Here is a 56,492-nt window from a genome sequence, read left to right on the forward strand (position 1 = left end):
GTCGCGAAGCGCGGCATCAGAGAGAAAAAGGTTGCTGTTGTTGAGCGGAATAGGTTGATTGAAAACGGTATGGGTTTGCCAGCGCATACTCTCTCCCCTGTTCAATGGCAGTGCCCTAAGTATGCACAGGGAGAATTTTACGACCGCAGCAGGGGTCACAAAAAACCACCCCGCAGGGTGGTTAGGTTAACGCTGAAGCTTAGCCGCGCTGGCGGACGGCTTCAAACAGGCAGATGCCGGTTGCAACGGAGACGTTCAGGGAGGAGACGCTGCCCGCCATCGGGATGCTGATCAGCTCATCGCAGTGCTCGCGGGTCAGGCGACGCATGCCTTCGCCCTCTGCACCCATCACCAGCGCCATCGGGCCGGTCATTTTGCTCTGGAACAGGGTATGATCCGCTTCGCCCGCGGTGCCGACGATCCAGATGTTCTCTTCCTGCAGCAGACGCATAGTGCGCGCCAGGTTGGTCACGCGGATCAGCGGCACGTTCTCTGCCGCGCCGCTGGCCACCTTTTTCGCCGTGGCGTTCAGCTGGGCCGAGCGATCTTTCGGGACGATAACCGCATGGACGCCAGCGGCGTCGGCGCTGCGCAGGCAGGCCCCGAGGTTATGCGGATCGGTCACGCCGTCGAGGATCAGGAAGAAGGGGCGATCGAGGCTGGCGATCAGATCCGGCAGATCGTTCTCCTGATACTGACGTCCCGGTTTCACCCGTGCAATGATCCCCTGGTGCACCGCGCCTTCGCTTTTTTCATCCATAAACTGGCGGCTCGCCACCTGGATAGTCACGCCCTGGGCTTCCAGAGCATGGATCAGCGACATCAGACGTTTATCTTCACGTCCTTTCAGAATATAAACGTCCTGAAAGCGCTCAGGGGCGCGTTCCAGCAGTGCCTGCACCGCGTGGATGCCATAAATCATTTCACTCATGAAGGGTACTCGATCGAGGTTAAAAGGGTCTTTCCGCCTCATTATACCCCACGAGGCCCCCCAGCGTCCCTCCCCGTTACGCGTTCACGCCCGTACGCCGCTGAAAGCCTACCCGGATGCTGGTTAAGCACAATAAAAAAATCCCCTTTACGAAGAAAGGGGATGAATAAGGTTACTCAGCGGTTTTCTTTTTTGCCGCGCGCTTTGCTTTCGTCGCGGCGGCAATTTTTTGCGTTTTCGCAGAAGGCGCTTTTGCCGCAGGCGCTTTCTCTTTCTTCACCTTCGGCTGGGTGCCGTCGGTGTTTTTTCCTTTACCCTTGCCTTTCTCGCGGCGGAACTCGCTGTCCGGCTCAAAGTTACCTTTTTTACCGACCTGGCGACGACGGCCGCTGGGTTTACCCGGCGCGCCTTTTTTAGCACGTTCGCGTTCGGTTTTGCCGACGTTGCGCGGAGCACGCTCGCTGGAGATCAGCGTAAAGTCGATCTTGCGATCGTCCATGTTTACCGCTTCGACGCGCACTTCAACGCGATCGCCCAGCCGGTAGGTCTGGCCGCTGGATTCGCCAATCAGGCGCTGACCCACCTGGTCGAAACGGTAGTAGTCGTTATCCAGCGAGGAGACGTGAACCAGGCCGTCGATAAACAGCTCGTTAAGGCGTACGAAGAAACCGAAGCCGGTGACGCTGGCAATCACACCCTGGAAGTTGCTACCCACGTGATCCTGCATGAAGTCGCACTTCAGCCAGTCGGCAACGTCGCGGGTCGCTTCGTCGGCGCGGCGTTCAGCCATCGAACAGTGCTGACCCAGCTGCAACACCGCTTCCATCGGATAGTGCCAGCCGCCCGACGGGGTGCTGTTACCCTCAAGCCCCTGCTCTTTGGCGACCAGGTACTTAATGGCGCGGTGCAGGGAGAGGTCCGGATAACGGCGGATCGGCGAGGTAAAGTGGGCATAGGATTGCAGCGCAAGACCAAAGTGGCCCCGGTTTTCCGGATCGTAGATCGCCTGCTTCATGGAGCGCAGCAGCATGGTCTGGAGCATCTCATGGTCAGGGCGATCGGCAATGGACTCCAGCAGCGCGGCGTAGTCCCCCGGCTCCGGCTTATTGCCGCCCGGCAACTCCAGACCCAGTTCGGCCAATACCGAGCGGAACGAGGTAATGGCTTCGGTGGTTGGGCGGTCGTGAATACGGAACAGCGCCGGCTCTTTCGCTTTCTCAACAAAACGGGCGGCGGAGATGTTGGCGAGTATCATGCACTCTTCAATCAGCTTATGGGCGTCGTTACGCTCGGTCAGCTCGATGCGCTCAATGCGGCGCTCGGCGTTGAAGATGAACTTCGCCTCTTCGCTCTCAAAGGAGATGCCGCCGCGCTCTTCCCGCGCCTGGTTCAGCGTTTTATAGAGGGTATGCAGCTCTTCAATGTGTTTCACCAGCGGCGCGTACTGCTCGCGCAGCTCCTGATCGCCCTCCAGCATATGCCATACCTTGGTATAGGTCAGGCGCGCGTGGGAGCTCATCACCGCTTCGTAGAATTTGTAGCCGGTCAGGCGTCCCTTGGTGGAGATGGTCATTTCGCAGACCATACAGAGACGGTCCACCTGCGGATTGAGGGAGCAGAGGCCGTTGGAGAGCACTTCCGGCAGCATCGGGACTACCTGCGACGGGAAGTAGACCGAGGTGCCGCGGCTGCGTGCTTCGTCATCCAGGGCGGTGCCCGGACGCACGTAGTAGCTTACGTCAGCAATGGCTACCCACAGGCGCCAGCCGCCGCCGCGTTTTTTCTCGCAGTAGACCGCATCGTCAAAGTCACGGGCGTCTTCGCCGTCGATAGTGACCAGAGGCAGGTTACGCAGATCGACCCGTCCGGCTTTCGCCTCTTCAGGGACCTCCTCTTTCAGGCTACTCACCTCTTGCTCAACGGCAGGCGGCCAGATGTAGGGGATCTCATGGGTGCGCAGGGCCATATCCACCGCCATGCTGGTACCCATATTTTCGCCGAGGACCTCAACGATCTTACCGATAGCTTTGGTGCGTCGCGTTGGGCGCTGGGTGAGTTCAACCACCACCACGAAGCCCATCCGCGCGCCCATAATCTCTTCCGGCGGGATAAGGATGTCGAAGCTCATGCGGCTGTCGTCCGGCACCACAAAGCCTACGCCTGCGTCGGTAAAGTAGCGACCCACGATCTGGCCGGTTTTCGGCACCAGCACGCGCACGATGCGCGCTTCACGACGGCCTTTACGATCTGCGCCAAGGGGCTGGGCCAGCACCTGGTCGCCGTGAATGCAGGTTTTCATCTGCTCGCTAGAGAGATAGAGGTCATCTTTGCGGCCTTCAACGCGCAGGAAGCCGTAGCCGTCGCGGTGGCCAATAACTATCCCCTTGAGCAGGTCAAGGCGTTCCGGCAGGGCGTAACACTGGCGGCGGGTAAAGACCAGCTGCCCGTCACGCTCCATGGCACGCAGGCGACGGCGCAGCCCTTCCAACTGCTCCTCGCCTTCAATATTCAGTTCCTGCGCCAGTTCTTCGCGGTTAGCCGGTTTTTCGCGTTTTGATAAGTGATCGAGAATGAACTCGCGGCTAGGAATAGGGTTCGCGTACTTCTCAGCTTCGCGCTCCTGGAAAGGATCATGTGACATAGCGGTTCCTCCGTTGTCAGCTCTGGCAGAGCGTTCTCTTACTCCACCATTAATAATTTATACAGCGGTTGATTCTCTTCAACCAAATCGGCCAGCGTGTAGTGATCAAGTTCCATCAGAAAACTGTTCACGGCCTTAGAGAGTGCCTGCTTCAAACGGCAGGCAGGGGTAATATGGCAAAATGCGCTGCTGCAGTTCACCAGCGTGAGCGGTTCCAGCTCACGCACGACGTCACCGATGCGGATGGTATTAGCAGGCTTGCCCAGGCGAATGCCGCCGTTTTTCCCTCGAACAGCCGCGACGTAGCCCGCCCGGCTTAGCTGGTTGATTATTTTGACCATGTGGTTGCGGGAAACCCCGTACACCGTCGTCACTTCAGAAATATTGGTCATTCGCCCTTCCGGTAGCGATGCCATATAGATCAGGGCACGCAATCCGTAATCGGTGAAACTCGTTAACTGCACATCAACCTCAGGATAAAGGGAAAAACGCGGGATACCAGTTGGTATTAACATTATTGATGATAAACCAGCCAGAGAGTAAGCAGCTAATTTATTTGAATAGAAGAAGTGAAAAGCGGGCAAGTAGGCCCGGCAAGCAGAGTGCCGCCGGGCAAAGTCACATCACATTACGCGTCAAACGGATCGCGCAGGATCATGGTTTCGGTGCGGTCAGGGCCGGTAGAGATAATATCAATCGGCACTTCGGTCAGCTCTTCGATGCGCTTGATGTAGTCCAGCGCCGCCTGCGGCAGGCCGCTGCGCTCTTTCACGCCGAAGGTCGTTTCAGACCAGCCTGGCATGGTTTCGTAGATCGGCTCGATACCTTCCCAGTCGTCAGCGGCCAGCGGCGTGGTGGTGACTTCGCGGCCGTCCGGCAGACGGTAAGCCACGCAGATTTTCACCTCTTTCAGGCCGTCCAGCACGTCCAGCTTGGTCAGGCAGAAGCCGGACAGAGAGTTGATCTGCACTGCACGACGAATCGCAACGATATCCAGCCAGCCGGTACGACGACGACGACCGGTAGTCGCGCCAAACTCGTTACCCTGTTTGCAGAGGAACTCGCCGATGTCGTCAAACAGCTCGGTTGGGAACGGACCCGCGCCTACACGGGTAGAGTAGGCTTTGATGATCCCCAGCACGTAGTCCACGTAGCGCGGACCTAGGCCGGAGCCGGTCGCCACGCCACCGGCGGTGGTGTTGGAGGAGGTCACGTACGGATAGGTACCGTGGTCGATATCCAGCAGCGTACCTTGCGCACCTTCGAACATGACGAAATCGCCACGCTTGCGCGCCTGGTCCAGCAGATCGGAAACGTCCACTACCATGCCGGTCAGGATGTCGGCAATCGCCATCACATCGTCCAGCACTTTCTGGTAGTCAACGGCGTCGGCTTTATAGAAGTTCACCAGTTGGAAGTTGTGATATTCCATCACCTCTTTCAGCTTGGTAGCAAAGGTCTCTTTGTCGAACAGATCGCCAACGCGCAGGCCGCGACGAGCCACTTTATCTTCGTAAGCCGGGCCGATACCACGACCGGTAGTACCGATCGCTTTCGCACCGCGCGCTTTTTCACGCGCCACGTCCAGCGCCACGTGATAGTCGAGGATCAGCGGGCAAGCTTCAGAGAGCAGCAGACGTTCGCGTACCGGAATACCACGCTCTTCCAGGCCTTTCATCTCTTTCATCAGCGCAGCAGGAGAGAGCACCACACCGTTACCGATGATGCTGGTCACATTGTCACGCAGAATGCCTGATGGAATAAGATGGAGGACGGTTTTTTCACCGTTGATTACGAGAGTGTGGCCTGCATTGTGACCGCCCTGATAGCGAACCACATATTTAGCACGTTCAGTAAGGAGATCGACGATCTTACCTTTGCCTTCGTCACCCCATTGGGTGCCCAGTACGACGACGTTGTTACCCATTTTTCAAAATCACCGTTTGCTTAAAAAAGGATTCTACCATCGCTTTTTCTGATAATCAGCACTTTTTGTCGGCAAATTTCGGCCAATCTGCGTGCTATTTCTCTAGCCAATCGTTTTCCTCAACATATAGTAGATCACGACCCCGGCAACCACTAATCCCCCACCGAAACGGCGTAAAATGTTATCCGGCAGCAGGGCCAGCGAGGCGATCATGCGTCGCCACAGGCGCGGATAGAGCATTGGGCCAAGCCCTTCCAGCACCAAAACTAATGCCAGCGCCAGCCAAATGGTCGAGTTCATTATGCTTCCTTCAAAAGAAAACCACCGTCTCCTGAGGATGACGGTGGTTTGAGTAGAGTAGTGACTACGGCAGACTTAGCGTGTCGCTGCGTCAGGCGTTTTCATGTAGCGGAAGAAGTCGCTGTCCGGGCTGAGAACCATCACATCCTGATTGCTCTGGAAGCTGTTCTCATAGGCGCGCAGGCTACGGATAAAGGCGTAGAAGTCCGGATCCTGGCTGAATGCATCGGCGAACAGCTTAGCCGCTTCCGCATCACCTTCACCACGCTGAATACGCCCTTCACGCTCGGCTTCTGCCAGCGTTTTGGTGACTTCGTAGTCAGACGTCGCGCGCAGTTTCTCTGCCGCTTCCTGGCCTTGTGAACGGTGACGGCGGGCAACCGCTTCACGCTCGGCGCGCATACGGTTATAAATCGCCTCAGAGACTTCGCTCGGCAGGTTGATCTGCTTGATCCGCACATCCACCACTTCGATACCCAGCGCAGCCATACTGTTCGGGTTCACAACCGGCACCTTGCCGTTGGTCTCCGCCGTGATGCGCTTGGCCGCTTTGGCAATTTCATCATCAGCGGCTGGTGTAGCCACTTCATCTTCCGTACCGGCAGAGCCCGAGTTCAGCGCATCGCGAACTTCCAGGGTCAGACGACCGCGGGAGTCGGTCACGATATCTTTTACGTCGAGACGGCCGATTTCAGAACGCAGACGGTCAGAGAACTTACGTTTCAGCAGCACTTCGGCCTGGGAGACGTCACCGCCACCGGTTGCCAGATAGTAGCGGCTGAAGTCGCTGATGCGCCATTTGATATAGGAGTCAACGATCAGGTCTTTCTTCTCTTTGGTCACAAAGCGATCGGCCTGGTTGTCCATGGTCTGGATACGCGCGTCCAGCGTTTTAACCGCCTCAATAAACGGCAGCTTAAAGTGCAGGCCTGGCGTAAAGACCAGTGGTTTGTTTTCATCGTCACGCAGCACTTTACCGAAGCGCAGCGTAATGCCGCGCTCGCCCTCTTTCACGACAAAGATTGAGGTGTAGAGCACTACCAGCACGATGATAATTATCGCAATTACAGACTTACGCATCGTTATTCCCCCTGACGCTGGTAGTCGTTACGCTGTGCGTTAGCACGGCGTTGGTCCATGATGTCACCCTGGCCAGCAGACGGTGCGTTACTGGTGCTGCTGCTGGTGTTTGACGCAGGCGGCAGGCGCAGCAGGTTATTCGCCCCGCTGGTATCACCTTTTGCCGCAGGCGCGCCGCCTTTCAGCATCTGATCTAACGGCAGAACCATCAGGTTGCCGCTCTTATCGTTAACCAGCACCTTGCGGGTGTGGCTCAGCACTTTTTCCATACTTTCGATATAGAGACGCTCACGGGTAATTTCCGGGGCCGCTTTATACTCCGGCAGGAGCTTGGCAAAGCGCGCTACTTCACCCTGCGCTTCCAGGATAGTCTGGGTCCGGTAAGCACGCGCCTCCTCAAGGATACGCTGCGCCTGACCGTTAGCACGCGGCTGAACTTCGTTGGCGTAGGCTTCCGCTTCACGAATAGACTGCTGCTCGTTCTCACGGGCGGCAATGGCATCGTCAAACGCGGCCTGCACGGCTTCCGGCGGACGGGCGGCCTGGAAGTTGACGTCCAGCAGGGTGATACCCATGTTGTACGGGCGAATCGTCTCTTCCAGCTCGCGCTGGGTATCGCTACGAATCACGGTACGGCCTTCGGTCAGGATACGGTCCATGGTGTATTTGCCGATCACGCCGCGCAGGGCGCTGTCGGTGGCTTGACGCAGGCTGTCGTCAGCGCTGGTCACGCTAAACAGGTAGCGCTCAGGATCGGTCACGCGGTACTGAACGTTCATCTCAACGCGCACTACGTTCTCGTCGGAGGTCAGCATCACCCCGGAGGCCGCCAGTTCACGAACCGACTCCACGTTGACCGCCGTCACGCTATCAATAAAGGTCGGTTTCCAGTTCAGGCCTGGCTCCACCAGATGGCTGAATTTGCCGAAACGGGTCACGACGCCGCGCTCCGCCTCTTTAATGGTGTAGAAACCGCTGGCCGCCCAGAAGATGACGAGCGCAACCGCAACGATAGTCACGATGCGTCCACCCATACGGCTGCGCGGGCCTGGCGCAGCGCCACCACCGCCCGAGCCGGTTCCTTTGCCGCCGCCAAAGCCGCCCAGTTTCTTGCTCAGCTTGCGAAAGATATCATCTAAATCAGGAGGCCCCTGATCGCGACCGCCTTTATTTCCATTTCCCCCAGAGTTGCCGCCTTGATTATTGCTGCTTCCCCACGGGTCGCGGTCTTGTCCGTTATTACCGGGCTGGTTCCACGCCATGTATGTGCTCCATATTTGTTATTCGTTATCCCCTGGAGGGGAAATGTCTTCAGGCAAGCCGCCAGGTCAGACTACGTAGTCAACCAATGCAGGTTCTTGTTTACAGAGGCGACGCCACTCAACGATCGGCATACGTACTTGCAGACCCAGACTGCCGTCCTCCTCCATCCACTCTTTTTCTATCGCCTGAAGCTGATAAAACCGGCTTCTTAACCGCCCCTCCTGCGGAGGCAGATGCAGCGTGTGCTGAGCCACCTCCCCGGAAAGACGCTCGGTTAGCGCCTGAAATAACAGTGGTACACCCGCTCCGGTTTGCGCTGACAGCCAAACCCGAATCGGTCTGTTTTCATCGTCCCTGTCGATACGCGGTTCGAACTCATCCAGCATATCGATCTTGTTCATTACCAGCAGGGTCGGGATCTCGTGAGCATCAATCTCTTCGAGCACGGTATTCACCGCATCAATATTTTCCTGCAGACGGAGGTCGGCGGCATCGATCACGTGCAGCAGCAACGTGGCCTGGCGCGTCTCCTGCAGTGTCGCCTTAAAGGCAGCAACCAGATCGTGCGGCAGGTGGCGAATAAACCCTACCGTATCGGCCAGCACGGTCTCACCAACGTCAGCAACGTCAATACGGCGCAGGGTCGGATCCAGCGTGGCAAACAGCTGGTCCGCAGCGTAGACCTGCGCTTCGGTGATCTGATTAAACAGCGTCGATTTACCGGCGTTGGTATAGCCTACCAGCGATACCGTGGGGATATCTGCTTTCGCGCGCGACCGACGCCCCTGCTCGCGCTGTTTGCTAACGCGCTCAAGGCGCGAGAGGATCAGAGTAATACGGTTGCGCAGTAAACGACGGTCGGTTTCGAGCTGGGTTTCACCCGGACCACGCAAACCGATCCCGCCCTTCTGACGCTCAAGGTGGGTCCAGCCGCGCACGAGGCGCGTCGCCAGATGGCGCAGCTGCGCCAGTTCAACCTGCAGTTTCCCCTCATGGGTACGTGCACGTTGCGCAAAAATGTCTAAAATGAGACCGGTGCGGTCGATAACACGACACTCGCACAGCCTCTCCAGGTTTCGTTCCTGGGCTGGGGTTAGGGCGTGATCAAAGAGCACAACCGATGCACCCGATGCTTTAACGGCGTCCGCTATTTCAACTGCCTTACCTTCACCAACAAAATATTTTGGGTGCGGTGCTTTACGGCTACCGGTAATCACCTGCATTGCGTCGACGCCAGCTGAAGAGACCAGGGATTCAAACTCCTGGAGATCTTCCATATCTTTGTCTTGCGAAAAATAGATGTGTACCAGCACCGCCTGCTCACCGGCATCATAACGGTCAAACAAGCGTAAACCCTCTTAGAATACCAGCGGGGAACACCTGGCTCCCCGACATGGAAAACAGCAAAAAACCTTATTCGGTCTCTTCGCTGTCCTGTTGTGATGCAGAAGAACCCTGCGCGTTGCTGCTATGGTGATAGTTACTGGTGCCGCCACCGGTGTTGTTACTGTGATGAGAAACCGGACGCGACGGGACAACAGTAGAAATTGCGTGCTTATAGACCATCTGGCTGACCGTGTTTTTCAACAGGATCACGAACTGATCGAAAGACTCAATTTGACCTTGCAGCTTAATACCATTCACCAAATAAATAGAAACCGGAACGCGTTCCCGACGCAGCGCGTTCAGAAACGGGTCTTGTAAAGATTGCCCCTTAGCCATTCTATCTTTTCCTTATATGCTTGTTTTGTACTTTGAACCCGAAGGCCCTGAAAACTGCGTAAAATTTTGCGCACGATCCGATGTAATTGTACACATTCAGTCTGCGTTAGCACCAATAACCTGTAATACTTCATTTCGCGCCTGTTCCGGCTTTTCACTGTCGAGCCAGTGAACGCCCTCCCAACCGCGAAGCCAGGTTATCTGGCGTTTCGCTAACTGTCTCGTCGCGCAAACACCTCGATAAACCATTTCCTCATATGAGATCTCGCCTTCAAGATAGGACCACATCTGGCGATATCCCACACAACGAACGGAAGGCATGTCCGTATGCAAATCTCCACGAGCAAAAAGCGCCCGCACTTCTGCTTCAAAACCTGAAGCCAACATCTGATGAAAACGCTGCTCAATTCGTTGATGGAGCAGTTCACGGCTCGCCGGGGCGATGGCGAACTGATGCACCTGATACGGCAGAGCTTCTCCTGACGTTTGCGTCAGTTCCGTTAAAGTTTTACCCGAAATGAAAAAAACTTCCAGTGCCCGGGAAAGCCTTTGCGGGTCGTTCGGATGAATTCGTGCACTCGCTAGCGGATCTATCTCTGCCAGCCGCTTGTGCAGCGCTTCCCACCCCTGCTCTGCCGCCATCTGTTCAATTTTAGCTCTTACTGCAGGATCCGCTGCAGGCAAGGGTGATAAGCCCTCCAGCAGCGCCTTAAAGTAGAGCATGGTTCCCCCGACCAACAAGGGGATCCGACCTGCGGCGGTAATCTCTGCCATCTCGGCCAGCGCGTCGCGGCGAAAATCAGCCGCGGAGTAGGACTGCGCCGGATCGAGAATATTCAGTAACCGATGGGGCGCGGCCGCCTGCTCCTGGGCGTCTGGCTTTGCCGTGCCAATATCCATCCCCTGATAAATAAGGGCAGAATCGACGCTAATCAACTCTACTGGCAAAACTTTACGCAGCGCGATGGCCAGCGCCGTTTTCCCGGAGGCGGTTGGCCCCATTAAAAAAATTGCCTTAGGCAGGCTCGCCTTAGCGGTATCAGTACTTACGTCAGTCATCTTTCAGGGCTTTCATCGCCGGGGTGATATCAACACATTGTAACAAACCGCCCGGCGGCGCGTTTACCAGATGCGGGCAAAGCCGCTCAACGTCAGTTAACAGCGCCACGGCCTGCGCGATATTCCACTGGGGACGTTCGCTGCCTAGCCGGCGGGCAATCCACTGGGCGCTCTCTGCCACGCTGAAGGTCGTCTGCTGCGCCAGGTAGCCTATCAGTTCAGGAATCAAGTTTTGTAAATTTTGTTGCCGTAAGGGTAAAGGCACTGCGCGAATGGTCACATGATGCGCATCTGACTGAAACTCAATGCCCATTTCACTCAGCATAGTGGCCGCCCGCGTTAAAACGGCCCGCTCCTCAGCCGACACCTTGAGCCGCACCGGGATCAACAGCGGCTGGCTGCACGGCGTGCCCTCCACCGGTAGCAGCTGCGCCTGCTTAAGCCAGCGTTCGGCCACCGTCAGCGACAGAACACAGAGCTGGCCTTCGCGATCCAGCAGCGCACAGTCGTCATTGACGATGGTCAGCACGCGGCCAAAGCTCTGGCTACGTGAGGCAGGCAGCGGCGCTGCGGTTTTCGGCGCGGCGGGCGCGGGTGCCGTGTCCGGCGTCTCTAACAGCTTGCGGTAGAGCGCCCCCTGCTGCTTTTGATACCCCGGCTGGGCATTCGGCCAGCCTGCGCCACCTGCGCTGCTCGATCCACTGCCCTGACTTCCCGACCCGCCGCCCTGGCTGCGCGGCTGCGCGCCGGGCTCAGCGTAGCGTGGGGCAGCCGGTTCACGCGCGGCGGGTGGCTGGGCAAACTGGTTTTTTCCAGCGGCGATACGGTTCTCCGGCACCTGACGCGGTGCGGGTTCGTCCGCCAGCGGCGCAGCGAGCTGCTGCTGCAATACGCTGGCGACGCCCTGGTAGATAAAGTCATGCACCAGCCGTGACTGGTGGAAGCGCACCTCGTGCTTAGCAGGATGGACGTTAACGTCGACCTGATGCGGATCGATCTCCAGGTAGAGCACAAACGCGGGCTGCTGATCCGCCCCCAGCTTGTCTTCACAGGCCTGGCGGATAGCATGGTTGATCAGCCGGTCACGCATCATGCGGCCGTTGACGTAGCTGTATTGGATCTCAGCCAGCGCCGCCGTGGTGGCTTTCGGATCGGCAACCCAGCCGCGCATGGCTAAATCGCCATGCTGCCACTCAATTGCCAGCGCCTGCTCCATAAACGGAAGACCGCAGATGGCCCCCAGGCGGCGTTCGCGCTGCCCTCCTGGCGGCACGGCGCGGTACTGGCGCACCATCTTACCGTTGTGGTTCAGGGTGATCGTGACGTCGAAACGCGCCAGCGCGATGCGGCGGATCACCTCATCGATATGGCCGAATTCGGTCTTTTCCGTACGCATAAACTTGCGGCGCGCAGGGGTGTTATAGAAGAGATCGAGCACTTCAAGCGTCGTGCCAGGGGGATGGGCGGCGGGCTTCACCGTGACCGCCATCTCCCGTCCTTCGGCATAGGCCTGCCAGGCCTCCGGCTGGTCGGCGGTGCGGGAAGTCAGCGTCAGTCGGGATACCGAGCTGATACTGGCCAGCGCCTCGCCGCGAAAGCCCAGGCTGACAATGGCCTCCAGATCGTCCAACGACGCAATCTTGCTGGTGGCATGACGTGCGAGGGCCAACGCCAGCTCATCTTTACCGATGCCGCTGCCGTTATCCCGAATGCGGATCAGCTTCGCCCCGCCGCGCTCAATGTCGATATCGATGCGGGTTGCGCCCGCATCAAGGCTGTTCTCAACCAGCTCTTTCACCACCGACGCAGGGCGCTCCACCACTTCGCCAGCGGCGATCTGGTTCGCTAGCTGCGGCGGCAAGACCTGAATCGGCATGAAATCTCCTTAGTTAAAAAAGCCGCTCCCCGGCGATCCGGCGCTCGCGGTCTGTGCTGCACCGCCCTGCGGCGCGGACTGCATCGGATGCGCCTGGAAGTAGCTTTGCAGCCCAGCGTAAATAGCCTCCGCCAGCTGCTGCTGATAGTCGTCGCTGTCCAGCAGGCGTTCTTCGCTGCGGTTGCTGATAAAGCCGGTCTCCACCAGCACCGACGGAATATCCGGCGAGCGCAGCACGCCAAGGCTGGCGTGTTCTGGGCGGCGCTTGTGCAGCGACCCGATACGTGACAGCTGGCTGAGCATATTGGTTGCCACATCATACCCGACGCGCTGGGAATGACCGAACTGCAAATCGAGAACCGCCTGGCTTAGGTAGGGATCGGACTGGCTGTTCGCCAGCACGTCACCCGCCCCGCCCAGCAGCTCAGACTGCTTCTCGTGCTGCTCTAACCAGCTCGCCATTTCGCTGTTGGCGCGGCGGTTAGAGAGCACCCACACCGAGGCACCGGTGGCGTCACGGTTTGGCGCGGCGTCGGCATGAATAGAGACGAGGAAATTGGCGTTTTGTTTCCGCGCCACGTCTGAGCGTCCCATTACCGAGATAAAGTAGTCCCCGTCGCGGGTCAGCACGCCCTTAAACATCGGATCGTTGTTCAGCAGCGTACGCAGCTTGCGCGCCACGGAGAGAGTGATATTTTTCTCACGCGTGCCGCCTGGGCCGATAGCGCCAGGATCCTGGCCGCCGTGTCCGGCATCAATGGCGATGATCACCTTATCACCGGAAGCAGAGCTGGCGCGCATGGCTGGACGCGTCACGGTATTGCTGCTGGTGACGCTGGTCACCCGGTCATTTTCATTTTTAAACGGGTTACGGGCAGGCTCCGCTGGCCGGGGTGCAACTGCCGGCGTCTCGACGCGTTTCGCTACAACTGGCGGCGGCGGCGGTGGCGGAGGCGGCGCGTCGGCATCAATGGTGAACACCACCTTATAGTTCGCGCCGTTCTGCTGTTTTACCGCCCGGGCTTTGCCATTTTCGGTGAGATCGACCACCAGCCGCAGCGACTGGTTATCTTTCGGCGTCCCGGAACGAATGCTTTTTACCAGATTGTTGCCGCTGAACTGCAGCGGCAGGCCCTGAATGACGCCGGTCTGTTTGATATCCAGCGCCACGCTGCGTTTGCCCTCCTGGGAAAACGCGTACTCCGGATCGCCCATAAAACTCAGCGTGATACGGGCCTGGTCATCACCATTGGAGACCTGAATATCCGACAGACTTGCGGCGGTGGCCTGCGCGCTTAGCGCGACCAGCGCAGCCAGGGCCCAGCATTTTACGCGACTGATCATCCCGTCATCCTGTAATAGTTACAAACGCGTCAGTAAAGACTCACCCGCAGAGGAGACGGCCGCAATGCGCGCCTCTCGCCCCTGGGCCTGGTATTCTAAATGGATTTCGATATCCGGATCGGGCAGCACGCCCGCCCCCTGCTGCGGCCACTCGACGAGGCAGATGGCATCGTTGGCAAAATAGTCACGAATGCCCATAAATTCCAGCTCTTCAGGATCGGCAAGGCGGTAGAGGTCAAAGTGGTACACCATCAGCTTATCGAGGGTATAGGGTTCAACCAGCGTATAGGTTGGGCTTTTTACATTCCCCTGATGGCCCAGCGCCTGCAGGAAGCCCCGGCTCAGGGTGGTTTTACCCGCGCCTAAATCACCGTACAGGTAGATGACGGTTGCGCCGTTGCAGGCCTGCGCGACGCGCTCGCCCAGCGTTAAGGTTGCCTGCTCGTCGGGCAGAGGGATCACTCGATTAATCATGGTCTACGTCAATCACATCCGGGTTAATAACACGCATCAGCGCGGAAAAAAGATCGGTTGCTAGCATCCCACGGGTGCCGTAACGCGCCGCGCGGTAGTCAGCAGCCGCACCGTGCGCCACACAGCCCACGCAGGCGGCTTCATACAGGGAAAACGACTGCCCCAGCATGGCACCAATGATGCCAGAGAGCACGTCTCCCATCCCTCCGCTGCCCATCCCGGCATTGCCGGCATCCACAATGCCGACGTCACCGTCTGTGCTGGCGACGACAGTACCCGCGCCTTTCAGCACGACAACGCCACCGTAACGTTTTACCAGACGCTGAGCAGAAAGTAAGCGATCGCTTTCAATTTCTGCCACGCTACAGTTAAGCAGACGTGCAGCTTCGCCAGGGTGCGGAGTGATAACGCGATTGTGACGTTTATCGGGATTGATTGCCAGAAGGTTCAGCGCGTCCGCATCCCACAGCATGGGTTTGCGAAAATTCTCAATTTTTTGCAGCGCTTTTTTGCCCCACGGCTGCTGGCCGAGGCCGGGACCGATCACTGCCACGTCCGCCCACTCAAGGCTCTCTTCCAGCAGCTTTTCCGTAAGCTCGTGCACCATCAGCTCCGGTCGGGCAGCGATCAGCGGGGCGATATTCTCAACGCGCGTCAGGACGCGGACCAGCCCTGCTCCTGCTCGCAGCGCCGCTTCGCCGGTCATGCGGATCGCCCCGGCGGTGCCGTGGTCGCCGCCAACAATCACCAACCGTCCATTATCGCCTTTATGGGACGTAGGACGGCGCGGCGGCAGCCACTGCGCAAGCTGCGAGGCCTCCAGACGGTGAATCGTCGGCTCCTGTGCTGACAGCCAGCCCTCCAGCCCCAGGGCGTGATGATGAAGGGTGCCGGTGACATCCCGCGCTTTTCCGGTAAGCAGGCCAGGTTTGAGGGCGATAAAGGTCACCGTATGCGCAGCGTTTATTACCGCGCCGGGGGTGGTTCCAGTCTGGGCATTCAGCCCGGAGGGAATATCCAGCGCAATAACCGGGGCGGCATGGTCATTCGCACGGGTAATAAGGTTCGCGGCCGGCTCGCGCGGGGCGTCGGTCAAACCGGTGCCCAGCAGGCCGTCGATAATCAGATCGATCTCTTCCGGCCAGGCGCTGTCCGCAGCATGGATCTCACCGGCAGCGTTCAGCCAGGCGCTACGCGCCAGCTCCGCCTCTTCCGGCAGGGGCTTATCGCTCTCCAGCGCCAGCAGTGTCACCTCTATGCCCGCCGCCTTTGCCAGCCGCGCCACCACGTAGCCGTCGCCGCCGTTATTACCGTGGCCGCAGAGGATCAGCCAGCGGCGTGATGGCGGATACGCGGCGCGCGCTACGCTAAATGCCGCCTCCCCGGCGCGCTGCATCAGTTCAAACAGCGTGATCCCCAGACTATCCGCCGCCTCTTTTTCAGCCTCGCGCAGCGCCTGCGCAGGCCAGATAGAGTGTGGTATAGTGGTACGGTTTTTATTCAGTCTACTTTTCAACGTATGGTCCGTCATGTCACAGCCCCTCGATCTCAATCAGCTAGCGCAAAACATTAAGCAGTGGGGCACCGAACTGGGGTTTCAACAGGTCGGCATTACCGATACCGATCTTAGCGCCAGCGAACCCAAACTCCAGGCATGGCTCGATAAGCAGTATCATGGCGAAATGGCATGGATGGCACGCCATGGCATGATGCGCGCCCGGCCCCACGAGCTGTTACCCGGCACGCTGCGGGTGATTAGCGTGCGCATGAACTACCTGCCAGCCAATGCCGCCTTTGCCAGCACGCTAAAAAATCCTGCGCTCGGTTACGTTAGCCGTTACGCGCTGGGCCGTGATTACCACAAGCTCCTGCGCAACCGCCTCAAAAAACTGGGTGAAACTATCCAGCAGCACTGCGTTTCGCTGAATTTTAGACCCTTTGTCGACTCCGCGCCGCTGCTTGAGCGTCCGCTGGCGGAAAAAGCGGGCCTGGGATGGACAGGTAAGCACTCACTTATTCTCAACCAGGAGGCTGGCTCATTCTTTTTCCTCGGCGAGCTGCTTATCGACCTCCCGCTACCCATCGACCAGCCGGTTGAAGAGAAGTGCGGTAAATGCGTGGCCTGCATGACCATCTGCCCGACCGGAGCAATTGTTGAGCCCTATACCGTTGACGCCCGCCGCTGCATCTCCTACCTGACGATTGAGCTGGAGGGAGCGATCCCTCCCGAGTTCCGGCCGCTGATCGGCAACCGCATCTACGGCTGCGATGACTGCCAGCTTATCTGCCCGTGGAACCGTTTTTCCCAGCTTACTGATGAAGAGGATTTTAGCCCGCGTAAGGCGCTGCACGCCCCGGAGCTGATCGCGCTGTTTGGCTGGAGCGAAGCGCATTTTCTCAAGGTCACAGAGGGATCGGCTATTCGCCGTATTGGTCATCTACGCTGGCTGCGTAATGTCGCGGTGGCGTTGGGTAATGCCCCCTGGGACGAGGCAAATATTCAGGCCCTGGAGCAACGCCGAGGTGAGCACCCACTTCTTGATGAGCACATAGAGTGGGCGATTGCGCAGCAGATTGAGAAGCGAAACGCCTGCGTGGTCGAGGTACAGCTCCCGCAGAAGTTGAGGCTGGTCAGAGTGGTTGAAAAAGGGCTGCCGCGCGACGCCTGAGCTTTCCACAGGATGTGCATAAAAATAAAAAACTATTGCGATTCAATACGGAAAAATTCGTCAAGCGATCGCATTAACATTTTGAAATAATATTTTATTTATTAAATTCATATAGTTACAAATATATTATTTACATTGTTAACATTTATGCGCAAGGAGAGGTGGTAGTACCCTTGTGGATAACTCTGTTTACAAGAATATGTCAAAACAGAAATAAAACGATGCCAGCAGGCATTTGCGCTGTGGATAATTTATTCAGAAGAGAAAATTTGGAGCGGGAAACGAGACTCGAACTCGCGACCCCGACCTTGGCAAGGTCGTGCTCTACCAACTGAGCTATTCCCGCTTAATCTTTGTCTTTCAAGCTACCTTGTTGCAGCTCGAAATCCTGTGATTAGGATGGTGCGTATCTTACGATACTTTCAAATTTTGGAGCGGGAAACGAGACTCGAACTCGCGACCCCGACCTTGGCAAGGTCGTGCTCTACCAACTGAGCTATTCCCGCTTAATCTTCGTCTTTCAAGCCGCCTTGTTGCAGCTCGAAATCCAATGAGTTGGATGGTACTGCTTGCAGCAAGTTTTGGAGCGGGAAACGAGACTCGAACTCGCGACCCCGACCTTGGCAAGGTCGTGCTCTACCAACTGAGCTATTCCCGCAAACTTGTTGCTGTCGTAACGTTAATTTCTCATCGTTACGGGAGGCGCATTATACGAGAAATCATTTTAGCTGCAACCCCCTGCAAAGCGAATTTTGCGAAATTAAGTTCAAACGCTGCAATATTCGTCACATTGCACACTTTTACATCGGATCGCATGCAACATGCCCGGCAAGCCTGTGCCGCCGGGTATGTTGCGCTTACAGCTTAATAAAATGCTCGCGATAATAAGCCAGCTCGGCCACGGACTCGCGGATATCATCCAGCGCCTGGTGCGTGTTCTGCTTTTTCAGGCCGTTGAGCACGTCCGGCTTCCAGCGACGCGCCAGCTCTTTCAGGGTGCTAACATCGAGATAACGATAGTGGAAGTAAGCTTCCAGCTCTGGCATATACTTAAACAGGAAGCGACGATCCTGACCGATGCTGTTGCCGCAAATCGGGGATTTCCCCGCCGGGACCCACTCCTTCAGGAAAGCAATGGTCGCCAGTTCGGCGGCGCGGTCGCCCTGGGTGCTGGCCTTAACCCGCTCCACCAGCCCGCTGCCGGTATGGGTGCGTACGTTCCACTCGTCCATCAGCGCCAGCTGTTCGTCGGACTGGTGCACGGCGATTACCGGGCCTTCCGCCAGAATATTTAGGTTGGCATCGGTGACCAGGGTTGCGATCTCAATAATGCGATCGCGCTCGGGATCCAGCCCGGTCATCTCAAGATCGATCCAAATCAGGTTGTTTTCATTTGCACTCATGCTATTTTCCACCCATCTCGCACGACTATAATTATCTAAATTAGCATCTATCATAGAGGTTTTGCCCATCAGGGGCGACCAGGAGTCAGTACGATTGAGTAAAAATAAACTCTCCAAAGGCCAGCAGCGCCGTGTGAAAGCAAACCACCAGCGTCGGCTTAAAACGTCTACGGAGAAGCCGGATTACGACGATAACCTGTTTGGCGAAACCGCCGAAGGGATTGTCATTAGCCGTTTTGGTATGCACGCCGACGTTGAAGCCGCCGATGGCAACGTCCACCGCTGCAACATCCGCCGTACGATCCGTTCGCTGGTCACCGGTGACCGTGTGGTCTGGCGTCCAGGCAAGGCCGCCGCTGAAGGCGTTAACGTAAAAGGCATCGTTGAGGCAGTGCACGAGCGCACGTCGGTGCTAACCCGCCCCGATTTTTACGACGGGGTAAAACCCATCGCTGCCAATATCGATCAGATCATCATTGTCTCCGCTATTCTGCCGGAGCTGTCGCCTAACATCATCGACCGCTATCTTGTGGCCTGTGAAACCCTGGACGTGGAACCGCTCATCGTGCTCAACAAGATTGACCTGCTGGACGATGAAAGCAGGGCATTTGTGGACGAGCAGATGGATGTCTATCGTAAGATTGGCTATCGCGTGCTGATGGTCTCCAGTCATACCCAGGACGGCTTGAAACCGCTGGAAGAGGCGCTGACCGATCGCATCAGTATTTTTGCCGGCCAGTCCGGCGTTGGCAAATCGAGCCTGCTGAACGCCCTGCTGGGATTACAGGAAGAGATCCTCACCAACGATGTCTCTGACAACTCGGGACTCGGCCAGCACACCACTACCGCGGCGCGGCTCTACCACTTCCCGCACGGCGGGGATGTGATCGACTCCCCTGGCGTGCGGGAGTTTGGTCTCTGGCACCTGGAGCCGGAACAAATTACCCGCGGCTTTGTCGAATTCCACGACTATCTCGGTCACTGTAAATACCGTGACTGCAAGCACGCCAACGATCCTGGCTGCGCAATCCGGGAAGCCGTTGACAGGGGCGACATTGCTGAAACCCGGTTTGAAAACTATCACCGTATTCTGGAGAGCATGGCGCAGGTAAAAACGCGTAAAAGCTTTTCTGAATCCGACGACTGACAATTAAGCTGAGCATCGCTAAAATCGTCCCCTTTTTTTAAGGGTCCGCTGCTGCGTTGCGGATCAGGAACGACCAAAATACTAGCCTGGAGGCTACCTTGTTAGACTCATTTAAACTTTCGCTTCAATACATTCTGCCTAAACTGTGGCTCACTCGCCTCGCGGGCTGGGGCGCAAGCAAACGCGGAGGATGGCTGACCAAGCTGGTCATCGATCTGTTCGTCAAATACTACAAGGTCAATATGCAGGAGGCGCAAAAGCCGGATACCGCCAGCTATCGCACCTTTAACGACTTTTTTGTTCGCCCGCTGCGCGACGAAGTCCGCCCGCTTAACACCGATCCCAACGTGCTGGTGATGCCTGCTGACGGCGTGATCAGCCAGCTGGGCCGTATCGAAAACGACAAGCTGCTGCAGGCCAAAGGCCATCACTACAGCCTTGAGGCGCTGCTGGCCGGTAACTATCTGCTGGCGGACAAGTTCCGTGACGGCAGCTTCGCGACCACCTATCTGTCGCCGCGTGACTATCACCGCGTTCACATGCCTTGCAACGGCATCCTGCGTGAGATGATCTACGTTCCAGGCGATCTCTTCTCGGTTAACCACCTCACCGCGCGCAACGTACCGAACCTGTTCGCCCGTAACGAGCGCGTTATCTGCGTGTTCGACACCGAATTCGGCCCGATGGCGCAGATTCTGGTTGGCGCGACCATCGTTGGCAGCATCGAAACCGTCTGGGCAGGCACCATCACGCCGCCGCGCGAAGGCATCATCAAACGCTGGACGTGGCCGGAAGGCGAAAGCGAAGGTGCGGTGGCGCTGCTGAAGGGCCAGGAGATGGGTCGCTTTAAGCTCGGCTCAACGGTGATTAACCTCTTCGCACCGGGCAGCGTAGCGCTGGCAGAGCATTTAGAGAGCCTGTCGGTGACTAAAATCGGCGAGCCGCTGGCTTACTCTACCGAGGCCGTTGCCCCGGACGTCACCCCTACCCCGCTGCCGCAGGAAGAGATTGACGCCGAGCACGACGCCAACCCGCTGGTAGACGACAACAAAGACCCGGTTTGATCTAACAACGGTTTACTTTCACAAAGGTATAGCAACGTGCGCCTGATTATCGCATTTCTGATGGCATGGTGCCTCAGCGCGGGGGCGTACGCTGCGACGATCCCCGACGCCAAACAGATCACCCAGGAGCTGGAGCAGGCTAAAGCGGCCGCCGCCTCACCAGAGCAGGCGGAAACCGTGGAGGCGCTCCAGTCCGCGCTGAATGCCCTTGAGGAGCGTAACGGCTCCCTTGAGCGCACTAAACAGTATCAGCAGGTCATCGACGACTTCCCCAAACTCTCCCAGACGCTGCGTAGCCAGTTCAATAACCTGCGCGACGAGCCTAAAGCCGTTCCGGCCGGCATTAGCACCGATGCGTTGAACCAGGAGATCCTTCAGGTCAGCAGCCAGCTGCTGGAAAAAACGCGCCAGGCTCAGCAGGAGCAGGAGCGCGCCCGGGAGATCAATGACTCCTTAAGCCAGCTTCCGCAACAGCAGACCGACGCCCGCCGCCAGCTAAGCGAAGTAGAGCGGCGCATCGGCACGCAGAGCGGTACAACCGCGCTGGCCCAGGCGCAGACCCTGAGCGCGCAGGCGGCCTCCGCCAGGCTGAAAGCCCAGGTGGATGAGCTGGAGCTTGCCCAGCTGTCGGCGAATAACCGTCAGGAGCTGGCACGGATGCGATCCGAGCTGGCCCAGAAGCAGGCCCAGCAGCTGGATGCCTATCTTCAGGCGCTGCGTAACCAGCTTAACGGCCAGCGTCAGCGCGAGGCCGAGCAGGCGCTGGAGAGCACCGAGCTGCTGGCAGAGAACAGCGCTAACCTGCCTGCGCGCATCGTTGACCAGTTCAAAATCAACCGCGAGCTGTCGCAGGCGCTCAACCAGCAGGCCCAGCGGATGGATCTGGTGGCCTCCCAGCAGCGCCAGGCGACCGGCCAGACGTTGCAGGTACGCCAGGCCCTGAATACGCTGCGTGAGCAGGCCCAGTGGCTGGGGGTCTCTAACATGCTCGGCGATGCGCTGCGCGCCCAGGTGGCCCGGCTGCCGGAGATGCCGAAGCCGCAGCAGCTGGATACCGAGATGGCCCAGCTGCGGGTACACCGCATGCACTATGAGGATCTGCTCAACAAGCAGCCTCAGCTGCGCCAGATCCGCCAGGCGGACGGGCAGCCGCTGACCGCCGAGCAGAGCCGTATCCTGGAGGCGCAGCTGCGCACCCAGCGCGAGCTGCTCACCTCTCTGCTGCAGGGAGGTGACACGCTGATCCTTGAGCTGACCAAGCTGAAGGTCTCCAACAGCCAGCTTGAGGATGCACTAAAAGAGGTCAACGAAGCCACCCACCGCTATCTCTTCTGGACTGCCGACGTCAGCCCGATGACGCTCAGCTGGCCGATTGAAATTGTGCAGGATCTGCGTCGCCTCATCTCGCTGGATACCGTAAACCAGCTCGGCAAGGCGACGATGATGATGGTGACCAGCAAAGAGACGCTGCTGCCGCTGTTTGGCGCGCTGGTGCTGGTAGGCTTCAGTGTCTACTCCCGCAAGCACTTTACCCGCTTCCTGGAGCGCTCCAGCGCGAAGGTCGGCAAAGTAACGCAGGATCACTTCTGGCTCACGCTGCGCACGGTGTTCTGGTCGATTCTTGTGGCCTCGCCGCTGCCGGTGCTGTGGGCGACGCTCGGCTACGGCCTGCGATCCGCCTGGCCCTATCCGCTGGCGGTGGCGATTGGCGACGGCGTTACCGCTACCGTGCCGCTGCTGTGGGTGGTGATGATCTGCGCCACCTTCGCCCGCCCGACCGGCCTGTTTGTCGTGCATTTTGGCTGGCCGCGCAGCCGGGTCGCACGCGGCCTGCGCTCTTACCTGATGAGTATCGGCCTGATCGTGCCGCTGATTATGGCGCTGATCATGTTTGATAATCTCAACGACCGGGAGTTCTCCGGTTCCCTTGGCCGCCTCTGCTTTATGCTGATCTGCGGCGCGCTGGCCGTGGTAACGCTAAGCCTGAAACGCGCCGGGATCCCGCTCTACGTCGATAAAACCGGCAGCGGCGACAACATGGTTAACCGCATGCTGTGGAACCTGCTGATGAGCGCCCCGCTGGCGGCGATGCTGGCGGCGGCCGTGGGCTATCTGGCAACCGCCCAGGCGCTGCTGGCCCGTCTGGAGACCTCGGTGGCGATCTGGTTCCTGCTGCTGGTGGTGTATCACATCATCCGCCGCTGGATGCTGATCCAGCGCCGCCGCCTGGCCTTTGACCGCGCAAGACATCGCCGGGCAGAAATTCTGGCCCAGCGCGCCCGTGGCGAAGAGGAGCAGGCCCACTCGACCAGCACGGAAGGCGCGGTAGAGGTAGACGAAAGCGAGCTGGATCTTGATGCCATCAGCGCCCAGTCGCTGCGGCTGGTGCGCTCGATTCTGATGCTCATCGCCCTGCTCTCGGTGATTGTGCTGTGGTCAGAGATCCACTCCGCGTTTGGCTTCCTGGAGAATATCTCCCTGTGGGACGTTACCTCGACGGTACAGGGCGTAGAGAGTCTGGAGCCGATCACCCTCGGCGCGGTGCTGATCGCTATTTTGGTGTTTATCATCACCACCCAGCTGGTGCGGCATCTGCCAGCCCTGCTGGAGCTGGCGCTGCTCCAGCATCTCGACCTGACGCCGGGAACGGGCTATGCCATCACCACCATCACCAAATATCTGCTAATGCTGTTCGGTGGCCTGGTGGGCTTCTCAATGATCGGTATCGAGTGGTCAAAACTGCAGTGGCTGGTAGCGGCTCTCGGTGTGGGATTAGGTTTTGGTTTGCAGGAGATCTTTGCCAACTTTATCTCTGGCCTGATCATCCTGTTTGAGAAACCGATCCGTATTGGTGATACCGTGACCATTCGCGATCTCACCGGTAGCGTAACGAAGATCAACACCCGTGCCACCACCATTAGCGACTGGGACCGCAAAGAGATCATCGTGCCGAATAAGGCGTTTATCACCGAGCAATTTATCAACTGGTCGCTGTCGGATTCGGTAACGCGTGTGGTGCTTACCGTTCCCGCGCCCTCCGATGCCAACAGCGAAGAGGTTACCCAGCTGCTCTACACCGCCGCTGAGCGCTGCTCGTTGGTGATCGATAACCCGCCGCCGGAGGTCTTCCTGGTAGATCTGCAGCAGGGTATTCAGCTCTTTGAGCTGCGTATCTATGCCGCTGAGATGGGCCACCGGATGCCGCTGCGCCACGAGATCCATCAGCTGATCCTGCAAGGCTTCCGCGAGCACGGCATCGACCTGCCGTTCCCGCCGTTCCAGATGCGTCTGGAGTCTCTTGACGGCAAACGCGCCGCCAGGACGTTAAGCTCTGCCGGACGCGGCCAGCGCCCATCGGGTAGCCTGTAGTTTCAAAACTGAGTAGTTTCAAAACTGAGTCGTCACAAAACTGAGTAACAACGCCGCAGCTTAATCGCTGCGGCATTTTTTTAGCGGGGTGACAGCCCACCCACGCGACTGATGCGCCGCTGGTAGCGCTCATAAAGCCCCAGCGCCAGCAGCGAGAAGAAGATCGGCCCGCCCGCCATCCACAGAGCGCTGCTCAAATCCCCTTTCTCAATCACCGGCTCAATGACCGTAAAGATATTGGCGAAGGCCACCAGCAGCACAACTATGGCGGTCATCACCAGCGTCGTTCTGCGGGATTTGAAAATCACAAAGGGTCGATGCAGATCCGTTTTGGCCTTAAAGAAGGGAAACGCCAGCGCCAGGAAGAGGTACGGCAGCGTCATGGAGACGTTCGCCATCAGCGTCACTTTGTTATAAAACGCCGATGCCGTACCGCCGCCGAACGAGACCAGCAGAATGATCAGGCTCACCAGCAGGCACTGGAGCCACATTGATGTCTCAGGCATGCCGCTCTTGTTTAAACGCGTCATCGGCGCAGGCCACATCTCTTTTGGCGTCCCCTGAATAATCGCCTTCAGCGGGGAGTAGATCAGCGTAAAGAACGCCCCGGTATAGGCGAGGAACATCGACAGACCGGTTATTCGGGCAAACCAGACGCCGGTCAGGCTAGCTGCCTCAGGCGACATGTGCAGCGCGTTGCCCAGCGTTGCGCCCAGGCTCTCCATCAGCACGTAGGTAATGTTGCCCAGGTTGGTGGAGTCGGTGCTTAACACCTGCTGCCAGTTAGTGCTGACGCCCCACAGAATGATGGCCAGAGAGTAGCCGATAGAGATCACCACCGCGGCAAAGATGATCCCTTTAGCGAAGTTTTTCTCAGGGTTTTCGGTCTTATCCACCAGACCACCTACCGCCTCAATGCCGCCGTAGGCGAACAGGGCAAAAACCATAAACGACAGCATAGAGAGATCGGAGTGGTAACCCGGATTCGGCGAGGCAGTAAAGTTGATCGCCTCGGCGAAATGCCCGCCGTTGAGCAATAAAATCGCGATGCTGGCAAGGAGCAGCACCAGGTTGAGACACATGACGGCAATCCCGCCGACGGCGGTGATTTTGGCGATCTTATTAATACCCTTGGCCGCCACAAAGGTTACCACCACCATCCACACAACGGCCAAAACGCCCACCACCTGCGTGGGCTGTAAGCCAGCAACGTGCCAGCGCTGCGTCATATCTGCGCCAACGATAAAGGTGGAGAAGGGAACCCATACCTTCGCGGCGGTGCTTACCATCCAGATGACATAGGATGAAAACCACATAAAGGTGCCGATAAACGCGTAGCGTGACCCGACGCTGTTCTCCATCCACGAGTAGATCCCGCCCTCCTCTTTACGGTAGGCAGCTCCCATCTCGGCCATCATCAAGGCAAAGGGAATGAAGAAGAACAGGGCTGCAAAGATATACCAGGGCGTGGCGCTGTGGCCCATCAGATAAAACGCGCTGGCGCTGTTAGCAAAGCCAAAAACCGACGTAAATATCATGAGAACAAGCCCCATCAGGCTCATCTTTTTTAGATTGTCGCTCATAGATCTATCCATGTTGTCTGGTGAAAGAGAGGGTAAAAAAGTTACCCAAACGAACGGCTGGATAGTAACAAAGCGGCAGGTTTAAATTGTGACTTCAGGAGGGAAAGCAAAAGATGAAACAGGAAATTAGCACAAAAAGTAATATTTTATTTTGCACTATTACAGCACTGCCGTAGGCCGGGCAAGCAGAGCGCCGCCCGGCAATAACAATCAGGCGCGATCGACCGAAAAAGCCAGCACCTCGGCCAGGGTCTCTGTGCCCAGCGCCAGCATGACCAGACGATCGATACCCAGCGCTACGCCGGAGCAGTCCGGCAGACCCGCCTCTAGCGCGCCCAGCAGATTGTAATCGATAGGCTGCTGCTCGAGGCCCATGGCCACCCGCTTGCGGTTATCCTGCTCAAAGCGCTGCTGCTGTTCACGGGCGTCGGTCAGCTCATGGAAACCGTTCGCCAGCTCCATGCCTTTGAAATAGACCTCAAACCGCTCCGCTACGCGATGATCTTCGGTGCTGATTTGTGCCAGCGCCGCCTGGCTTGCCGGGAAGTGATAGACAAACGCCGGGCGATCTTTGCCAATGTGCGGCTCAACGCCCATGGTAAAGAGCAGCTGCAGCAGCGTGTCCCGATCCTCTTCCCGATCGGCGATATTGCTCAGATCCAGCCTGGCCGCAGCATCACGCAGCTGCTGCTTGTCGGCTGAGAGCGGATCGATATCCAGATGACGCTGGAACGCCTGCTGGTAGGAGAGGGAATCCGCCGCCGGGCAATCCAGTACCTGTTGCAGCAGATCGTCTACTTCGTTCATCAGCCGGTACATATCATAGTGCGGACGATACCACTCCAGCATGGTGAACTCAGGGTTATGATGACGCCCCATCTCTTCATTACGAAAGCTGCGGCACAGCTGGAAAACCGGTCCACAGCCCGCAGCCAGCAGGCGCTTCATGTGGTACTCCGGGCTGGTCATCAGATAGAGATCCAGTCCCTGAGAGTGGCCTGGGCCAACAAAACGGGTTTTAAACGGGAACAGATGAACGTCCGTGACCGTCGCCTGGCTCATGCAGGGTGTCTCCACCTCCAGCACGCCGCGATCGACAAAGAAACGGCGGATCTCGGCCATTATTGCTGCACGTTTCAGCAGGTTAGGAATAGATGCGCTCGGCCGCCAGGCTGCCGTTTCACTCATGGTGTGTTCTCCGATGTCAGACAAGGGCACGAAGTCTACTCGACGGGCGACCCGGAGACAAATTCTGTGCGGCAAATTTACGCAATGAGAACCCTTTTTCGTGACGGGCCAGAGCAAAAAACGGCTGCAAAGATCGGCAAAAAAATCGAACACGTCAAATTTCCCTCTGATCCCTACGGGTATACTGGCGTACCCATAATGGAGCAGTGGAACTGTTTACAGCCAATCTGGAGGAATGTCGTGCACACTTTTCAAGCCGATCTCGTCGTTATAGGCGCTGGCGGTGCGGGTTTACGCGCTGCTATTGCGGCCGCCCAGGCGGATCCCAATGCGAAAATCGCCCTTGTCTCAAAGGTCTACCCCATGCGCAGCCACACGGTGGCGGCCGAGGGAGGCTCTGCTGCCGTCACGCAGGATCATGACAGCTTTGAGTACCATTTTCACGACACCGTAGCCGGCGGCGACTGGCTGTGCGAGCAGGACGTGGTCGACTATTTTGTCCACCACTGTCCGACGGAGATGACCCAGCTTGAGCTGTGGGGCTGTCCGTGGAGCCGCCGCCCGGACGGCAGCGTCAACGTGCGCCGCTTCGGCGGGATGAAGATCGAACGCACCTGGTTCGCCGCCGATAAGACCGGCTTCCATATGCTGCACACCCTCTTTCAGACCTCCCTGCAGTTTCCGCAGATCCAGCGCTTCGACGAGCATTTTGTCCTTGATATCCTCGTGGACGACGGGCAGGTTCGCGGCCTGGTCGCCATGAATATGATGGAAGGCACCCTAATGCAGATCCGCGCCAACGCGGTGGTGATGGCCACCGGCGGTGCGGGGCGCGTCTATCGCTATAACACCAACGGCGGCATCGTCACCGGCGACGGCATGGGAATGGCGCTGGCTCACGGCGTACCGCTGCGCGATATGGAGTTCGTGCAGTATCACCCCACTGGCCTGCCGGGCTCCGGCATTCTGATGACAGAGGGCTGCCGGGGTGAAGGCGGTATTCTGGTTAATAAAGATGGCTACCGTTATCTGCAGGACTACGGCATGGGGCCGGAAACGCCGCTGGGCGAGCCAAAGAACAAATATATGGAGCTGGGCCCACGCGACAGAGTCTCCCAGGCTTTCTGGCACGAGTGGCGTAAGGGCAACACTATCTCCACTCCGCGCGGTGACGTGGTCTACCTCGATCTGCGCCACCTTGGCGAAAAGAAAATTCTTGAGCGCCTGCCCTTTATCTGTGAGCTGGCTAAGGCCTATGTCGGCGTCGATCCGGTGAAAGAGCCTATCCCGGTTCGGCCTACCGCCCACTACACCATGGGCGGCATTGAGACCGACAGCCAGTGCGAGACGCGCATTAAAGGGCTGTTTGCCGTGGGCGAATGCTCCTCGGTCGGCCTGCACGGTGCCAACCGTCTCGGCTCAAACTCGCTGGCGGAGCTGGTGGTGTTTGGTCGTCTTGCCGGGGAGCGCGCCATTGCGCATTCACGTGCCGCGGGTACCGCTGCCGATAGCGCTCTCACTGCTCAGGCGGTTGATGTCGAGCAGCGTCTCAACGCACTGGTTAACCAGCAGGGTAACGAGAGCTGGGCAAAAATCCGTGATGAGATGGGCCTGTCGATGGAGGAGGGCTGCGGTATCTACCGAACCCCAGAGCTGATGCAGAAAACCGTCGACAAGCTGGCAGAGCTGCAGGAGCGCGTTAAGCGCGTGCGCGTGACCGACACCTCCAGCGTCTTTAATACCGAGCTGCTCTACACCATTGAGCTGGGACACGGGCTGAACGTCGCCGAGTGTATGGCGCACTCCGCCCTGGCCCGCAAAGAGTCGCGCGGGGCACACCAGCGTCTGGACGAAGGCTGCACCGAGCGTGACGACGTCAACTTCCTGAAACATACCCTCGCCTTCCGCGATGCCGATGGCACAACGCGCCTTGACTACAGCGATGTCAACATTACCACGCTACCGCCGGCGAAACGCGTCTACGGTGGGGAAGCGGAAGCCGCCGAGAACAAGGAGAAGGCGAATGGCTGAGATGAAAAACCTGAACGTTGAGGTGGTGCGCTACAACCCGGAGGTCGACTCCGCTCCGCACAGCGTATTTTATGAGGTGCCCTACGATGAACAGACCTCGCTGCTGGACGCGCTAGGCTACATCAAAGATAACCTCGCGCCCGACCTGAGCTACCGCTGGTCCTGCCGCATGGCTATCTGCGGCTCCTGCGGCATGATGGTAAACAACGTGCCGAAGCTGGCCTGTAAAACCTTCCTTCGCGACTACACGAAGGGCATGAAGGTGGCGGCGCTGGGTAACTTCCCCATTGAACGCGATCTGGTGGTGGATATGACCCACTTTATCGAGAGCCTGGAGGCCATCAAGCCCTACATCATTGGTAATCTCCGCACGCCGGAGCAGGGGCCTAACCGCCAGACGCCAGCGCAGATGGCGAAATACCACCAGTTTTCCGGCTGCATCAACTGCGGGCTGTGCTATGCCGCCTGCCCGCAGTTTGGCCTGAATCCGGAGTTTATCGGCCCGGCGGCGATTACCCTGGCCCATCGCTATAACGAAGACAGCCGCGATCGCGGCAAGCGGGATCGCATGGCGCAGCTAAACGGCGAGAACGGCGTCTGGAGCTGTACCTTTGTCGGCTACTGCTCAGAAGTCTGTCCGAAGCATGTCGATCCGGCGGCGGCTATTCAGCAGGGTAAGGTAGAGAGCTCAAAAGACTTTCTGATCGCCACCCTGAAACCACGCTAAGGAGCGCATGATGACAACGAAACGTAAACCCTGGGTGCAGCCGATGCCGTCAGGCTGGTGGAAAAGCCTGCCCTTTTACCGCTTCTACATGCTGCGCGAAGGCACCTCAGTGCCCACGGTCTGGTTCAGCATTGTGCTGATCTACGGCCTGTTTGCGCTGAAGCATGGCCCGGAGTCATGGGCGGGCTTTGTCGGTTTCTTGCAAAACCCCGTCGTGATTATCCTGAATCTGCTGACGCTTGCCGCCGCGCTGCTGCACACTAAAACCTGGTTTGAGCTGGCCCCGAAAGCCGCTACCGTCATCGTAAAAGGTGAGAAGCTGGGGTCGCAGCCGGTCATCAGGGCGCTGTGGGCCGTCACGGCGCTGGTCAGCGTAGCGATCCTGTTTATTGCACTCTTCTGGTAAGGAGGCCTCATGATTAACCCAAACCCAAAACGTGCTGACGAGCCGGTATTCTGGGGGCTGTTTGGCGCAGGCGGGATGTGGGGCGCAATCGTCGCGCCCGTCATCGTGCTGCTGGTTGGCATTCTGCTGCCGCTCGGGCTCTATCCAGGCGAGGCGCTGGGCTACGATCGGGTGCTGGCCTTTGCGCAAAGCCTCATTGGTCGGGCGTTTATCTTTCTGATGATTGTCCTGCCACTGTGGTGCGGCCTGCATCGCATTCATCACGGCATGCACGATCTTAAAATCCACGTTTCCCACGGTAAATGGGTGTTCTATGGCCTGGCGGCGATCTTAAGCGTTGTCACGCTGATTGGCGTTATCACCCTTTAACAGCTGTAATGCCCGGCGGAACGCTGTCGGGCATCGCATTCTGCAAATATCTTGCGCTGTAAAAATAGATTTTCTTTAGTCAGGTTCTACACTTAGCAAAAAGCCTGTAAGGAAAATGCCATGCGTCTGCTACCCGTTGTTGCTGCCGTTGCCGCTGCGTTTGTCGTAGTGTCCTGTAGTTCCCCTACTCCGCCCTCTGGCGTGACGGTTATCGAGCATTTCGATGCTAAACGCTATATCGGTACCTGGTACGAGATTGCCCGCCTCGACCATCGCTTTGAGCGCGGTCTGACTAACGTCACCGCTACCTATACGCTACGCGACGATGGCGGGATCAACGTCATCAATAAAGGCTACAACCCGTCACGGGGAATGTGGCAGTCCACTGACGGCAAAGCTTACTTTACCGGCAGCCCGGATCGCGCCGCGCTGAAGGTATCCTTCTTTGGCCCGTTCTACGGCGGCTATAACGTGATTGCGTTGGATAAAGAGTACCAGCATGCGCTGGTCTGCGGCCCGAACCGTGACTACCTGTGGATCCTGTCACGCACCCGTACTATCCCTGACAAGGTAAAACAGCAGCTGCTGGATACCGCGACTCGCCAGGGATTTGCCGTAGAAAAGTTAATTTGGGTACCGCAGAACCGCTAGTGGGTGCTGAGCTTCAGACCAATAATCCCGGCAACGATCAACGCCAGGCTGATGATCCTCGCCGGGCTGGCTGACTCACCCAGCAGCAGAATACCTGCGGTTGCCGCGCCAACCGCACCGATGCCGGTCCAGATGGCGTAGGCCGTACCGACCGGCAGGGTTTTCATTGCCCACGACAGCATCATAATGCTGACGATCATCGCACTGACGGTAATAAGGCTGGGGATCAAACGGGTAAAACCGTGGGTGTACTTCAGGCCGATGGCCCAGACAACTTCAAGCAAACCCGCAATAAACAGAATGAACCAGGACATAACAGGCTCCCGACTGTGGGGCCGTCCCCGGTGAAACATGGCGCTTGTGGGTCGTCCCACAAGGCTGAGGTGAAGAAAGAATTGTCGCCTGGGGTGCTCTGTTTTTCAACTTTTTAATAAATCCCTCTGTTTTGCCTCTTTAAAGCAAGAAATAGAGGCAGTTAGCAGCGGAGTTCCCGCATTTACCCTTTAGCGCTCCCCCCTATGATAGCGTGCTTTCTGCTAGCAGCAAGCCGTCACCCCTATCCTGACTGCGAATAAAGACATGCTGAAAATTCTTTTGATTGACCGTTGTTGTTTCACCCGTTTAGGGCTGGAGATATGGCTCAATCAAGCTGGTTTATTTTCCACTCCCGTTGTCGTTACCGGGCTGAACAACCTGATGCTGGCAAAAGAGCATGCTATGCAGTGGCAGCCGGATCTGGTTATTGCCGATCTCTACGGTTTCGCGGGCGATCTGCACCATGTTCAACAGCTCTCATCCCTGCTCATGGCCTGCAGCGATCGTAGCAAGCTTATTTTATTTCAGTCCGGTCATAACGCCGACATGGAAAATTACTGTCAGCAGTTTCCGATCGCGGCCCGCCTGGCTAAAACCGACTCGCTGGCGAAGCTCGCGCAGTCGATTGATACTGCCCTGCTGGCACGACCTGTTTATAGCGAGCCACAGACCGCTGCACCGCTACTTACGCGTCAGGAGGAGAAGGTGTTATCGCTGTGGATGGAAGGAACAAATAATCACTGTATTGCCAGCCGTCTCGGCATTAACGGGAAAACCGTCTACACCTACAAGCGCAATATTCGGATGAAGTTGGGAATGTGCAATCGTTTTACACCGTTCCTGTCGCTGCCGGAAGGCATAAGGTAACGGTACGACAAGCAGCCGTACCGTCCGGGATTACTGCTGGGCTTTAGTTGCTGCACCAGAGATAGCGCTACCGCCGGTAGAAATATCTTCACCTACGCCACGCGTAGTGTTACAGGCGGTCAATGCTGAAGAAAGCACCAGAACAGAAAAGATCGCTGCAATTGTTTTCTTAACCATAATATCTTCCTTTAAGGCCAAAGTTATTTGTGTATTGCCACTTAAGCATAGACAAAATCCAAAAAAATGGCGGGAGAGGATGATTTTTTAAGAAAATTCGAGCGAGGGGCAAGGCAGAGACGCGGGTAGAAAAACTATCGGCGCAGCGGGAGCCACGCCGACAGGCTTAGCGCATAAATTACTTCACGCGGGAGACGTATTCGCCAGAGCGGGTGTCAACTTTGATCACTTCGCCAATCTGTACGAACAGCGGAACCTTAACAACGGCACCGGTAGAGAGAGTAGCGGGTTTGCCACCGGTCCCTGCGGTGTCACCCTTCAGGCCTGGATCGGTTTCAACGATCTCCAGCTCGACGAAGTTCGGCGGGGTCACAGCGATAGGCTGGCCGTTCCACAGGGTCACGATGCATTCAGCCTGATCCAGCAGCCACTTCGCGTTCTCGCCAACCGCTTTCTCATCGGCAGCCAGCTGCTCGAAGGTCTGGTTGTTCATGAAGTGATAGAACTCACCGTCGTTGTAGAGGTAAGTCAGGTTCATATCTACTACGTCTGCGCCTTCAGCGGAGTCGGTAGATTTGAAGGTTTTCTCAACGCGGGTGCCGGTCAGCAGACGGCGCAGCTTAACGCGGGCGAAAGCCTGGCCTTTACCCGGTTTAACGAATTCACTGGCTTCAACCGCATACGGTTCGCCATCCATCATGATTTTAAGACCAGCACGAAAATCGTTGCTATAGTAAGTCGCCATAAGGCCCTCTGAAATTGATAACTGGTAGCTAAGCCACAAAATGGCGCATATTGTAACCCTAAATACCCCATCCAGAGAAGATTGGTTAGTACAACTTGCCGATGTAATTACCGATCCGGATGAACTACTGCGTCTGTTAAATATAGACGCCGATGAAAATCTGCTTGCAGGACGGGCGGCGAAACGCCTGTTTGCCCTGCGCGTCCCGCGAGCGTTTGTCGCGCGAATGGAGCGTGGCAACCCCAACGATCCGCTGCTAAGACAGGTACTTACCTCGCAGGAGGAGTTTGTTGCCGCCCCCGGATTCAGCACCGATCCGCTTGATGAGCAGCACAGCGTTGTCCCCGGACTGCTGCATAAATACCGTAACCGCGCCCTGCTGCTGGTAAAGGGCGGCTGCGCGGTAAACTGCCGCTACTGCTTCCGTCGCCACTTCCCCTATGCCGATAATCAGGGCAACAAGCGCAACTGGCAGGCCGCGCTGGACTATATCGCCGCGCATCCTGAGCTGGATGAGATCATCTTCTCCGGCGGCGATCCGCTGATGGCAAAAGATCATGAACTGGAGTGGCTGCTGACCCAGCTTGAGGCTATCCCGCACGTGAAGCGCCTGCGCATTCACAGTCGGCTGCCGATTGTGATCCCGGCGCGCATCACCGACGCGCTGGCGTCACGCTTTGCCCGCTCGTCACTGCAGATCCTACTGGTTAACCACATTAACCACGCTCAGGAGATTGATTCGTCGTTTCGCCAGGCCATGACAACGCTACGCGCTGCGGGCGTGACGTTGCTTAACCAGAGCGTGCTGCTGCGCGGCGTTAACGACAGTGCCCAGACGCTGGCGGATCTCAGCAACGCGCTGTTTGATGCGGGCGTGATGCCTTACTACCTGCACGTGCTGGATAAGGTTCAGGGCGCGGCGCACTTTATGGTGACGGATGATGAAGCCCGCCAGATTATGCGCGAGCTGTTGACGCTGGTATCAGGCTATATGGTGCCAAGACTGGCACGGGAGATCGGCGGCGAGCCGAGCAAAACGCCGCTGGATTTACAGCTCAGGCAGAGCTAGCCCCCGTAGGCCGGGCAAACGCAGTGCCGCCCGGCGTTGCAGCGTCAGTATCATAACGCCCGGTGGCGCTACGCTTACCGGGCCTACCAAACGCACCGCCCCTAATCAGTTCGGGCACTTATAGACCTGGCCGTTCATTTCGCTGGCGGTCGGCACAAAGCTCGACATAAAGCCTTGGGTAGGGCTGGTAACGCTGTAGAGGACGTTGCCACCCATCTCAGCGGCGTGGTTACGCAGCGCTACCGCCGCGCCGCGCATGGAGCCACCCTCTTCGCCGTGCTGGCCTGAGAGCCAGTTGCTCTGCTTGCCCATCGCGGTGCCAATATAGTGACACTCCGCGCCCGGCTTATCTTCAACAAAGCGAACGCTCTGCCCACCTGCGGTGAGGGCGTTGCCAGAACTACAGCCCGCCAGCAGCAGTGCCGCACCTACGATCCCTGCAGAAACTTTCATGCGCATTTTATTCCTCGTTGTTATCAGCTGGACACAACCTGTCCGTGTCTAAACCTTATACTAAAAAGATGACCAAAAGAAAAACCCCCGGACATTTCTGCCCGAGGGTTTCTCATTATGACGGATGCCCGCCCAAATCATTCTGGTTGCAGGAAGGCGGCAAGGTCGCGTATCCCCAGGAGCTTACTAAAGTAAGTGACTGGGGTGCGTGAACGCAGCCAACACACCTGCGGCCTGAAGGATGCCGGGCGGAGGGGGGCATTACATCATGCCGCCCATTCCACCCATGCCGCCCATACCACCAGCGCCGCCTAAGTCAGGCGCGTCAGCTTTCGGCAGGTCGGTCACCATGCACTCGGTGGTGATCATCAGACCGGCAACGGAGGCCGCGTACTGCAGAGCAGAACGGGTCACTTTAGTCGGATCCAGGATACCCATGTCGATCATGTTGCCGTACTCTTCGGTCGCCGCGTTGTAACCGTAGTTACCGTCACCTGCTTTCACGGTGTTGGCAACAACTGACGGCTCTTCACCGCAGTTCAGCACGATCTGACGCAGCGGTGCTTCCATTGCGCGCAGCGCAACTTTGATACCGACGTTCTGGTCTTCGTTCTGGCCACGCAGCTCGCTCAGTTTGCTTGCTACGCGGATCAGCGCCACGCCACCACCGGCAACCACGCCTTCTTCTACCGCAGCACGGGTTGCGTGCAGGGCATCTTCAACGCGGGCTTTCTTCTCTTTCATTTCAACTTCGGTAGCTGCACCGACTTTGATTACCGCTACGCCGCCTGCCAGTTTCGCTACGCGCTCCTGCAGTTTCTCACGGTCATAATCAGAGGTCACTTCTTCGATCTGCTGACGGATCTGAGAAACACGGCCCTGAATCGCCGCTTCTTCACCCACGCCATCGATGATGGTGGTGGTGTCTTTGTTGATCACAACGCGTTTTGCCTGACCCAGGTCTTCCAGGGTTGCTTTTTCCAGCTCCATACCGATCTCTTCAGAGATTACGGTACCGCCGGTCAGGATAGCGATATCCTGCAGCATGGCTTTACGACGATCGCCGAAGCCCGGTGCTTTCACCGCAGCAACTTTAACGATACCGCGCATGGTGTTCACTACCAGGGTCGCCAGCGCTTCGCCTTCAACGTCTTCAGCAACGATCAGCAGCGGTTTACCCGCTTTAGCAACGGCTTCCAGCACCGGCAGCATTTCGCGGATGTTGGAGATTTTTTTGTCAGCCAGCAGGATGAACGGGCTTTCCAGTTCGATAGAACCTGTTTCCGGCTTGTTGATGAAGTAAGGGGAGAGGTAGCCACGATCAAACTGCATACCTTCTACCACGTCCAGCTCGTCCTGCAGACCGGTGCCTTCTTCAACGGTGATCACGCCTTCTTTGCCCACTTTTTCCATCGCCTGCGCGATCAGGGTACCCACGGTTTCGTCGGAGTTAGCAGAGATGGTGCCTACCTGAGCAATAGCACGGGAGTCAGAGCACGGTACGGAGAGGGTTTTCAGCTCTTCAACGGCGGCGATAACGGCTTTATCGATACCGCGTTTCAGATCCATCGGGTTCATGCCCGCAGCAACGGCTTTCAGGCCTTCAGTAATGATGGACTGAGCCAGTACGGTTGCAGTGGTGGTACCGTCGCCCGCAGCGTCGTTCGCTTTGGAGGCCACTTCTTTCACCATCTGCGCGCCCATGTTCTCGAACTTATCTTCCAGTTCGATTTCACGTGCAACGGAAACACCATCTTTAGTAATGGTCGGTGCACCGAAAGATTTATCCAGAACGACGTTACGGCCTTTCGGGCCCAGGGTCACTTTCACTGCATCTGCCAGCACGTTTACGCCGCGCAGCATTTTCACACGGGCGTCGTTACCGAATTTTACGTCTTTAGCTGCCATTTTCTTTTTCCCTTAAATGCGTATGGTTCAGTTCGCGCGTGGATTACGCTTCAACAATTGCCAGAATGTCAGACTCGGACATGATCAGCACTTCCTGATCGTCGATTTTCTCTGCTTTCACGCCGTAGCCATCGTTAAAAATAACGATGTCGCCGACTTTCACGTCCAGCGGCTGCACGGATCCGTTTTCGAGGATGCGGCCTTTACCGACAGCGATGATCTCGCCACGAGTAGATTTACCAGCAGCACTACCGGTCAGAACGATGCCGCCAGCTGATTTAGACTCAACTTCTTTACGCTTGACGATGACACGGTCATGTAGTGGACGAATACTCATTGATAGCTCTCCTTTGAGAAAGTCAGTATCGGTTATGGATGACGCCGGTTCCTTTTCGCTTCCCGGCTGGTGACGAGAGAGATGGGGATGGGGCTTTCACCCTTCAAGGGGCCAACGAAAAAAAATTTGTGAAAATGTTACCATCATCGCTCTTTGGACAGGGGCAGGATAATAATAGATGAGTGGCTTAAAACAGGAGCTGGGACTGGCTCAGGGCGTGGGGCTGTTATCGACCTCACTGTTAGGTACCGGCGTGTTTGCCGTACCGGCGCTGGCGGCGCTGGTGGCGGGCAACAACAGCCTGTGGGCATGGCCGGTGCTGATTGTACTGGTTTTCCCCATTGCGATTGTCTTCGCTCTGCTCGGGCGGCACTTTCCCAGCGCGGGCGGCGTGGCCCATTTTGTCGGCATGGCGTTTGGTCCGCGTCTTGAACGCGTCACGGGCTGGCTCTTTCTGTCGGTGATCCCGGTGGGACTGCCCGCCGCACTGCACATTGCCGCCGGCTTCTGGCAGGCGCTGTTTGGCTGGCACGGTCCAATGCTGCTAATGGCGGAGCTGGGCACGCTGTTGCTGGTATGGGCGGTGGGAACGCGGGGGGCCAGCTCCAGCGCCAATCTGCAAACCCTGGTCGCTGGACTAATCGTGGCGCTGATCGCCGCCGTCTGGTGGTATGGCGATCTTACGGTCGCTGAAATTCCCTTCCCTGCCCCACAGGAGGTCGATGCGTCTGGCCTGTTTGCCGCCCTGTCGGTGATGTTCTGGTGCTTCGTGGGTCTGGAAGCGTTTGCCCACTTAGCCTCTGAATTCAAGCGTCCGGAACGGGACTTCCCCCGCGCGCTGATGATTGGCCTGCTGCTGGCCGGCTTCGTCTACTGGGCCTGCACGGTGATTGTGCTGCACTTTGACGCGTATGGCGTCGATCGTGCTGCCGCAGCCTCCCTGCCGGGGATCGTGGTGCAGCTGTTTGGTGAGAAGGCGCTGTGGATCGCCTGCGTAATTGGCTATCTGGCCTGCTTTGCCAGCCTTAACATCTACATTCAGAGCTTCGCCCGTCTGGTCTGGTCACAGGCGATGTACAACCCGCAGGGTCGCCTGGCACAGCTCTCAAAACGCCAGATCCCCTTTAATGCCCTGAATGCGGTGCTGATCTGCTGCGTTATCAGCACGCTGGTTATCTATGCGCTGGAGATCAACCTCGACGCGCTGATTATCTACGCCAACGGCATTTTCATCATGATCTATCTGCTGTGTATGCTGGCGGGATGTCGTTTGCTGAAGGGGCGCTATCGCGCGTTGGCGGCGGTGGGCGGCCTGCTCTGTCTGCTACTGCTGGCGATGGTGGGCTGGAAGAGCCTGTATGCCACTATTATGCTGGCGGCGCTGTGGTGGTTTTTACCCAAGCGCGGCAGTGCCCATTAAAATTATGCATTAAATAACGCCGGGCAGCGCTGCGCTTACCCGGCCGCTGGTTATTTATCGTCTTTATGATCGATACGGTCGCGGTACTCGTCCTTGCGCTGGTACTCGCCGTCAAAAGTCTGACCGCCGTCGCTACCGGCGCTGAAACCGCCACCCGGCATCCGGGAGAAACGCAGATGCGGAAGCAGGCGCAGGGTCAGTAATTTTTGCACCGGTGGCAGCAGCAGCAGCAGGCCGAGCAGATCGGTAAAGAAGCCCGGCAGCAGCAGCAGTAGCCCGGCAATCATCAGCGATACGCTCTTGATCATCTCCGCAGCGGGGCTCTCTCCGGCGGCCATCTTCTGCTGCATCAGTAAAATATTTTTAAAGCCCTGGTTTCGCACCAGCGACATACCGATGACTGAGGTAAAGATCACCAGCACCAGCGTGAGCAGGACGCCAAAGACGTGGGCGACCTGGATAAAAATCGAGATTTCGATGTAAACGTATAAAAATATTGCAATTAGTGGTATCCAGCGCACTGGCGTCTCCTGTAGGTTTGCGGCGTGCTTCTTACTGAGATGGTGCTTAATAGGCATAATTCAATAGGATTGCACGCCAGGTTGTCTGAAAATCTCTGCCCGGTGATGCATTTCACAAATTATTAAAACTAACGCAACGACTAAGATAATAAGTGATCCAGATTACGGCATTTCGCTATCATCAGCATATGATCCCGGGTACGTGGCCGATTAAGGAAATAATCGTCGGTCAGCAAACACACAAAACCCCAGATGTACTGTGTGTTTAGTACATTCATTCGCAGCTTGAAAAAGAAGGTTCACATGTTAAACAGCATTCGTATCGAAGAAGATTTGTTGGGCACAAGGGAAGTACCAGCGGACGCTTACTACGGCATCCACACTCTGAGAGCGATTGAGAATTTCTACATCAGCAACAACAAAATCAGCGACATCCCTGAATTTGTACGTGGCATGGTGATGGTCAAGAAAGCCGCAGCGCTGGCAAACAAAGAGCTGCACACCATTCCCAAAAGCGTGGCCAATGCCATCGTCGCCGCATGTGATGAAGTCCTGAATAACGGTAAATGCATGGATCAGTTCCCGGTCGACGTCTATCAGGGCGGCGCGGGTACCTCCGTGAATATGAACACCAACGAAGTGCTGGCAAACATCGGCCTTGAGTTGATGGGCCACCAGAAAGGCGACTACCAGTACCTGAACCCGAACGACCACGTCAACAAGTGCCAGTCCACCAACGACGCCTACCCGACCGGTTTCCGCATTGCAGTTTACGCCTCTATCGTTAAGCTGGTAGATGCCATTAACCAGCTCGGAGAAGGGTTCCAGAACAAGGCCGTTGAGTTCAAAGACATTCTGAAAATGGGTCGCACCCAGCTGCAGGATGCAGTGCCGATGACGCTGGGCCAGGAGTTCCACGCCTTTAACGTTCTGCTCAATGAAGAGACGCGCAACCTGCTGCGCACCGCCGAACTGCTGCTGGAGGTCAACCTCGGGGCAACGGCGATCGGTACTCGTCTGAACACCCCGGACGGCTATCAGCAGCTGGCGGTACAGAAGCTGGCGGAAGTCAGCAACCTGCCGGTGGTTGCGGCGGAAGATCTGATCGAAGCCACCTCCGACTGCGGCGCATACGTCATGGTTCACAGCTCGCTGAAGCGCCTGGCGGTCAAGCTCTCTAAAATCTGTAACGACCTGCGCCTGCTCTCCTCCGGCCCGCGTGCTGGCCTGAATGAGATCAACCTGCCGGAGCTGCAGGCTGGCTCCTCTATCATGCCTGCGAAGGTCAACCCGGTCGTGCCAGAGGTCGTGAACCAGGTCTGCTTCAAGGTGATCGGTAACGACATCACGGTCACCATGGCCTCCGAAGCTGGCCAGCTGCAGCTCAACGTGATGGAGCCGGTCATCGGCCAGGCAATGTTTGAGTCAATCCATATTCTGACCAATGCCTGCTACAACCTGCTGGAGAAATGCATCAACGGTATTACCGCCAACAAAGCGGTATGCGAGAGCTACGTCTATAACTCAATCGGCATCGTTACCTACCTTAACCCGTTTATCGGTCACCACAACGGCGATATTGTGGGTAAAATCTGTGCCGAAACGGGCAAGAGCGTGCGTGAGGTCGTGCTTGAACGCGGCCTGCTGACCGAGGCGGAGCTGGATGATATCTTCTCGGCGCAAAACCTGATGCACCCGGCTTATAAAGCAAAACGGTATACAGATGAGAACGAACAGTAACCGTTCAACCGGGTAAGACCTCAAAGGCACGTCAGCGATGACGTGCCTTTTTGTTTCTGGGCGCTACTAAAATTCAACAAATCAATATCAACTTGTAAACACATCAAGGAAGCCAACTATGTTTGCTGCGGAACTTGTGATTGTCCTGCTGGCGATTTACTTAGGTGCCAGACTCGGCGGGATCGGCATCGGCTTTGCCGGTGGGCTTGGCGTGCTCGTCCTGACGCTCTTTTTCCAGATCAAGCCTGGCGCGATCCCCTTTGACGTTATCGAAATTATCATGGCGGTGATCGCTGCGATTGCCGCGATGCAGGTGGCCGGGGGGATGGACTACCTGGTTAGCCTGGCGGAGCGCCTGCTGCGCCGTCACCCTAAATACATTACCTTTCTCGCCCCGCTGGTGACCTGGTTTATGACCATTCTCGCCGGTACCGGGCACACCGCGTTCTCTACCCTGCCGGTGATCACCGAGGTAGCAAAAGAGCAAGGCATTCGCCCCTCTCGCCCGCTCTCTATCGCCGTAGTAGCCTCGCAGATCGCCATTACCGCCTCGCCCATTTCCGCGGCGGTAGTGTTTTTCGCCGGGATCCTCGAACCGCTGGGCGTTAGCTACCTGACCCTGCTGGCGATCTGCATTCCTGTTACCCTGATCGCTATCATGCTCACCGCCGTGGTGTGTAACTTCCTCGGCGCAGAGCTAAAAGACGATCCGGTCTATCAGGAGCGGCTGGCCAAGGGTGAAGTGAAGCTGCGCGGAAATCAGGTTTTTCAGCTTAAGCCTCACGCCAAACGCTCGGTGATGCTGTTTCTGATCGGCATTGTCGCAGTGATGGTTTACGCCACCATTATCAGCCCGACGGTGGGGCTGATTACCAATCCGGTATTGCCGCGCAACGAGGCGATTGTGGTCTTCATGCTCACCATCGCCACGCTGATCTGCCTGAGCTGCAAGATAGACACTGGGGAGATACTTAACGCCAGCACGTTTAAATCCGGGATGAGCGCCTGTATCTGCGTGCTGGGTGTGGCCTGGCTTGGGGACACCTTTGTGAAAACCCACATTGAGGATATCCAGAGCGTGGCAGGCGACCTGCTCCACAGCTATCCGTGGCTGCTGGCAGTAGTACTCTTTTTTGCTGCCACCCTGCTCTACTCCCAGGCGGCGACCACCAAAGCGCTGATGCCCGCCGCGCTGCTGCTCGGCGTTACCCCCCTGACCGCCATCGCCTCGTTCGCCGCCGTGTCGGCCCTGTTTGTGCTGCCCACCTACCCGACGCTGCTGGCGGCGGTAGAGATGGACGACACCGGCTCGACCCGCATCGGCAAATATGTCTTCAACCACGCCTTCCTGATCCCCGGCGTGATCGCCATCGCCCTGTGCGTCATTTTGGGCTTCGTGATTGGCGGCCTTGTTTTGTAGCCTGTTTTGTAACAGGCATGATGGTGTAAATGTCGTTAAAATCGGGCTGCCTGGCGGCCCGGTTGATTAATCCGCGCCCAGCGGCGTGCTATAGTGGCTTTTTTCGTCTGATACGAGATTGCCGATGAATACGCCTGATGCCGTCGTTGTGCTCTGTACCGCCCCGGATGAAGCTACCGCCCAGGACCTGGCGGCGAAAGTGCTGGCGGATAAACTCGCCGCCTGCGTGACGATTTTGCCCGGTGCTACTTCGCTCTACTACTGGGAAGGTAAGCTGGAGCAGGAGTATGAAGTCCAGATGCTGCTGAAAAGCAGCGCCGCCCATCAGGAGGCGCTGCTGGCCTGCCTGAAATCGCACCATCCGTATCAAACCCCCGAACTATTAGTGCTGCCCGTCGCACATGGAGACAATGATTACCTCTCATGGCTCAACGCATCCTTACGTTAATCCTGCTGTTTTGCAGTACGTCCGCCTTTGCCGGGTTGTTTGACGCGCCCGGCTCCGGGAAGTTTGTTCCCGCAGATAGCGCGTTTACCTTCGATTTTCAGCAAAATGAGCACGACCTGACGCTCAACTGGCAGATCAAAGAGGGCTACTACCTCTATCGCCAGCAGATCAGCGTCACGCCCGCGCAGGCGGAGATCGCCCCGCTCCAGCTCCCAAAAGGCGAAAGTCACAAAGATGAATTCTTTGGCACCAGCGAAATCTATCGCCAGCGGCTCAGCCTGCCGGTGACGGTGCGTTCGGCTAACAAAGCGGCGACGCTGACCGTCACCTGGCAGGGCTGCGCGGCGGCGGGCTTCTGCTATCCGCCGGAGACAAAGGTTGTGCCGATCAGTGAGGTGCAGCCGCTGGCGCATAGCGTGCCGGATCAATCTGCCCCTGTCACGGCCACGGCCGCGCCCGCGCTGCCCTTCTCGGCGCTGTGGGCGCTGCTGATCGGCATTGGCATCGCCTTTACTCCCTGCGTGCTGCCGATGTACCCGCTCATCTCCGGCATCGTGCTGGGGGGCAAAGCGCGTCTCTCTACCGGACGAGCGCTGCTGCTGACCGTGCTCTATGTGCAGGGCATGGCCCTCACCTACACCGCGCTGGGCCTCGTTGTGGCCGCCGCCGGGCTACAGTTTCAGGCGGCGCTCCAGCATCCCTATGTATTAGTTGGCCTGTCGGTGATTTTCACCCTGTTGGCGCTGTCGATGTTTGGTCTGTTCACCCTCCAGCTGCCGTCATCTGTTCAGACGCGCCTGAGCCTGATGAGCAATCGCCAGCAGGGCGGCTCGCCGGGCGGCGTCTTTGCGATGGGGGCCATCGCTGGGCTGATCTGCTCACCCTGCACCACCGCACCGCTCAGCGCTATCCTGCTCTATATCGCCCAGAGCGGTAACCTGTGGCTCGGCGGCGGCACCCTCTATCTTTATGCGCTCGGCATGGGCATCCCGCTCATCCTGGTAACGCTGTTTGGCAACCGCCTGCTGCCGAAAAGCGGCCCGTGGATGGAGCAGGTCAAAATCGCCTTTGGCTTTGCGATCCTTGCCCTGCCGGTATTTTTACTGGAGCGTATGTTGGGCGAGACATGGGGCCTGCGCCTCTGGTCGCTGCTCGCCGTGGCGTTTTTCAGCTGGGGGTTTATCACCTGTTTGGGTGGTACTCGGCGTGGGATACGCGTGCTACAGATCGTCCTGCTGGGCGCGGCGCTGGTCAGTGCGAAGCCGCTACAGGACTGGGCGTTTGGCGTTAGCACCTCCGTCCCGCAGGCGCACCTGAACTTTACCCGCATCGCCAGCGTAGATGAGCTGAACCAGGCCCTGGCACAGGCCAAGGGTAAACCGGTCATGCTCGACCTCTACGCCGACTGGTGCGTGGCCTGCAAAGAGTTTGAGAAGTATACCTTCAGCGATCCGCAGGTACAGGCGGCGCTGAAGGAGACGGTGCTGCTGCAGGCGGACGTGACCGCCAACAGCGCCGAGGATGCCGCCCTGCTTCGCCATCTTGGCGTGCCGGGCCTGCCGACAATTCTGTTCTTTGACGCCCAGGGCAACGCGCAGCCTGCGCAACGGGTGGCAGGATTTATGGACGCGGAAGCATTTAGTAGACATTTGCGCAATCGCCAGCCATAAACTACACCAGGAGTGGAAAAATGGTTCTAAAAACGCAGGAGAACACCGTGCAACGTGAAGACGTCTTAGGGAAAACATTGCAGTGGCTTGAGCTCGAAGGCCTTGCTGCCACGACGCCCGAAATTATCGCCGAACGTCTTAATTATCCATTGGACGAGTTTTTGCGCTTTTGGCCCGATAAAGAGGCGCTGCATTATGATGCGCTGCGCCACCTCAGCCAGCAGGTTGACGCCTGGCGCAGGCAGATGCTGTTAAACGATGAGCTAAGCAAAGAGCAGAAGCTGCTGGCCCGCTATACGGCGCTTACCGAGTGCGTCACCAACCATCGCTATCCGGGCTGCCTGTTCATTGCGGCCTGCACGATCTATCCGGATCCGGCCCACCCGATCCATCAGCTGGCGGATCAGCAAAAAAGTGCGGCATACGACTACACCCACGAGCTGCTGACGGCGCTGGAGGTGGACGATCCGGCGATGGTCGCCAAGCAGATGGAGCTGGTGCTGGAAGGCTGCCTCAGCCGGATGCTGGTCAACCGTAGCCAGGTCGACGTTGATACCGCCTACCGGCTGGCAGAGGACATTCTTCGCTTTGCCCAGTGCCGCATGGGCGGCGCGCTGACCTGATATCAGATCAGCAGACCCGCCCACGCAGAGAGCAGTAAACAGAGCGCCATCGCCCGCTGAAACCAGACCAGCGAGGCGGGGGTGCGAAAGATTTGGTTCACCGCTCTGCCGCCGAACGCCCAGACGGTCAGGCAGAGCTGGGAGATAATCAGAAACAGCAGCGCCATCACGGCGATCTCCCGCAGCGGATGCGCTCCGTGGGGCGCAAACAGGCTCACCACCGCCAGCGCCATCATCCAGGTTTTCGGGTTAATCAGCTGCAACATGGCTGCCGCCCGAACGCTAAAGGGCCGCTGCGCCTCACCCTCCAGCGCCGTCGCCGGAGCACGAAATAGCTGCCAGCTCATCCAGCTTAGCCACAGCACCCCTGCCCAACTCATCCCCGTCCGCACCAGCGGATAGTGGCTCAGCGCCTCCCCCGCGCCCGCGCCAGAGATCAAGACAATCAGGCTGGCGGCCACGCAGGCGCTTACTACCGCAGGCAGCGTGGCCATTACGCCGAAGCGCTGGCTGCTGGATAAGATTAAAATGTTGGTGGGGCCAGGGGTGATCGATGCCACGAAGGCAAACAGCATAAACGGCAACCAGGTATAGAACATATTCACAGGCAGGACTCCTTATTATCGTTGTCCTGACTGTCGCCTTATTTCACTGTCGCGTCTGGAAGATTTGTGCACAGGCTGCGGTAGCGCGCCGGGGAGAGACGGTAGGCCCGCTGGAACCAGCGCCCGAGGTGGCTCTGATCGGCAAAACCTAACGCCGCCGCAACGCTGGCTGGCTGTTCCCCTTTTGCCAGCATGGCGCGGGCGCTCGCCAGTCGGAGCTGGATCAGCCAGGCGTGCGGCGAGAGGTGGAACTCGCGCTTAAAACAGCGCGTGAGTGTGAAGCGATCGGTACCGGTCTCCCGCGCCACGTCGTCCAGCCCGACGTTCTCTCCCCGGTGAGCGTAGAGATAGTCCCTCGCCCGGTGGGCTATGGCCGCGCTCTGACGCTGTGCCGAGAGGCGCTTGCGCCACTGGCAGTGATGGGTCAGCTGGCTCAGTAGTCCATCCATCATGCCCTGCTGCACGATGCGCATCTCATCGTTATGCAGAGTGAAGAAGGTTTGGGCGATAGTGTTCACCAGCTGCGGCGCGCGGGCGATGGTCTGGTCAAAGTGCAGCGAGTAGCTTGAAGGCGTGGCATCGTACAGGCCGCGCAGGGTGTCGCTTAGCCAGCGGTCATCGAGATAGAACGTCAGGTAGGTAAAGCCGCCCTCTACCGGCGCGTCGCCGTCGTGGATCTCGCCCGGCTCCAGCAGAAAGGCATCCCCCGGCGTGCTGCGATGGCGCTCGCGGCGGCAGTGAAACTGCTGGGTGCCGGTCAGGGTGATGCCCACCAGGTAGCTGTCATGCCAGTGCGGATCGTAGGCGTGCCCCTCAAAGTGTGCACGGATGGTTTCGATGCCGGTATCGGCATGCTGCCGCAGCTCCAGCCAGTCTGCCATATCAACCTCCTGAATGATTCCCGAGTGTAGCATCAATCATTCAGCCTGAAAGGTCTGGAAGATTTGTGCAGCCCGGCACAAAAACAACTGAGATGGCGGCAAACTGCCGAAGAGTTTGAACGATCACAGAAGCAAAAAAACATAATTAATTAATATAAAAACGCAATAGATTCTCCGCGGTCATCTGTGTCAGAAAGTAACCCTCATTCATAAGAGACCGGAGATGTGATTCAAATGAGTAGAGACATACTAAAAAATCACCATGATGAATACCATATATTAACTCGCGGGGAACGTATTGGTTATGGAATGGGGGATTTTGCGCAAAACCTTGTTTTTGGCACAATAGGCGGCTTTCTTGCTCTGCATATGTTGACTGTCAACGCCATCGGTACAGCAACCGCAGGGTTTATATTTCTTTTCGTCCGCATCATCAATGTCTTTTGGGATCCCATGGTGGGAACCTATGTTGATAAAAGAATTTCAGCAGCCGGGAAATATCGTCCCTGGCTCTTAAGAGCGGGCGTGCCGCTGGTTATTCTCTCCGCTCTGCTTTTTACCCCTATCCCCGGCATCAGAGGGTCGGTTCCCTTTGCTTTTATTGTCTATCTGGCGCTGGATTTAGTGTATTCATTGGTAAACATTCCGTACGGTTCTCTTAATGCCTCGCTGACAAGAGATCCTGAATCTATTGATAAACTGACCAGTACAAGAATGATGTTAGCCAATACGGCCAATCTTCTTGTCTACACCCTGTTCCCCATGTTTGTTCAAATGGCCTCACCAAAGGATCGCAGCCTCAAGGATACGGGTTTCTTTGGGCTTGAACTGAACATGGGCAACTATACCGACCCGTCAGCGAATTACGCCTGGTTTGGCGTTTACTCTATCTATATGGTAATCGGCGCTGTAGCACTTTTTATCTGCTATAAGTACACGAAAGAACGTGTAGTCGCGACTGCGGAACAGACTGCCAACGTAAAAACAACCGATCTCTTCCTTGAATTAAAATACAACCGACCGCTGGTTATCCTCGGGCTGTTTTTCATGCTGGGCTTTACGTTCATGTTTTTCATGAATACCGTAAATGGCTTTTTCAATCAGTTTGTTGTCGGCCATTCAGAATGGATGGGGGCGATAGGCCTGGTTGCCTCTGTTCCGGGGATTCTTTTCCCTGTTTTCTGGCCAAGACTCAAGAAAATTTTTGGCAAAAAAGGGTTCTTCCATCTGTTCCTGGCCATGTTTATCGTGGGTGAATTGTTAACTTACGTCTGGTCACGTGAAGGGATGCACGATGCGTTGTGGCTTGCTTATATCGCCACCTTTATTAAACAGTGGGGTTTAACTTCCGCGACCGGATTCATGTGGGCGCTGGTCCCTGAAGTGATTGCTTATGGCGAACTAAAATCAGGCAAGCGCAACGCCGCCATCATTAATGCGATTATGGGGCTCTTCTTCAAGATTGGCTTTACTCTTGGTGGTGCCATTCCGCTGTGGTTGCTGGCCGTTTATGGTTTTAACGAAACAGGCGCGCAACAAAATGCCAATGCAATCGACGGGATCATTATGACGGCGGTCTGGATCCCCATCGTTTTAGCCTTCATTTCAATGATCGTCATTCAGGTCTATCCCATCTCAGACAAAAATGTCACAGACATTAACCGTCAACTCGATGAGATACGCGTGTAATTAAAAGAACTAAAAAAGCAAAATATAAATAAACAGCTTAAAAAGGTAGAAACATATGTCACTTATTCAAAACCCTATCTTACCTGGATTTAATGCCGATCCGAGTATTATCCGTGTAGAAGACACTTACTATATCGCAAGCTCCACATTCGAGTGGTTTCCTGGCGTTCGTTTACATGAGTCCAAAGATCTGCAGCACTGGAATCTGCTTCCCAGTCCGTTATCTACAACCACGCTGTTAGATATGAGAGGAAACCCTTCATCAGGGGGGATTTGGGCGCCCGATCTCTCTTATACCGACGGCAAGTTTTGGCTAGTTTATACAGATGTAAAAGTTACAGAGGGTGCCTTTAAAGACATGACCAACTATCTGTCCACCGCCACAGATATTCGTGGCCCATGGACCGATCCGATCAAGCTTAATGGCGTTGGTTTTGACGCTTCACTTTTCCATGACGAAGATGGTCGTAAATATATTGTTCAACAGACATGGGATCATCGGGAGTATCACCACCCCTTTAATGGCATTACCTTAACCGAGCTTGATATCAATACACTGAAGCTAATGCCAGAAACAGCGCGAACTCTTTATCGCGGCACGGCCGTTGCACTTGTTGAGGGGCCACATATCTACAAACTGAATGGCTATTACTATCTTTTTGCTGCTCAGGGCGGGACCGTTTTCACTCACCAGGAGGTGGTTGCACGTTCAAAAAGCCTGGACGCCGACAGTTTTGAGACACAGCCAGGCGAGGTTTTCTTAACTAACGTGGACACCCCAGACAGCTACATTCAAAAACAGGGGCACGGTGCCCTGGTTTCCACGCCTAAAGGAGAGTGGTATTACGCCTCACTCTGCGCTCGCCCATGGAATCGTGCAGGTGAACCGGCCTACGATCCGCGAGGTTGGTCAACCCTGGGCAGGGAGACGTCTATCCAAAAAGTGTATTGGGATGACGAAGGCTGGCCACGTATTGAAGGGGGCCACGGAGGAAAAACCTTTGTTGAGGGACCGGTCGATGCCATTCATACCGAAAGCGCCAACGATCACAGCCAGCATGATGAGTTTGACATGCCGACACTCGATCTCAACTGGAATACGCTTCGTGTTCCATTTACCGAGAAAATGGGCACCACAGGCGACGGAAAATTAACGTTAATAGGTCAAGGTTCTTTAGCGAATACGCATGATCTGTCGCTGATTGCGCGACGTTGGCAGGCTTTCTATTTTGATGCTCAGGTTAAGGTAAAATTTACCCCGTTTACTTATCAACAAATGGCGGGATTAACAAACTACTATAACGATCGTCACTGGAGCTTTGTTTTCATTACCTGGAATGAAATTAATGGCTCAGTAATCGAAGTAGCCGAAAACAACCGGGGCAAATACACCTCGCACCTGAAAGATAGAGCCATCAAGATCCCAGAAGAGACCGAGTACGTCTGGTTCCGCACCAAGGTTCGTAAGGAAACGTATACTTATGAATACAGTCTGGATGGAACACACTTTACTGAAATTCCTGTCACGCTGGATGCTGCAATTCTTTCAGATGATTATGTCCTGCAAAGCTACGGCGGGTTCTTTACCGGAGCATTTGTTGGCCTTGCGGTCGTGGACTACTCGGGTTACGCAGCCAAAGCCGAGTTTTATCATTTCGATTACCACGAGCTTGGTGATGCTCTCGTGGCTAATGGCACCTACAGCTGGCAAGCCAGTGAATCACGCTTTGATTAGCTAAGGTTTGGAAAATCTGAGCGAATGTGCAGCACAGACGCGTAGATTGTCGCAATAGTAAGCAGTTGAACGGCTTTTCGATGATTTTGGTTGACGGAAAGAGGCGTCTACGGTTTAATGCGCTGCGTTGCCCGGATAGCTCAGTCGGTAGAGCAGGGGATTGAAAATCCCCGTGTCCTTGGTTCGATTCCGAGTCCGGGCACCACTATTTAGAAGAACCCGCCTATGGCGGGTTTTTTGCTTTTAGAGAGCCGGACTCTTCATCGAAATTCGTTCGATGACTCGTCGCATCCCTTTAAGACCGTACATATGTACAACTCATCTGCGCTACTTCTTCACCCTTTGCAAATGACCTGATTGCCTCTGGCAAAATCAGAGGCTTTACGGTTGTTATGTTTACCTGTGATTCGTTTGAGCAATAATGAAGCGATCGCCCTTTTTTATCACTTCGTAAGTTGAGACAAATGCTCTTCGTGTGGATTTTTTATCGTCATAATCTGTATTTATATTTACTTCGATCTGAGTGAGATACTCTTGACCCGTTTTAAACTTAAATTCATTGGGGGAAATGCAGAAAAGCCCTGATTTAGGCTGTTTATCGGAAGGGAATACAACTTGCTCTAAAGGGTTTTCAACACTGTAAGTAATTGCTGATACTACAGTCTCATTGCTCTTTATTGGCAAAGAAAGACAGACATCGTTATCTTTCACATAAACAGGAACGGGTACTTCTTTAGTATAGCGATGCTCAAGGTTGTCACCTAATGTGCAACCGCTTAAAAAGAGAATTAATGAGATTAGGGATTTTTTTAAAATAGTCATTTGAATGGAAATCCTTCAAGCACTTTTTGATAATTTGCATTAAGCCGATCGTCTATAACAAAAGCTGGCGATGGTATATGGCCTGAGCCCTACGAACACTAATGCTTTGGCCAGAAGCCGCAAGTGAACAATACTACTATCGGCAGCAGACGACAAAATGCATTTATTCTCATCATGTAAGGCGTACTATCCCTTAGTTGGCACTGTAATGATTAACCAATCACATCAGGAGAACACGAGATGTCTGAGCTTCCAAGGATTGCGCTTATCGGCCCAGGTGCAATCGGTACGACTATCGCTGCCGCGCTGCATGAAGCTGGCCGCACGCCTCTGCTTTGCGGGCGCACCGCTCACCCGCAGTTAACGCTGCGCCACGAGGAGGGCGAAATTATCGTGCCCGGCCCGGTACTGAGCGATCCGGCGGCGGTTTCTCATCCGTTCGACATCGTCTTCGTGGCGGTGAAAGTAACGCAGGTCGCTGACTGCGCGGGCTGGTTGGCAACGCTGTGCGATAAAAACACCACTGTGTGTGCCCTGCAAAACGGCGTTGAGCAGAAAACTCAGCTTGCCCCCCTGGTTAACGGTGCCGAAGTGCTGCCGTCGATAGTGTGGTTCCCCGCGCAGCGAGAGCCAGACGCCTCTGTCTGGTTACGCGCCACGCCGCGACTTACCCTGCCGGATGTCCCCCAGGCAAAACGGGTAGCGGAGGCGCTTAGCGGCACACGCTGTACGGTAGAGCTCTCGTCCGACTTTATCTCTCTCGCCTGGCGCAAGCTGCTGCAAAACGCAGTCGCAGGCCTTATGGTTCTCGCCAATCGCCGCGCGGGGATGTTCTCACGCCCGGATATCACCGCCCTGGCCCTGGCCTATCTGCAAGAGGGGCTAGCCGTCGCCCGCGCGGAAGGTGCGACACTCAATGACAGCGTGCCCCAGGAGATTGTGGACGGTTTTCACCGTGCCCCGGCGGATCTCGGCACCTCGATTCTCGCTGACCGCCAGGCTAACCGCCCGCTGGAGTGGGATATCCGCAACGGCGTGATACAGCGTTATGGCCAGGCACAGGGTATTCCTACGCCCATCAGCGATGTGCTGGTTCCTCTGCTGGCCGCTGGAAGCGAGGGGCCGGGTTGATGCCGTTACCCTTCCCTCTATTCCATCAATTTATTTGACCAATTACGTTAAACAAATGGCATTTATTCTCACCATGTAACGCGTAGAGTAGGCATATCGAAAGCAGGCTCCGGCCTGCCGCCTATTTCTCTGAAGTCAGGATAAACGCCATGAAAAAGATCGGATTTTTGTCATTTGGTCACTGGACGCCGTCGCCGCAGTCTGGAACCCGTTCGGCCGCTGACGCGCTGCTGCAATCCATCGATCTGGCCGTTGCTGCCGAAGAGCTCGGCGCGGATGGCGCCTATTTCAGGGTGCACCACTTTGCCCGCCAGCTCGCCTCACCCTTTCCACTGCTGGCAGCCGTGGGCGCGCGAACCAAGCGGATTGAGATCGGTACCGGCGTGATCGACATGCGCTATGAGAATCCGCTCTATATGGCGGAGGATGCCGGTGCGGCAGATTTGATCTCCGGTGGCCGTTTGCAACTGGGCATTAGCCGTGGCTCTCCGGAGCAGGTGATCGATGGCTGGCGCTACTTTGGTTACGCGCCTTCCGAAGGGGAAAACGAGTCGGATATGGCGCGCCGTCACACCGAGGTGCTGCTGGACGTGCTGCGCGGGGAAGGCTTTGCCAAACCCAATCCACAGCCGATGTTCCCAAACCCGCCGGGCCTGCTGCGCCTTGAGCCGCATTCTGAAGGTCTGCGGGATCGTATCTGGTGGGGCGCTGGCTCGAATGCCACCGCGGTATGGGCTGCCAAACTGGGGATGAACCTGCAAAGCTCAACGCTGAAGGATGATGAGACGGGCGAGCCGTTCCATATTCAACAGGCAAAACAGATCCGGGCCTATCGCGACGCCTGGGCGGAAGCGGGCCATACCCGTACGCCACGCGTCTCGGTCAGCCGCAGCATTTTTGCTTTGATGGACGAGCGCGACCGGATGTACTTCGGTTCAAGCCGTAACGAAAGCGATAGCATTGGCTTCCTCGATGAGAAAACCCGGGCAATTTTCGGGCGTAGCTATGCCGCAGAGCCTGACAAGCTGATCGAGCAGCTGAAGCAGGATGAAGCGATTGCCGAAGCGGATACCCTGCTGCTGACCGTGCCGAACCAGCTGGGCGTGGATTATAACGCGCACGTTATCGAGTCCATCCTGAAACATGTGGCTCCGGCGATGGGCTGGCGCGATTAAAATCGCAACCGGGCAGGACAAAACGCCTCGCGTGCTTTACGGCATGCGAGGCGTTATAGTTTATAGAGCAATTGATGCAGGCATACACTCTGGAGAGAGCCTATGAGTAGTGAAACACCCCTGAAATATTATGACATTGCGGATGAGTATGCGACGGAGGCCGCCAAACCCGTAGACGAGTCCGAGCGTGACGCGCTGGCGCGCTATTTCGAACTGTTGATCACCCGCTTAATGAATAATGAAGAGATCAGCGAAGAGGCGCAGCGCGAGATGGCCCTTGAATCGAGCATTGATGCAGAACGTATCGATGAGATCGCAGAGTTCCTCAATCGATGGGGTAATGAGTAGCGTCTGTTCAAAGACGTAGTCTGCGCAGGCATTGTGCTTTACACTGCGCGCTGCAAAAATTGAGTAGATAAACGATTAATCAGGCGGTAATGGCGATGAACGGAACAATCACAACGTGGTTTAAAGATAAAGGTTTTGGATTTATCAAAGATGAGAACGGCGATAACCGTTATTTTCATGTGATTAAGGTCGCCAACCCTGAGCTGATCAAAAAAGATGCGGCAGTCACCTTCGAGCCCACCACCAATAACAAGGGTCTGTCGGCGTACGCGGTGAAGGTTGCCCCGGAAAGTAAATATATCTATATCGCGGGCGAGCGCATCAAGCTCACCTCGATCAAGTCTTACGTGGTTTACAGCGAAGAGGTCCCTGCTGATGCCGGCATTGATAAAGAGAATCCGGTGCTGTCGGTTGGTATCCTGATGAACAGCATCCGACCAAAGTCAGACGTCAAGCCGGGCGAAATGCGCTCGCTGAAAAAGCTGGCGATCACCACCTTCCAGGGCACCACGCTTATCTTCTCGGCAGATGAGATAGACATCGATGCCACGGTAAAAATGCTTAAGGTCTGACGTTACTCAAAGTAACGCTGCGCCCCCACCTTCCCATCTCCATATATGGTAGTTTGCCTTTCATCCTGACGCAGGCAAACTACCAAAAACATAATCCTATCAAGGCCAACCCCTCTGAACGTTATCCATGGCGACATTGATAACTTTTTCGCATTGATAAAAACCACGCATACAAATGGAACTGAGACATGATCGTGTCACCCCTCAACCTCCTTCTGAGAACGCTGCTGCTTCTCTCACTTGCCCTTGCGTTAAACGGTTGCTCTGTCCGTTACGATAAAAACGGTAAGATGCTTTTTAACCCCGATCTGGCGAGCGTGCTGGGTAATGAAGTTGGCCAATTTACGCTGGCCGATGGCTCAAAAGGTGCACTTCGGGAACTGAATGGCCGCTATAGCCTGAAATGGAGCAATCTGATGATTGAGCGCCCGCTGGAGGGTGTGAGTTGGGTGAGGATCATCAACCAGTACCAGGTTGAAGGACATACGCTGCTGCTGTTAAAGGTCGCTACGCCCGCCTGCCCGGCGCAGTACCGTCTGGTAGACCTCCAGAATACGCGCTCCCAGGAGTGGGCATTTACGGGCATATGCGACATTGGGCCAGACGTGACGGCCAGCGCGGATAAACTGCAGCTGAATTTCAAGGTCGATAATCGGATTGAGCAGTTCAACTGGCAGCATGGTGAGGTTTACCATCGTCGGCTCGCGGTTCAGCAACAAAAAACCGTTCAGCATAACGCCAGTAATAAAACCACATCGTCCCGCAAGGCCAAACCTCAGGCCCCGGCTAAACCGACGAAACGCACGCAGGTCAAGGCCGCAGAGCCGCTGCCGCCGAAGGTTGCCCAGCCAGAGCTGGATAACTCCTTGCCCACTGAAATCTATCAGCCAACAAAAACCCGCCAGACAAGCCTGGGTATTAAGTCATGACGGAGCAGGCTACAGGAGATAGCCAGATGCGGGACGGGATCAAGCGATCCCCTCTTCCCGCCTGGCAGAACTGGCTGGTGATGGGCATCACCCTCACCTATCTCATCTGTGAACTGGCGTTCAACTCCCGCCTGCTGGATTTGGTAGGCACTATTTCAACGGCAGAAGACGTTCACAACATGGAGCGGTACGGCAGAACCTTAACCGCCATTGCCGCCGCGCTTCTGGTGTTACAGTTCGCCCTGGTGGGCATCGCCAGACTGAAAAGAAAAAATGTCTCTCTGTCGACACGGGCCAGCGTAGGTGGGGTGCTCTGCCTGTGCCTGCTGACCGGCGCAGTAACGTGGCATGCGGTGGAGTGGTTTATTGAACGTCAGGTTTCAAACAGCACGGGTGAGTTTCGGCAGATGTCTCTGCTGGCGCAGCTCTACCAGCAATCGCTGATTGATGGGCACCAGACGCTGGAGGGCATTCCGCTCGATAGTCACGGTGGTCAGGCACAAACATGGAGCAGCCCGTCAGGCAAGGCATTTCTGGCGATGCTGCCGATCCTGCTCAGCTCCGTTGACCGCTATCATGAGCTGCTGAAAAGCGGCGCGGAACAAAATTTACGTGACAGCATCAGCGCCAGAGAGGGCGGCGTCCTTGGCTTTTATAAAGCCTGGATCCAGGCGCGGGAAGCCGTGCACAAACAGTACGTTGCCTACTACAACGACGAGATGGATATCAGCGAAACGGTCCGCCGGGAGCAGGAGAAAGCCTGGCAGCGGTATGAACGCTCGTTGCGTGCTAAAGGGCTGAGAACCTGGAATGTCCCCAGGCGCTATTATGCCAGCGTCCGCAGCAATGTCCGCGCTCAGGGTGTTCCGGTAGCCAATAACTGGTCGCCATCCGACCGGGCTGGTTTTGATGCCGCGGTGGCGAAAACCGTCAGGCAGCACTATCTCGCCCAGCGTACCGTGGTATTCAACGGGGTGACGATCCCCAAACGCCTCGACTGGGGCGTCTTTTTCCGTCAGGAGGTGGTGCAAAAATCACTCCGCGAAAAATTATTGCTTCCGGCAGGCACGCCGGTGCGCGAAGCGTATCCACTTAACGATGGACTGAAGCTTTTTGCCCTTGAGCTGCACACAGCTCATCTTAACGAGGCGGTGAAAGAGCAGTTACCGAAACTGCGTGCGTCGTTACGCAGTTACAGCATGGGTGGGGAGAATGAAAAGCAGGGAGAAGATGCCGCACGCGCGGGAATTGTGCCGCCTGTTGCGCTGATCTTCTCTCTTATTGGTGCGCTGACCCATCTGGCTAAACTGCTCTATTTAATCCTTGTTCCCCTGACCGCCGCCCTGTTAAGCAGAAAATCCTCGCGTGCCGTGCGCGTACTTAATCATCATCCGCTGGTTTTCCCTGTGGCGCTGATCTCAGGGCTGCTGGTGACGTTCAGCTGCATGAACAACAGCATCACCGTTTCACCAGCCTATCAGGATCTGAAAAACGCCTTACAGGGCGCTGAAATTACGATTACTGATCAGCCCCTGTTTCTGCGCGGCGAGTCGTTACTACGTATCGTGCACGCCGTCAGTATTGGGCAGAGCTACAGCTATCCGATGAATCAGTATCTGCGTCAGACCGCGCTGGGCGGGTTCGATTTTGGTTATAGCACACATGAGG

At 56.5% G+C, this 56,492-nt stretch carries 54 protein-coding genes and 4 tRNA genes (3 of these 58 cut by a window edge); 26 read left to right on the top strand and 32 right to left on the bottom strand.

Annotated elements, in window-relative coordinates:
• The 15 genes from NR795_RS14545 to nnr all read right to left on the bottom strand — a co-directional run.
• A protein-coding gene (locus tag NR795_RS14545; RefSeq protein WP_257758591.1) for an isovaleryl-CoA dehydrogenase crosses the window boundary here: on the bottom strand, positions 1-87 show its 5' end (the start). 1,548 nt of this gene lie to the left of the window's left edge; 87 of the gene's 1,635 nt are visible here — the first part of the coding sequence; its start codon is at positions 85-87; the stop codon falls past the left edge of the window.
• Positions 88-199: 112 nt separating this feature from the next.
• Complete coding sequence (rlmB, locus tag NR795_RS14550; RefSeq protein ID WP_172462275.1) at positions 200-922, bottom strand: 23S rRNA (guanosine(2251)-2'-O)-methyltransferase RlmB; 723 nt, start codon at positions 920-922, stop codon at positions 200-202.
• A gap of 181 nt (positions 923-1,103) precedes the next feature.
• Positions 1,104-3,572 carry a ribonuclease R gene (rnr, locus tag NR795_RS14555; protein WP_144816564.1) on the bottom strand — a complete coding sequence of 823 codons (2,469 nt, stop codon included), beginning with the start codon at positions 3,570-3,572 and terminating at the stop codon, positions 1,104-1,106.
• A gap of 38 nt (positions 3,573-3,610) precedes the next feature.
• A complete protein-coding gene (gene nsrR, locus NR795_RS14560) occupies positions 3,611-4,036 on the bottom strand; it encodes a nitric oxide-sensing transcriptional repressor NsrR (protein WP_144816848.1) in 426 nt (141 codons plus the stop codon).
• A gap of 164 nt (positions 4,037-4,200) precedes the next feature.
• Positions 4,201-5,499 (bottom strand): adenylosuccinate synthase, encoded by a 1,299-nt coding sequence (locus NR795_RS14565; RefSeq protein WP_144816567.1) that lies wholly within the window; start codon positions 5,497-5,499, stop codon positions 4,201-4,203.
• A 102-nt stretch (positions 5,500-5,601) separates the two neighbouring features.
• Entirely contained in the window at positions 5,602-5,799 is a 198-nt protein-coding gene (locus NR795_RS14570) for a DUF2065 family protein (RefSeq protein ID WP_144816568.1), read from the bottom strand.
• A 75-nt stretch (positions 5,800-5,874) separates the two neighbouring features.
• A complete protein-coding gene (hflC, locus tag NR795_RS14575) occupies positions 5,875-6,879 on the bottom strand; it encodes a protease modulator HflC (RefSeq protein WP_144816569.1) in 1,005 nt (334 codons plus the stop codon).
• 2 nt (positions 6,880-6,881) lie between these two features.
• Complete coding sequence (gene hflK / locus NR795_RS14580; RefSeq protein ID WP_144816570.1) at positions 6,882-8,141, bottom strand: FtsH protease activity modulator HflK; 1,260 nt, start codon at positions 8,139-8,141, stop codon at positions 6,882-6,884.
• A gap of 66 nt (positions 8,142-8,207) precedes the next feature.
• Positions 8,208-9,488 carry a ribosome rescue GTPase HflX gene (hflX, locus tag NR795_RS14585; RefSeq protein WP_144816571.1) on the bottom strand — a complete coding sequence of 427 codons (1,281 nt, stop codon included), beginning with the start codon at positions 9,486-9,488 and terminating at the stop codon, positions 8,208-8,210.
• 67 nt (positions 9,489-9,555) lie between these two features.
• The gene (gene hfq / locus NR795_RS14590; protein WP_042388550.1) at positions 9,556-9,864 is read right to left on the bottom strand and encodes an RNA chaperone Hfq; all 309 of its coding nucleotides are present in this window, start codon (positions 9,862-9,864) and stop codon (positions 9,556-9,558) included.
• Between the two features lie 96 nt (positions 9,865-9,960).
• On the bottom strand, positions 9,961-10,923 hold the full coding sequence (gene miaA / locus NR795_RS14595; RefSeq protein WP_257758592.1) for a tRNA (adenosine(37)-N6)-dimethylallyltransferase MiaA: 963 nt from the start codon (positions 10,921-10,923) through the stop codon (positions 9,961-9,963).
• Positions 10,916-12,799: a DNA mismatch repair endonuclease MutL gene (gene mutL, locus NR795_RS14600; protein WP_257758593.1), complete on the bottom strand. Its 1,884-nt coding sequence runs from the start codon at positions 12,797-12,799 to the stop codon at positions 10,916-10,918. The genes miaA and mutL overlap by 8 nt, the downstream gene beginning before the upstream one ends.
• Before the next feature lie 9 nt (positions 12,800-12,808).
• Entirely contained in the window at positions 12,809-14,143 is a 1,335-nt protein-coding gene (gene amiB, locus NR795_RS14605; RefSeq protein ID WP_144816574.1) for an N-acetylmuramoyl-L-alanine amidase AmiB, read from the bottom strand.
• Between the two features lie 18 nt (positions 14,144-14,161).
• Positions 14,162-14,617, bottom strand: a complete 456-nt coding sequence (gene tsaE / locus NR795_RS14610) for a tRNA (adenosine(37)-N6)-threonylcarbamoyltransferase complex ATPase subunit type 1 TsaE (RefSeq protein WP_238081815.1) — start codon at positions 14,615-14,617, stop codon at positions 14,162-14,164.
• Positions 14,610-16,148, bottom strand: coding sequence for a bifunctional ADP-dependent NAD(P)H-hydrate dehydratase/NAD(P)H-hydrate epimerase (gene nnr / locus NR795_RS14615; RefSeq protein ID WP_257758594.1), 1,539 nt, complete (start codon positions 16,146-16,148; stop codon positions 14,610-14,612). The genes tsaE and nnr overlap by 8 nt, the downstream gene beginning before the upstream one ends.
• Between nnr and queG the strand changes: the two genes are divergently transcribed.
• Entirely contained in the window at positions 16,147-17,286 is a 1,140-nt protein-coding gene (gene queG / locus NR795_RS14620; protein WP_144816579.1) for a tRNA epoxyqueuosine(34) reductase QueG, read from the top strand. The genes nnr and queG overlap by 2 nt on opposite strands.
• 270 nt (positions 17,287-17,556) lie before the next feature.
• On the opposite strand, the gene NR795_RS14625 is transcribed toward queG, so the two are convergent.
• The 4 genes from NR795_RS14625 to orn all read right to left on the bottom strand — a co-directional run bounded on the left by NR795_RS14625 (position 17,557) and on the right by orn (position 18,689).
• Positions 17,557-17,632: transfer RNA gene (locus NR795_RS14625), tRNA-Gly, on the bottom strand.
• A gap of 84 nt (positions 17,633-17,716) precedes the next feature.
• Positions 17,717-17,792 (bottom strand) — tRNA-Gly (locus tag NR795_RS14630).
• A gap of 76 nt (positions 17,793-17,868) precedes the next feature.
• A tRNA-Gly gene (locus NR795_RS14635) sits at positions 17,869-17,944 on the bottom strand.
• A 199-nt stretch (positions 17,945-18,143) separates the two neighbouring features.
• Positions 18,144-18,689 (bottom strand): oligoribonuclease, encoded by a 546-nt coding sequence (orn, locus tag NR795_RS14640; protein ID WP_144816582.1) that lies wholly within the window; start codon positions 18,687-18,689, stop codon positions 18,144-18,146.
• Between the two features lie 94 nt (positions 18,690-18,783).
• Here orn and rsgA point away from each other — a divergent pair, with 94 nt between their 5' ends.
• The 3 genes from rsgA (at position 18,784) to mscM (ending at position 24,269) form a co-directional block, all read left to right on the top strand.
• Complete coding sequence (rsgA, locus tag NR795_RS14645) at positions 18,784-19,836, top strand: small ribosomal subunit biogenesis GTPase RsgA (protein ID WP_144816584.1); 1,053 nt, start codon at positions 18,784-18,786, stop codon at positions 19,834-19,836.
• A gap of 98 nt (positions 19,837-19,934) precedes the next feature.
• A complete protein-coding gene (gene asd / locus NR795_RS14650; protein WP_222888969.1) occupies positions 19,935-20,900 on the top strand; it encodes an archaetidylserine decarboxylase in 966 nt (321 codons plus the stop codon).
• Between the two features lie 36 nt (positions 20,901-20,936).
• Positions 20,937-24,269, top strand: a complete 3,333-nt coding sequence (mscM, locus tag NR795_RS14655; protein ID WP_257758595.1) for a miniconductance mechanosensitive channel MscM — start codon at positions 20,937-20,939, stop codon at positions 24,267-24,269.
• 80 nt (positions 24,270-24,349) lie between these two features.
• On the opposite strand, the gene yjeM is transcribed toward mscM, so the two are convergent.
• Together yjeM and epmA are read right to left on the bottom strand one after the other, a co-directional pair.
• A complete protein-coding gene (gene yjeM, locus NR795_RS14660; RefSeq protein WP_257758596.1) occupies positions 24,350-25,852 on the bottom strand; it encodes a glutamate/gamma-aminobutyrate family transporter YjeM in 1,503 nt (500 codons plus the stop codon).
• Positions 25,853-26,062: 210 nt separating this feature from the next.
• Positions 26,063-27,040: an elongation factor P--(R)-beta-lysine ligase gene (epmA, locus tag NR795_RS14665; protein WP_257758597.1), complete on the bottom strand. Its 978-nt coding sequence runs from the start codon at positions 27,038-27,040 to the stop codon at positions 26,063-26,065.
• A gap of 240 nt (positions 27,041-27,280) precedes the next feature.
• Between epmA and frdA the strand changes: the two genes are divergently transcribed.
• The 5 genes from frdA to blc all read left to right on the top strand — a co-directional run bounded on the left by frdA (position 27,281) and on the right by blc (position 31,224).
• Positions 27,281-29,071 (top strand): fumarate reductase (quinol) flavoprotein subunit, encoded by a 1,791-nt coding sequence (gene frdA, locus NR795_RS14670; RefSeq protein WP_257758598.1) that lies wholly within the window; start codon positions 27,281-27,283, stop codon positions 29,069-29,071.
• Positions 29,064-29,798 (top strand): succinate dehydrogenase/fumarate reductase iron-sulfur subunit, encoded by a 735-nt coding sequence (locus NR795_RS14675; RefSeq protein WP_257758599.1) that lies wholly within the window; start codon positions 29,064-29,066, stop codon positions 29,796-29,798. The genes frdA and NR795_RS14675 overlap by 8 nt, the downstream gene beginning before the upstream one ends.
• Positions 29,799-29,808: 10 nt before the next feature.
• Positions 29,809-30,204 (top strand): fumarate reductase subunit FrdC, encoded by a 396-nt coding sequence (gene frdC, locus NR795_RS14680; protein WP_257758656.1) that lies wholly within the window; start codon positions 29,809-29,811, stop codon positions 30,202-30,204.
• A 9-nt stretch (positions 30,205-30,213) separates the two neighbouring features.
• Positions 30,214-30,573, top strand: a complete 360-nt coding sequence (frdD, locus tag NR795_RS14685) for a fumarate reductase subunit FrdD (RefSeq protein WP_042388687.1) — start codon at positions 30,214-30,216, stop codon at positions 30,571-30,573.
• Positions 30,574-30,693: 120 nt separating this feature from the next.
• Entirely contained in the window at positions 30,694-31,224 is a 531-nt protein-coding gene (gene blc, locus NR795_RS14690; protein ID WP_222888975.1) for an outer membrane lipoprotein Blc, read from the top strand.
• Here blc and sugE read toward each other — a convergent pair.
• Positions 31,221-31,538 (bottom strand): quaternary ammonium compound efflux SMR transporter SugE, encoded by a 318-nt coding sequence (gene sugE / locus NR795_RS14695; RefSeq protein ID WP_257758600.1) that lies wholly within the window; start codon positions 31,536-31,538, stop codon positions 31,221-31,223. The two genes, blc and sugE, sit on opposite strands and share 4 nt — an antisense overlap.
• A 265-nt stretch (positions 31,539-31,803) precedes the next feature.
• Here sugE and NR795_RS14700 point away from each other — a divergent pair, with 265 nt between their 5' ends.
• A complete protein-coding gene (locus NR795_RS14700) occupies positions 31,804-32,406 on the top strand; it encodes a LuxR C-terminal-related transcriptional regulator (protein ID WP_144816606.1) in 603 nt (200 codons plus the stop codon).
• A 30-nt stretch (positions 32,407-32,436) separates the two neighbouring features.
• Here the strand turns inward: NR795_RS14700 and ecnB are convergent, their stop codons facing one another.
• A complete protein-coding gene (ecnB, locus tag NR795_RS14705; protein WP_042388694.1) occupies positions 32,437-32,583 on the bottom strand; it encodes a lipoprotein toxin entericidin B in 147 nt (48 codons plus the stop codon).
• A 178-nt stretch (positions 32,584-32,761) separates the two neighbouring features.
• The gene (efp, locus tag NR795_RS14710) at positions 32,762-33,328 is read right to left on the bottom strand and encodes an elongation factor P (protein ID WP_144816609.1); all 567 of its coding nucleotides are present in this window, start codon (positions 33,326-33,328) and stop codon (positions 32,762-32,764) included.
• A gap of 40 nt (positions 33,329-33,368) precedes the next feature.
• On the opposite strand from efp, the gene epmB reads away from it, so the two are divergent.
• Positions 33,369-34,397 carry an EF-P beta-lysylation protein EpmB gene (gene epmB / locus NR795_RS14715; RefSeq protein ID WP_144816611.1) on the top strand — a complete coding sequence of 343 codons (1,029 nt, stop codon included), beginning with the start codon at positions 33,369-33,371 and terminating at the stop codon, positions 34,395-34,397.
• A gap of 105 nt (positions 34,398-34,502) precedes the next feature.
• On the opposite strand, the gene NR795_RS14720 is transcribed toward epmB, so the two are convergent.
• The 3 genes from NR795_RS14720 to NR795_RS14730 form a co-directional block, all read right to left on the bottom strand.
• On the bottom strand, positions 34,503-34,856 hold the full coding sequence (locus tag NR795_RS14720; RefSeq protein WP_257758601.1) for a DUF4156 domain-containing protein: 354 nt from the start codon (positions 34,854-34,856) through the stop codon (positions 34,503-34,505).
• Between the two features lie 255 nt (positions 34,857-35,111).
• Positions 35,112-36,758, bottom strand: coding sequence for a chaperonin GroEL (groL, locus tag NR795_RS14725; RefSeq protein WP_042388705.1), 1,647 nt, complete (start codon positions 36,756-36,758; stop codon positions 35,112-35,114).
• A gap of 43 nt (positions 36,759-36,801) precedes the next feature.
• A complete protein-coding gene (locus tag NR795_RS14730) occupies positions 36,802-37,095 on the bottom strand; it encodes a co-chaperone GroES (protein WP_042388708.1) in 294 nt (97 codons plus the stop codon).
• A 178-nt stretch (positions 37,096-37,273) separates the two neighbouring features.
• Here NR795_RS14730 and yjeH point away from each other — a divergent pair, with 178 nt between their 5' ends.
• Positions 37,274-38,515: an L-methionine/branched-chain amino acid transporter gene (gene yjeH, locus NR795_RS14735; protein ID WP_257758602.1), complete on the top strand. Its 1,242-nt coding sequence runs from the start codon at positions 37,274-37,276 to the stop codon at positions 38,513-38,515.
• 50 nt (positions 38,516-38,565) lie between these two features.
• Here yjeH and NR795_RS14740 read toward each other — a convergent pair whose 3' ends face one another.
• Entirely contained in the window at positions 38,566-39,036 is a 471-nt protein-coding gene (locus NR795_RS14740; RefSeq protein ID WP_144816618.1) for an FxsA family protein, read from the bottom strand.
• Positions 39,037-39,339: 303 nt separating this feature from the next.
• On the opposite strand from NR795_RS14740, the gene aspA reads away from it, so the two are divergent.
• From aspA to NR795_RS14765, 5 genes are all read left to right on the top strand, one after another.
• Positions 39,340-40,776 (top strand): aspartate ammonia-lyase, encoded by a 1,437-nt coding sequence (aspA, locus tag NR795_RS14745; RefSeq protein WP_042388716.1) that lies wholly within the window; start codon positions 39,340-39,342, stop codon positions 40,774-40,776.
• A gap of 118 nt (positions 40,777-40,894) precedes the next feature.
• Positions 40,895-42,196 carry an anaerobic C4-dicarboxylate transporter gene (locus tag NR795_RS14750; protein WP_144816620.1) on the top strand — a complete coding sequence of 434 codons (1,302 nt, stop codon included), beginning with the start codon at positions 40,895-40,897 and terminating at the stop codon, positions 42,194-42,196.
• 124 nt (positions 42,197-42,320) lie between these two features.
• Positions 42,321-42,644 (top strand): divalent cation tolerance protein CutA, encoded by a 324-nt coding sequence (gene cutA, locus NR795_RS14755; protein WP_144816623.1) that lies wholly within the window; start codon positions 42,321-42,323, stop codon positions 42,642-42,644.
• On the top strand, positions 42,620-44,314 hold the full coding sequence (locus NR795_RS14760) for a protein-disulfide reductase DsbD (protein ID WP_257758603.1): 1,695 nt from the start codon (positions 42,620-42,622) through the stop codon (positions 44,312-44,314). The genes cutA and NR795_RS14760 overlap by 25 nt, the downstream gene beginning before the upstream one ends.
• 47 nt (positions 44,315-44,361) lie before the next feature.
• Entirely contained in the window at positions 44,362-44,937 is a 576-nt protein-coding gene (locus NR795_RS14765) for a transcriptional regulator (protein WP_144816850.1), read from the top strand.
• A gap of 2 nt (positions 44,938-44,939) precedes the next feature.
• Here NR795_RS14765 and NR795_RS14770 read toward each other — a convergent pair whose 3' ends face one another.
• Both NR795_RS14770 and NR795_RS14775 read right to left on the bottom strand, forming a co-directional pair.
• A complete protein-coding gene (locus NR795_RS14770; protein WP_222890674.1) occupies positions 44,940-45,536 on the bottom strand; it encodes a LysE family translocator in 597 nt (198 codons plus the stop codon).
• 44 nt (positions 45,537-45,580) lie between these two features.
• On the bottom strand, positions 45,581-46,423 hold the full coding sequence (locus NR795_RS14775; RefSeq protein ID WP_144816628.1) for an AraC family transcriptional regulator: 843 nt from the start codon (positions 46,421-46,423) through the stop codon (positions 45,581-45,583).
• A 234-nt stretch (positions 46,424-46,657) separates the two neighbouring features.
• On the opposite strand from NR795_RS14775, the gene NR795_RS14780 reads away from it, so the two are divergent.
• The 3 genes from NR795_RS14780 (at position 46,658) to NR795_RS14790 (ending at position 50,052) form a co-directional block, all read left to right on the top strand.
• Positions 46,658-48,112 (top strand): MFS transporter, encoded by a 1,455-nt coding sequence (locus NR795_RS14780; protein ID WP_144816630.1) that lies wholly within the window; start codon positions 46,658-46,660, stop codon positions 48,110-48,112.
• A 55-nt stretch (positions 48,113-48,167) separates the two neighbouring features.
• Complete coding sequence (locus NR795_RS14785; RefSeq protein WP_257758604.1) at positions 48,168-49,847, top strand: glycoside hydrolase family 43 protein; 1,680 nt, start codon at positions 48,168-48,170, stop codon at positions 49,845-49,847.
• Between the two features lie 129 nt (positions 49,848-49,976).
• Positions 49,977-50,052: transfer RNA gene (locus NR795_RS14790), tRNA-Phe, on the top strand.
• A 191-nt stretch (positions 50,053-50,243) separates the two neighbouring features.
• Here NR795_RS14790 and NR795_RS14795 read toward each other — a convergent pair.
• Entirely contained in the window at positions 50,244-50,669 is a 426-nt protein-coding gene (locus NR795_RS14795; RefSeq protein WP_257758605.1) for a putative T6SS immunity periplasmic lipoprotein, read from the bottom strand.
• Positions 50,670-50,909: 240 nt separating this feature from the next.
• Between NR795_RS14795 and NR795_RS14800 the strand changes: the two genes are divergently transcribed.
• The 6 genes from NR795_RS14800 to NR795_RS14825 form a co-directional block, all read left to right on the top strand.
• Entirely contained in the window at positions 50,910-51,800 is an 891-nt protein-coding gene (locus tag NR795_RS14800) for an oxidoreductase (protein ID WP_257758606.1), read from the top strand.
• A 149-nt stretch (positions 51,801-51,949) separates the two neighbouring features.
• Positions 51,950-52,975 carry an LLM class flavin-dependent oxidoreductase gene (locus tag NR795_RS14805; RefSeq protein WP_144816644.1) on the top strand — a complete coding sequence of 342 codons (1,026 nt, stop codon included), beginning with the start codon at positions 51,950-51,952 and terminating at the stop codon, positions 52,973-52,975.
• 102 nt (positions 52,976-53,077) lie between these two features.
• The gene (locus NR795_RS14810) at positions 53,078-53,323 is read left to right on the top strand and encodes a DUF2543 family protein (RefSeq protein ID WP_144816646.1); all 246 of its coding nucleotides are present in this window, start codon (positions 53,078-53,080) and stop codon (positions 53,321-53,323) included.
• An 89-nt stretch (positions 53,324-53,412) separates the two neighbouring features.
• Entirely contained in the window at positions 53,413-53,895 is a 483-nt protein-coding gene (locus tag NR795_RS14815; RefSeq protein ID WP_144816648.1) for a cold-shock protein, read from the top strand.
• A 188-nt stretch (positions 53,896-54,083) separates the two neighbouring features.
• Complete coding sequence (locus NR795_RS14820; protein ID WP_257758607.1) at positions 54,084-54,824, top strand: hypothetical protein; 741 nt, start codon at positions 54,084-54,086, stop codon at positions 54,822-54,824.
• Positions 54,821-56,492, top strand: partial view of a hypothetical protein gene (locus NR795_RS14825; protein WP_257758608.1) — the 5' portion only. 5 nt of this gene lie beyond the right edge of the window; 1,672 of the gene's 1,677 nt are visible here — the first part of the coding sequence; its start codon is at positions 54,821-54,823; its stop codon lies beyond the right edge, outside the window. Before NR795_RS14820 ends, NR795_RS14825 begins: the two co-directional genes overlap by 4 nt.
• Positions 56,476-56,492: the 3' portion of an alpha/beta fold hydrolase gene (locus tag NR795_RS14830; RefSeq protein ID WP_257758609.1), read on the bottom strand. It continues 847 nt past the right edge of the window; only the last 17 of its 864 coding nucleotides appear in the window; its start codon lies beyond the right edge, outside the window; the stop codon is at positions 56,476-56,478. The genes NR795_RS14825 and NR795_RS14830 overlap by 22 nt on opposite strands.

Origin of the sequence: Pseudescherichia sp. L3 (genome assembly GCF_024656065.1) — a bacterium.
Lineage (GTDB): Bacteria > Pseudomonadota > Gammaproteobacteria > Enterobacterales > Enterobacteriaceae > Pseudescherichia.

Excerpts from the sequence above, each read along its gene's own strand:
- NR795_RS14750 (WP_144816620.1), top strand. The coding sequence starts at position 40,895 with ATGTTTGCTGCGGAACTTGTGATTGTCCTGCTGGCGATTTACTTAGGT.
- frdD (WP_042388687.1), top strand. The coding sequence starts at position 30,214 with ATGATTAACCCAAACCCAAAACGTGCTGACGAGCCGGTATTCTGGGGG.
- NR795_RS14815 (WP_144816648.1), top strand. The coding sequence starts at position 53,413 with ATGGCGATGAACGGAACAATCACAACGTGGTTTAAAGATAAAGGTTTT.
- NR795_RS14775 (WP_144816628.1), bottom strand. The coding sequence starts at position 46,423 with ATGGCAGACTGGCTGGAGCTGCGGCAGCATGCCGATACCGGCATCGAA.
- rnr (WP_144816564.1), bottom strand. The coding sequence starts at position 3,572 with ATGTCACATGATCCTTTCCAGGAGCGCGAAGCTGAGAAGTACGCGAAC.
- NR795_RS14805 (WP_144816644.1), top strand. The coding sequence starts at position 51,950 with ATGAAAAAGATCGGATTTTTGTCATTTGGTCACTGGACGCCGTCGCCG.
- hflK (WP_144816570.1), bottom strand. The coding sequence starts at position 8,141 with ATGGCGTGGAACCAGCCCGGTAATAACGGACAAGACCGCGACCCGTGG.
- tsaE (WP_238081815.1), bottom strand. The coding sequence starts at position 14,617 with ATGATTAATCGAGTGATCCCTCTGCCCGACGAGCAGGCAACCTTAACG.
- sugE (WP_257758600.1), bottom strand. The coding sequence starts at position 31,538 with ATGTCCTGGTTCATTCTGTTTATTGCGGGTTTGCTTGAAGTTGTCTGG.
- yjeM (WP_257758596.1), bottom strand. The coding sequence starts at position 25,852 with ATGAGCGACAATCTAAAAAAGATGAGCCTGATGGGGCTTGTTCTCATG.
- amiB (WP_144816574.1), bottom strand. The coding sequence starts at position 14,143 with ATGATCAGTCGCGTAAAATGCTGGGCCCTGGCTGCGCTGGTCGCGCTA.
- NR795_RS14820 (WP_257758607.1), top strand. The coding sequence starts at position 54,084 with ATGATCGTGTCACCCCTCAACCTCCTTCTGAGAACGCTGCTGCTTCTC.
- orn (WP_144816582.1), bottom strand. The coding sequence starts at position 18,689 with ATGAGTGCAAATGAAAACAACCTGATTTGGATCGATCTTGAGATGACC.
- groL (WP_042388705.1), bottom strand. The coding sequence starts at position 36,758 with ATGGCAGCTAAAGACGTAAAATTCGGTAACGACGCCCGTGTGAAAATG.
- rlmB (WP_172462275.1), bottom strand. The coding sequence starts at position 922 with ATGATTTATGGCATCCACGCGGTGCAGGCACTGCTGGAACGCGCCCCT.
- NR795_RS14720 (WP_257758601.1), bottom strand. The coding sequence starts at position 34,856 with ATGCGCATGAAAGTTTCTGCAGGGATCGTAGGTGCGGCACTGCTGCTG.
- NR795_RS14795 (WP_257758605.1), bottom strand. The coding sequence starts at position 50,669 with ATGACTATTTTAAAAAAATCCCTAATCTCATTAATTCTCTTTTTAAGC.
- mutL (WP_257758593.1), bottom strand. The coding sequence starts at position 12,799 with ATGCCGATTCAGGTCTTGCCGCCGCAGCTAGCGAACCAGATCGCCGCT.
- NR795_RS14730 (WP_042388708.1), bottom strand. The coding sequence starts at position 37,095 with ATGAGTATTCGTCCACTACATGACCGTGTCATCGTCAAGCGTAAAGAA.
- queG (WP_144816579.1), top strand. The coding sequence starts at position 16,147 with ATGTCACAGCCCCTCGATCTCAATCAGCTAGCGCAAAACATTAAGCAG.
- cutA (WP_144816623.1), top strand. The coding sequence starts at position 42,321 with ATGAATACGCCTGATGCCGTCGTTGTGCTCTGTACCGCCCCGGATGAA.
- ecnB (WP_042388694.1), bottom strand. The coding sequence starts at position 32,583 with ATGGTTAAGAAAACAATTGCAGCGATCTTTTCTGTTCTGGTGCTTTCT.
- aspA (WP_042388716.1), top strand. The coding sequence starts at position 39,340 with ATGTTAAACAGCATTCGTATCGAAGAAGATTTGTTGGGCACAAGGGAA.
- NR795_RS14770 (WP_222890674.1), bottom strand. The coding sequence starts at position 45,536 with ATGTTCTATACCTGGTTGCCGTTTATGCTGTTTGCCTTCGTGGCATCG.
- hfq (WP_042388550.1), bottom strand. The coding sequence starts at position 9,864 with ATGGCTAAGGGGCAATCTTTACAAGACCCGTTTCTGAACGCGCTGCGT.
- NR795_RS14800 (WP_257758606.1), top strand. The coding sequence starts at position 50,910 with ATGTCTGAGCTTCCAAGGATTGCGCTTATCGGCCCAGGTGCAATCGGT.
- NR795_RS14760 (WP_257758603.1), top strand. The coding sequence starts at position 42,620 with ATGGCTCAACGCATCCTTACGTTAATCCTGCTGTTTTGCAGTACGTCC.
- blc (WP_222888975.1), top strand. The coding sequence starts at position 30,694 with ATGCGTCTGCTACCCGTTGTTGCTGCCGTTGCCGCTGCGTTTGTCGTA.
- nnr (WP_257758594.1), bottom strand. The coding sequence starts at position 16,148 with ATGACGGACCATACGTTGAAAAGTAGACTGAATAAAAACCGTACCACT.
- miaA (WP_257758592.1), bottom strand. The coding sequence starts at position 10,923 with ATGACTGACGTAAGTACTGATACCGCTAAGGCGAGCCTGCCTAAGGCA.
- epmA (WP_257758597.1), bottom strand. The coding sequence starts at position 27,040 with ATGAGTGAAACGGCAGCCTGGCGGCCGAGCGCATCTATTCCTAACCTG.
- yjeH (WP_257758602.1), top strand. The coding sequence starts at position 37,274 with ATGAGTGGCTTAAAACAGGAGCTGGGACTGGCTCAGGGCGTGGGGCTG.
- efp (WP_144816609.1), bottom strand. The coding sequence starts at position 33,328 with ATGGCGACTTACTATAGCAACGATTTTCGTGCTGGTCTTAAAATCATG.
- NR795_RS14700 (WP_144816606.1), top strand. The coding sequence starts at position 31,804 with ATGCTGAAAATTCTTTTGATTGACCGTTGTTGTTTCACCCGTTTAGGG.
- frdC (WP_257758656.1), top strand. The coding sequence starts at position 29,809 with ATGACAACGAAACGTAAACCCTGGGTGCAGCCGATGCCGTCAGGCTGG.
- NR795_RS14785 (WP_257758604.1), top strand. The coding sequence starts at position 48,168 with ATGTCACTTATTCAAAACCCTATCTTACCTGGATTTAATGCCGATCCG.
- NR795_RS14570 (WP_144816568.1), bottom strand. The coding sequence starts at position 5,799 with ATGAACTCGACCATTTGGCTGGCGCTGGCATTAGTTTTGGTGCTGGAA.
- NR795_RS14675 (WP_257758599.1), top strand. The coding sequence starts at position 29,064 with ATGGCTGAGATGAAAAACCTGAACGTTGAGGTGGTGCGCTACAACCCG.
- hflC (WP_144816569.1), bottom strand. The coding sequence starts at position 6,879 with ATGCGTAAGTCTGTAATTGCGATAATTATCATCGTGCTGGTAGTGCTC.
- epmB (WP_144816611.1), top strand. The coding sequence starts at position 33,369 with ATGGCGCATATTGTAACCCTAAATACCCCATCCAGAGAAGATTGGTTA.
- NR795_RS14565 (WP_144816567.1), bottom strand. The coding sequence starts at position 5,499 with ATGGGTAACAACGTCGTCGTACTGGGCACCCAATGGGGTGACGAAGGC.
- NR795_RS14810 (WP_144816646.1), top strand. The coding sequence starts at position 53,078 with ATGAGTAGTGAAACACCCCTGAAATATTATGACATTGCGGATGAGTAT.
- NR795_RS14780 (WP_144816630.1), top strand. The coding sequence starts at position 46,658 with ATGAGTAGAGACATACTAAAAAATCACCATGATGAATACCATATATTA.